Source organism: Priestia flexa NBRC 15715 (assembly GCF_001591565.1).
Classification (GTDB): Bacteria; Bacillota; Bacilli; order Bacillales; family Bacillaceae_H; genus Priestia; species Priestia flexa.
The window spans coordinates 1-57671 of sequence record NZ_BCVD01000004.1; the positions used below are offsets into that span (position 1 = coordinate 1).

Below are 57671 nucleotides of genomic sequence, written 5' to 3' on the forward strand. Positions count from 1 at the left end.
TGTCTCAGTCTCTTTTTTATTCACTTTACAGCTTCTTTTAATTCTTTACCTGCTTTAAATGCTGGTACTTTAGAAGCTGGGATTTGCATTTCTTCACCAGTTTGTGGGTTGCGCCCTGTACGAGCTGCGCGCTCACGAACTTCAAATGTACCGAAGCCGATAAGCTGAATTTTTTCACCTTGACCTAATGTTGTAGAAATTGTGTCTAATAGTGCATCTACTGCTTTTGATGCGTCTGCTTTTGTTAATTCCGATTTTGAAGCTACTGCATTTACTAAATCTGTTTTATTCATCTTTCAATCACCTCATTAATTTCTATTATTATCTTTTGATACCACTGATGCTAATTTTTTAAACATGCTCTATCTACATGATAGACAAAAACACTTGCTTTTAAACTAGTTCACTTAATTTTCGGAAATATCTTTTGAACGCTGATTAAACACCGGCAAACGTTTCGCCAAAAACGCTTCAATCCCCTCTTGATGATCATCACTTTGGCTCATGCTAAACTGACTTCTTTTCTCTAACTGTAATACAGTCTTCAGCTCTTCAATTGACGTTTCAACGAAAATTCGTTTCGTCTCTTTTAAAGCAAGCGCTGGCTTTTTGAGCCAGTATGAAACATAATCTTCTACATGCTTCGCCAAATCTCCTTCTTTTATTTCATCAATTATCCCAATTTTATACGCTTTTTCTGCTGATAGCGTTTCCCCCCGCCAAATAAGCTGTTTTGCACGGTGATTACCGAGGCGTTTTGCTAATAAGAAGTGGCCTCCTCCATCTGGAATAAGTCCGATTCCAATAAAATTCATAGCAATCTTAGCATCTTTTTGCGCAATGATATAATCACTCGCGAGCGCAATGCTAAGCCCTAAGCCAGCCGCTGCTCCGTGAATAGCGCTAATGGTAAGCTGAGGAAGCGTGTATAACCTTAGCGTCACTTCATTGATTAAATCCATTACCTTACGAAATGAGTTTGCTCTGTTTGGATCCAGCATCATTTTGATATCACCACCTGCAGAAAATACGTTTCCTTTTCCTTGCAAGACGACAATATCTGCTTGGCTCTCTTCTACTTCTTTTAAGCATTGAACAAGCTGTTGCAGCACTTCTATATTGAGAGCATTTAATGATTCCGGTCGATTTAAAGATAAAATAGCCACGCGTTCTTCCATTTCTAATTCAACAACTTTTAAATTTACAGTCATCTTCCTTCACCCTTTCAATTCATAGCGTTCTAGTACTTGTTCACGAAGTGCTCGTTTTAGAAATTTACCGACGGTTGTTTTCGGAATTTCATCCATAAAAATCACATCGTCTGGAAGCCACCATTTCGCAAATTGAGGCGAAAGGAAAGTTAAAATATCTTCCTTGGTTACTTGTGCTGTATATCCTTCTTTTAAAACGACGCACGCCACTGGGCGCTCTTGCCATTTTTCATGAGGTACAGCAATAACCGATGCTTCAAAGACACCTTCATGCCCCATCAATGCATTCTCAATGTCGACCGATGAAATCCATTCTCCACCGCTTTTAATCAAGTCTTTTGTACGATCAACAATTTTAATAAAACCTTCTTCATCAACTGTAACCACGTCTCCTGTATATAACCAACCATCTTTAAACGCTTCGCTCGTACGGTCATCTTCATAGTATTCTGAAGCAATCCAAGGTCCCCTGAGCAAGAGCTCACCCATTTCATTACCATCCCAATCTACTTCTCCATTCTGACCGATTACTTTCATTTCAACGCCAGGAACAAGGAATCCTTGCTTAGCTTTTAACGCTAATCGCTCGGGAGCAGACTTCTCTTCTTGATAACTTTTTAATCTGGATATCGTGACAAGGGGACTGGTTTCCGTCATGCCGTACGCATGCATAAATGGAATATTAAACTTTTCTTCAAAACGCTGAATAACGCTCGGCGGTGCCGCAGACCCTCCGCATAAAAACGCACGCACATGACTGGTATCATACTCACCTTTTTCAAGCTCTTGCAGCAAACCTAGCCATATTGTTGGTACTCCAGCTGCAATCGTCACTTTTTCATTTTGAATCATCTCCGCTAAGATAGTCGGAGTGAAAAAAGCTCCCGGCATTACAAGGGTTGTGCCAAGCCAAACAGCAGCAAACGGTAAGCCCCATGCATTAACGTGGAACATTGGAACTACCGGCATAGCAATATCAGCTTCAGACAGCTCTGCACCATCTCTTAATCCGAGTGCCATGCAATGCAAATAAATGCCTCGATGTGAGTAAACAACGCCTTTTGGCTTACCTGTGGTAGCGGAAGTGTAGCAGATTCCTGCTGGCTCTTCTTCTTGAATATCTGAAAGAAAAGCAAACGTTTCATCTCCACGCTTTAGCAGCTCTTCGTAATGATAAATTGGCTTTACACTACTTTCAGGGAGCGAGGGTTCGTCAGACATAATAATATAAGCTTCTACGTGAGGTAATTCTTGGTGGATTTTTTCAAAGAGCGGTAAAAAGCACTCATCAATTAAAAGTACTTTATCTTTTGCATGATTAATAACATAAATAATTTGCTGAGGATCTAAGCGAATATTAATCGTGTGCAACACGGCACCGATTCCTGGAATTGCAAAATAAGCTTCTAAATGGCGATGATGATTCCAAGCAAACGTTCCAACACGGTCACCTCGTTCTACTCCCAGCTCTACTAGCATGGAAGACAATTTTCGCGTTCTCTTTCCCGTTTCTTCATAGGTAAAACGTTCCATACCTTTTGTGGACCTTGAAATAACCTCCTTCTTCTTAAAAAACGTCTCTGCTCGCTCCATCATTGAAGGAATCGTTAATTGTACATTCATCATTGAACAGCACCTCACTTATTTTTAGAAAACGTTTGCAACAAATTATATATTCAATCGTCTTCGACATATTTCCTTCTCTTTATGCAAATTAAAAAACTGCCATGTATTTTCGGAATAAATACACGGCAGTTTCTATTAAACATTGAATAAATCAGTTAGAATTTTAATTTTTTCTTCTGTATAATGCTTAAACCCATCATTATATGACTTCGGATCTTTCGGATTAGCAAAACGCGTAATCACACCTGTCTTTGGATGAACAAATTTACTAGAAGCCCCGCAACCTAATCCAATAATCGTCTGTTTCTCTTCCATAATCATGATATTATAGATACTCTCTTGGCCTGGAAAAGCATAGCCCACATTTTCAAGATTACCTAAAATATTTTTTTGGCGATATAGATAGTAAGGCTTATAGCCGTTTTCTTTTGTCCACTCTGTTGCCATATCCATCATTTGGCTGATTTCATAACGATCAGCCACTTTATATTTACGCTTATTTTGCGTCATTTCAGATGCACGCTTAAAGGAAAGCGTATGAACCGTCAGCGATTCAGGCAACAGCTTCTGTGATTCTTTTAACGTATGTGAGAACTCCGTTACGCCTTCATTTGGTAACCCAATAATCAAATCCATATTAATATTGTTCATGTTCATTTCACGAGATAAATGGAATTTTTCAATCGTCTCTTCAACCGTATGATGACGCCCAATTGCTTTTAACGTCTCTTGCGTATACGACTGTGGATTGACGCTAATGCGGTCGATATTCCATTTTTGCAGCACTTTTAACTTATCAGCTGTAATGGTATCAGGGCGCCCTGCTTCCACCGTAATTTCACGAATGTTTTTCACATCAGGAAAAGATTCATACATTTCTTCATACAGCATGTCCATTTCCTCAGCAGTAATGCTTGTTGGCGTCCCTCCACCGTAATAAACAGTTGTAATTTTGATATTGTTTTCTTTTAACCATTTTCCAATTTCACGCATTTCGTAGTGAAGGCCACCCAGAAATGAATTAACCGAACCTTGACGCCCGTTAATCGCATAAGCAGGAAACGTGCAGTATGCGCACTTTGTCGGACAAAAAGGAATGCCAATATAAATGCTTACTTCACCAGATAACTCATGAAGATCAGGAACAGCGGCTAGTTGGCGATCGACGATATCCTGCATCAGCTGAATTTTATCGTCCGTAATTAAATACTGCTCTTTCAACTCCTGGTGAGCTTCTTCTTTTGTTTTTCCAGCTTGAAGCTTCATATGAAGAAGCTTTGTTGGACGAATTCCCGTTAGAACTCCCCACTTTTGTACGATATTCGTATATTCTTGGAGCACAGATAAAAAGACGCGGAGGACAACATTTTTCACTTGCTTGAACTGTTCTTTTTCAGATAAACCTACTAAGTTTGGCTTTGTTAGTTCTTCTTTATATACTTTATCATGGTCTCGAGCCTTTAAAGCAATATGTGCTGAAATCTGCTCATTGACAGTTAGTGTAAACGTAATTTGTAGGTCTTCTTCTTGATTTGAAGTAAAAGAAACATCGCTCTCTTCAAAGAATAAGTCAGAAATGAGCTGAAGCGGTCGAAGAAATCGTTCGTCTTCTAACCCTTGAACATATATTTTCACGATAATCACCTTTCAATTTTAAACATAGATAAGCTTCTATCAGTTTACAGAACATCAATGACTCGGTCAATTGCTGCTAAATTAAAAAACGAATTATGCCTTTTCTAACATGTTTAGGTTATCATAACTAGTTCGTTCCATTGCGCTAGTTCTCTAAAATTGGTTTCACAATCAACAAAAAATCCGAACTATAAAAGAGTCGTTACCTCCCAATAGTTCGGATTGATGATTGACTGAAATACTTATGTCCCAGCCTCTGTGCCTTAGTTTAGTCTCGTTCCATCAAGCTGGTTTAAGTAACCTAATCGCTGCTGTTTTCTAAACAGCTCTTTAATCATATATGCCACTCCGTTTTCATTGTTTGACCTTGTGACCCAATCGGCCAGCATTTTGAGATTTGTTGGCGAATGCCCCATAGCTACACCCATACCGGCTTGCTCAATCATTTCGATATCATCATAGCAATTGCCAATTGAAACGACATCTTCCATCGGAATGCCTAGTTGACTTGCTACATAGCGAATACCCGATGCCTTATTCGCTCCTTTTGGCGTAATGTAGCATCGATTTTCGTTGGGGTAAGAAAACCATTCAATGTCCTTCACCGCAGATGCAATGGTTTGTTCTGCATATTCCTTTTCTCTTTTATCTGCAAAATACACTTCAATTTTTGGAGTCGATACTGGCTCATCCCTTAGCGCATCTCCCAATGAGTCTACAAACTGAACAGGATAAAAAAGTGGTTCTCCTGTTTTCAACATCGTTTTAGCCACGATATTATTTGGAAGCTTGACACGATTACCAATTGAAAAGCGTTCATGTAAAATTCGAATATGACAGTTAAAGTTCTCTAACAGTTGAATAAGGTTAAACGTTTTTTCTTCGCTTAATCTTCGGTCTAATACCGGCTTATCAACGGAAGAAGCGATAAACCCTCCACTGTGCGTAATGAGCATTGTTGGATGAATTTTCAAGGACCTTGCAATCTTTCGCGCAGATGGAAAATGGCGATTTGTTACGAGCGTAACGTAGACGCCTTTATTTTTGACGAACTGAATTGCTTCTTTCGTTTCTTTTGTAATACGGCCTTGACTATTTAAAATGGTACCATCAATATTTAACGCCAGTAATCGATATGTCATTGTTAAATCCCTTCCTTCTCAGATGTCTCTCAGCTTATTACCACGTTAGAACGTTGGTATTTATTAAAAAAAAACTTGATAATTAGTTATATGAGCATATGACTATAATTAGAAGGGATTAAAATGTGATTTTATCGTACGTTATAAGAGATCGTTGATGCTTTTCTGAGCAATAGCCATGTTGGAATAACTGTTAAAACGGCCAGTACCGATATTGTACCTAGGTTAGGAGTGACCTGAAACGAGTCATTTATTGTGACAAACAGTTCAACAATCCAGTCTCTTGTAGTTGAAAATAAAAACAGCCCAAATAGAAAAGCAATGACACTTACTCCTCCAATCAAACCCGTTCGGTAAAAGACGCTTCCTAACAAAAGCCCCGCTGATAGCAAAAAGAAACAAAGAATGCAGTCAAATAGAAGTTGGTTATACCAAGTAGAATTCATAGTAGTAGCTTCAATGGTACTAAAAATCCTGACCTGTGTAGATGTAATGTCAATGACTAGACGAAATAGTGCATTTACAAAAGCTTGAATAATGGATATCCCCGCCGCTAACAGTATGTTGAATAAAAAAACGCTTGTTAAAAAACTTTTTCGCGTCATGCCCATTTTAATACAAAAAGGTAGCGACTCTTTCACCATTACAAACCCTGCAATCCCGCAGAAAATAAGGATTGGTAAGCTTGGTGATACGACCATAACAGAAGTATCAGCAGCCGTCGTAATTGTTAAAATAGCCAAGATGCTCCCAATAAAAATGCTCCAAAAGATTAAAATTGACGAGCGATGATCAAGAAATAAATAATACAGCATTGCTTTTGTATCTTTAAACATAAAGCTTTCCACTCCTGTTCTCTTCTGTGAGATAAACCATCAACTGCTGAACGTTAATACTCTCAATCGTTAATCTATGCTCACGTACTTCAGCAAGGTTATATGGTCCTCCAAACAACACTGCTGATTTTCTACCTGCGATAACAGATTGATGGATGACGTTTTGGTTTTTAATAAAAGCGTCAACTACATCTTCTTTCCCGCTAATATGAAGAGCCTTATTCATCATATTTTCTGCTGTTTCATGCAGCAACTTCTGTCCTTTTTGAATAACGACTACTTCTTCAAATAAATTGCTTACTTCATCAATTAGATGGGTAGATAGAATAATCGTTCGTGGCTTTTCTTGATATGCTTCCAAAATCAAGTCGTAAAACAAATAGCGTGCGGACGCATCTAAGCCGATGTATGGTTCATCGAAAATGGTAAGCGGTGCTTGACTAGCCAAGCCAATTGTAATACCTAAAGCAGACTCCATTCCTTTTGATAAACCTTTGGTACTCATTTTGCCATTAAGATTAAAGCGTGCTAATAAGTCATTAGCAACCTCTTGTGACCAGTTTGGATACACAAGAGATGACACCTTCAAGACATCTTTAATTTTAAGCTTTTTCTTGAAGTTGTTATTTTCACTAATAAAGCAAATATTCTTCAAAACCTCACGATTTTCAAAAGGTGATAGCCCCTCAACTTTTACCTCACCATCAGTTGGCGTTATGTGTCCTGCTAGCATTTGCATAAGCGTGGTTTTTCCTGCTCCATTTCGTCCAAGCAGACCATAGATCTTATTAGCTTCTAGACTTAAACTTAAGTCATTTAATGCTTTTTTCTCCCCAAACGTTTTTGTAACGTGTTCAACCGTAATATTCACCCTTATTCCTCCCTCTTTAATAAAGACTGTAGTTCTTCAAGTTGAATTCCTAACTTTTCAGCTTCCTGCTTTAGCGGGACAATATATTGATTAAAAAATGCTTTTTTTCGCTTTTCTAAAATAATACTCTTAGCTCCATCTGCTACAAACATCCCTACGCCCCTTTTTTTAAACAAAATCTCTTGGTCAACAAGCTGATTAACCCCTTTAGCAGCAGTGGCTGGATTAATTTGATAGTACTTGGCAAACTCATTCGTAGAAGGAACGCGATCACCTTCCTGAATGGATCCGTCCAAAATACTTGTTTCAACCTGCTCTGCAATCTGCTGGAAAATCGGCAGATCCTCTCTTAATTTAAAATCCATACGACCACCTTCTAAGTTAATTGGTTAGTTACTAATGTAACTAACTATATAACATATGTATTTATTTGTAAATAAGTTCCTGTTATTTTTTTGAAATTTTTGCATGTACATGATCAAGCCCCTATCTTCTAGCAAAAAGGTACAAAGATGAGTGCTTCTTTTCCTATAACAGAAGCTGGTGATTGAAACGAAGGATGCGTGACTCCTATGGGACTAGCGAGGCTGCTTGAGACCCCGCAGGAGCGTAGTGACGAGGAGGCTCAACGCTCGCCCCGTGGAAAGCAAGCAATCCGGAGTGAAAATCAACCTTTTTGCATGTGTTCCTTCTATACAAAAAAGCGACTAGAACTAAAATTAGTTCTAATCGCTTTGATTTTTTAAGCTATTATTCAGCGTATAACTCTTCTAATGGCTTCATGATAACTTTGTTTAGCTCACCGATTACCATGCTCATACGTTGCTCAGCTTCCATTAACTTCGCGATATTTTCATCTTGTTGAACAATCGCTACTGTTTGCTGTGCTCGTTGAACTTCTTCTTCCGTAATCTCTTGACCCGTCATTTGTTTTTGCTGTAACTCCATTTGTAATGTACGAAAGCGCTCAAATAATTGTTTTGAACCTTCGTCATTGTTTACAGCCCCATACAGGCTCTTTAGATTTGTATAATCGTCGCTTTGACGAATGGCTCTTTCTAATTCATTTGCTACATCGTACAAGTTTACAGACATATAAACGTCCTCCTAAATTTTTTTACTATAATCATCTTCCCAACTACTATAACAAATTATGGCGAGAAATTCAGCTTAAGACCTTTATTTCTCAAAATCAATCAAATAAAGTAAAAGCTCAATTAGTAAGATCGTTTTTTCTCTCTTGAAGTAAATACTTAAGCAATAAACAGAGCAATAACTCCTTGAACCACTCCAATTATCCCTCCAAGTAACGCTCCTAGATACGTAATCATCTTAAACTCACGTTTTGAAATCCCTAAAATCAATTCCTCAATGCGCTCCACTGAAAACGACTCTACCTGTTCACGAACAATATCTTCTAATTTAAGCTGGCTCATTAACGAATCAATGCGCTCTACTAAAAAATCCCCTGCTTTTTCAACGACTACCGGAACAACCTTCTGCACATACGAATGAGCAGGTGCCACAAGCTCAGAAACAGGCTTCGCAAATAAGGTATCTACCGATATAGTTCGATCAACAATACTCTGAATGCCTTCTAACATTGTTTCTCTGCCAATAAACTCTTCCGCTTCATCCACCGTCTTCTCTTGCAGCTTCTTCCACTCTTTTTCAATCAAGCTTTCAAAAAGCTCACTCGTTCCTTCATGCTTGAAAAACTTAATAATTTCTGGCTGGACCTTATCGATGACTTTTGTATTTCCAAGAAACATTTGAATCATGTTTCCAAGCATCCCTTTTTTCATTAAAAAGTCATCAATCATGCGTTCTAAGCGACGTTTTCCCTCTTCGCTTTCAAAATACTCCACCGCTTTTTCACAAATTTGCTTTGCGATAACAGGAATGACTTGATCTACCTTTTGCTTTGTTCCCTCACTTAATAAAGAAGAAAGTGACTCACCTGATTTGCTCGTCATAAACTCAATATACTTCTTTTCTACAAGCTTACGAACAGCGTTCTTTGTTTTATCTTGAGCTTCTTTAATACCAATAGCGTAAAGCACCTCGGCTAACGTTTGCTTCGTTGTAAATACCTTTTCAAGCCCGTCATTTGCCATTCGTAATAAGATTTGATGAAAGGCTGGATCTTTTAACTTTCTCTTTAAACTTTCTGGTGTTAATAAATGATCAACCACCGTTTTCCCAAGCTGAACAGCAAGTTCATCTCGCCTTTTTGGAATAAGCCCAGGAGTAAATGGAATTCTTTTCCTAAATAAATATTTGGCTTCGTATGGGTGAAACAACATTTTAATAGCCAAGTGGTTCGTAACACCACCGATGACCGCCCCAATGACGGCCATAATAATGATTGTAATAAACTGTTCCATTATTTTCTTCGACCTTTCTGTAACAAATTCTCTCACATATTCTCTTTGCAAATCATACCATATATCAGCATTCGCCTATAAAATTAAAAAATGAGGACGTATTTATGAACCCTCCATGCGTAATGATTAAAGCATCTCAGTCAAAACTGGGTAAGAATCAGATCTACATGAGTCAGGGACTTTGCCAACAACTTAGCTGCGATACTCATATTACCATCACATTCGGTCGTATGCACCAAGAAGTAAGCATTATACCATTTACAAGCTCTGATTACTCTATTATGTGTTGCAAAACCCTTTTACAAGAATGGGGGCTATTTGAAGACGAAACCGTTCTACGATTTTCTTCTCCATCTAAGGAGGAACTATTAATTGGTCCCGTTATTTGTGTCGTCACGGAAATTAAGTCATCGCTAGATCTCTTTGGAAGTATAACAACCTTCTGTAAAGAGTTTGCATCTCTTAGCGATTTGGAAAACTGCTTCTTTTATGTCAGTACACTAGATGATTTACTTAACGGAACGAAAAAAGGCTATACGCTTCAATATAATTCTTGGGTACTACAAAATGTACCTCTACCAAATGTCATTCATAACCGAATCCATAATCGAAAAACGGAGCATACGGCTAAATTTCAAGAGCTTACTACAAAAGCGATTGAAAATGAAATTCCCTTTTTTAACGCTCACTACTTAAACAAGTGGAAGGTGTTCGAACGCTTGTCTCAAACAGTGCACTTAAACACCTATTTACCCGATACGTATCAGCTCCGGTGTAAGCAAGATCTATTGGATGCACTATCATCTTACCAAACCATTTTTCTAAAACCCATACACGGTAGCCAAGGTAAACATATTTTTAAAATCGCGCACGTCAATGAGCAATATCACCTTGATTATACTACGATTGGACACGAGTATAAAAAAGAATACGATTCTGCACACGACATATTTGAAACTTTATTTCACACGTTAAAAAAACAAGGGTTTATTATCCAAGAAGGAATCGACCTTCAAACATATAAGGGGTGCCCCTTTGACTTTCGTATCCTTTGTCACAAACACTCCCACTCCAAATGGAAAGTAACATCGGTTATAACGCGAGTTTCTCAAAGAGGTTGTTTTGTTTCAAATGTTGCACGTGGAGGAGAAATCTATTCACCCAAACATATACTCACTTCGTTATACGATGAGCATACTGCTAAACATATCATCGCTTTATTAAAAGAGATTGCGCTTGAAATTTGTATTAATTTACCATATCAAGACGAAATTTATGCGGAGTTTGGCATTGACTTAGCTATTGATGCCAACGGGCAGCCTTGGATTATTGAAGTGAATACAAAACCTTCTAAACAAAGTGACGAAGCTTCTCAAACGATTCGTCCATCCACTAAAGCCCTTATGAATTATTGCCTTACCATTACACGTTTTCATTAAGATGAGGAGGTCTTTCTTATGATTTCATTAGGTTTTATTACCATTCATCCCGAACAGGAAGTAGAATATGCAACCAATCTTGCAAAATACGCAGCTGCGTACAATATTGAATTTTATCGATTTACTCCCTTTCAACTTCAGCCGGTATCGCAGAAAATAACAGGATATAAATATAATTCAGAAATAAATGAGTGGCAGTACGATACATTCTCTCTTCCTATGTTTATTTATGATCGATGCTTTTATCGCGGTGATTCCCTCTCTAAAAAAGCTATACCCATTGTCAACTGGCTGAAACAAAATCCAACGATTACGTTCCTTGGATATGGTCTACCAAATAAATGGGATGTTTACACAGAGCTCATAAAAGATGATGACCTGTCTCCTTATCTTCCTTCGACAACTAAAATCACGGCTGAAGAGCAGATAACGCAGCTGTTACGCTTACATGACGCTCTTATTCTAAAACCGATTGCAGGTGCACAAGGAAAAGGAATTGTTAAGCTTGTTCAACGCTTTCGAATCATTGAAGCATCTTTTCATTCCAAAAAAGGTCTTCAAACAAAGCAGTTCACACAGCTAGCGGATTTTCATGCTTGGCTATTTAACATCATGCAAAATGCAACTTATCTCGCTCAGCCTTTCATTCCACTATTATCACTTCAGTACTCTCCTCTTGATGTTCGCGTTTTATTGCAAAAAGATGCAAGCGGAGATTGGAATGAGATTGGAAGAGGCGTTCGAAAAGGAAAAGAAGACTCATTTATTACAAATATTAGCCACGGGGCTTCTATTTCACCATTTGAAGAGTTAATGAAGCGACTTCCACCTCATAAAGCTACATTTATCACAGATGAAATTAGCAGCTTATGTGAACGAATACCGCTTGTGCTAGAAGCTCAGCTCCCTTCTCTTTTTGAACTTGGCTTAGATATTTGTATCTCTAGAGACTATAGCATTTGGCTTCTTGATTTAAATTCAAAGCCTGGAAGAAAAACAATCATTGAAACAACTCCAGAATCTACTGAAAAGATGTATGAAAATGTGATGGCCTACTGCTCATATTTGGCTACTTTACCTTCATCTCAACATAAGGAGTAGAACAATGACGAACTTACTTTTTCAATTAAAAGTGTTACCAGAACAAGAGGATGTACTCTATGTACCATCCTCTCTTTATCATCATCAACTAAACACTATTTATTTCGGTACGTTTTCTTCTATTTGTCAGGTTTACGAAGACCCTGAAGCGGTGAATGAAATCAAAATCTCACAAAACCTGTTGGACTTATTACACCTTCCTATCCATAATGATGTTCACATCTATACCGATGAACATAGCATCTATATCGGTCCTTTAATCGGCATACTATCAGCAGGATTTACCGGTTCGTTATTACGCCCAATCGGCAAACGATCTTTATTGTTTGCAAAGCTCTTGTCAACTGCTTCCATTACGGGAGGAATTCCATTTTTATTTGGCATTCATCATATTCAATGGGATTCTGGCACAATCTTAGGTTATTTTTATACATCAAACGGCTGGGAACAACGTGAAGTTCCTCTTCCAAACGTAATTTACAATCGATTACCGAATCGAAAAACAGAAAGCCTTGATGCCTTTCAAACGATTAAAGAAAAATTAGCCGATGAATATCAAATTCCACTCTTTAATCCTAACTTCTTTAACAAATGGACGGTCCACACCCTGCTACAGAAAGATGCGGCGGTAAGAAATTTCTTACCTTATACAATTGATGCACCTAGCCTCGAGCAGCTGTCTGAGATGTTAGAACAGTACGAATCAGTCTATTTAAAGCCAAAAAACGGTAGTCTCGGACGTGGTATTTATACACTTTCTTATTGTTCTACTCAGCACGTTTATCAAATTTGTTTTAAAGAAGAGAAACTCATAAAAAAAACACATGCTTCGTTAGCTGTCTTAGTCGATGAAATATTTAAAACAAACGAGCGCGACCACTACATTGCACAGCAAGCAATCCCACTATTTAAAAAGGATAACCGAATTGTTGATTTTCGCGTCCATACGAATAAAAATTTACACAATGAATGGGAACTATCTGCCATTGCAGCAAAAATTAGCGGTGGCGAAACGGTCACGACGCACATGACAAACGGTGGGGAAATTGAATCCTTACAGCGGGTTTTTACGAATCCAGAAACACGAAAGAAAACAGAAAAGCTATTAGAAAGTACGGCTCTTCTCATCAGCTTAGCATTAGATCACCAGGTAGAAGGCCTTATTGGTGAAATCGGATTCGACTTCGGCGTTGATACGAGAGGAAACGTGTGGATGTTTGAAGCTAACTCAAAACCAGGTCGTTCTATCTTCTTACACCCATCTCTACGAAAAGAAGATCAATATACAAGAAAGCTGTCGTTAGAATATGCCATTTTCTTGTCAAAGCAAGCCATTTTATCCCTTGAGGCTTCATATCCATGATTACTGTTTCTTACAGTAAAACAGACGACACTTGGTATCATCAAGAAGCACATTCCTCCTACGTATGGGGTTCACAAAACATCGAGCTTCCTGTTAAGCTTGAACCTACTGAGGCTTCCGTTTGCTTGCGAACTAGAGGAAATAAAGCAGGTCCCATAATTGGGATTGTTACGAGCAGCGCTGTTTTAAACAGCTTGAACCAGAAGCAACACCTCTACTTCAAGGAAATCCATCGAGCGCTGCAGACAACCGGAGGAATCCTTGTTTTATTTTCTCCTGAACAGTTCTATGAGCGCTACGTATATGGTGTTTATTTTGAGGAGATAAGCGGTGAATGGCGACAAGCCACGCTTCCTCTTCCTGATTTTATCTACAATCGCTTTCCCAATCGCTATACCGAACGTGAAAAACTTAAAGAATTAATGTCTCAAAGCGAGCATCTTCATATTCCTTTTTTTAACACCAGCTTTTTTTCAAAATGGGAAACGTATGAGCTATTATCAAAAAACACCGTTACACAAAAGCACCTCCCTGATACTCGGCTACTTTTATCGATTGAAGATGTACGTATTATGCTTAAAAAACATCAAAAAGTTTACTTAAAACCAATTCATGGTAGCAAAGGGAGAGGAATTTTCACCTTAACAACTCTTCAAGATGGAAGCATTCACTATGAAAGCTCTCGTCAAAAAAAGATTTATTCTTCCCTTGAACATGTGCCTCTCCCTACTCGTTCTTACATTGTCCAAGAAACAATTGAAACCGATACCCTTCAAGACATGCGCTATGACCTTCGCATACTAGCTAATCGCTTTAAGAAGCGATATATCATCAGTGGAATCGGAGTTAGACAAAGCGAGCGTCAGAGTGTAACAACTCACACATTAAATGGAGGAATTCTTAGATCTATTGAGGAGCTACCTTTTGATATAGACACTTCTTTTTTAACATCTCTAATAGATGCATGCGGTCAGCAGCTTCATCAGCATTTTCAATTTGTTGGAGAATTTTCGCTTGATATCGGAAGAACAAAAACCGGTGATTATTATATCTTTGAAATCAACGCAAAGCCGATGATTTTTGATGAACCTCACATTCGATCCATTGGAATTAAGCATCTGATAAGGTTATTCTATAAATTAACGAATTTTTAAAATAGTTGCTTTCCATTTCCTCTTCTCATGATAAGCTTATTAAAAAGCAGTGAAAATGAGAAAGGGGATTTTTTATGATTACACACTTTCGAATCAAGCCTTTGTATCAGCAAAAAGAAATGCCAGGATGGTTTATCTCCTTTTATATAAGCGGTACTTACTACGAAGCGAACTATCTAAAAACAGGAGAAATTCAGTTTAAACATCAACTCTCTCCCGCTATCAATCAAGAGGAAGTTACTTCCCTTATTCATGAACTAATGTTATTTCATGTCTATCAAGACTAGTTAAAAGTACAGAGCAGAAAGGAGTTTCATGATGGAGCAACTAAAAAGCATCTTTGGCAATAAACTACTATATTCAGATGTTCCCTACCACTTTCACCAATATAAATGGTTTCGAAGCGATGGATATCATTTTATTGGAATTGAACAAGACGCACTTTCTGAGAAGGAACTTGCTCTACTCTCAGCGTTTCTTATTCCTTACGAAGCAATGACCACCACGCTGTCAGCAGAACAATCATATTGGTATCAGCTACTATTCGAAGACAAGCCTGCGGTGATAGATGAGCTGGATAAATTCAAGCTTATTCGCTTTACTTACTTTTCAATTAAACGTTTGTTTGAACAGCACACAGAGTTTGAAGATGCCCTTTCATCCATGTATGCAACGCCCATTACCATCTTATGGGACAACTTACAAAGCGGAGTAATTATTGAAAAAGTAGCGGACTCATCAGAATTAACAAGAGATTTACAGGACAGCGTAACAATTTTATCACATGACTTTGAAAGTGATATGCAGTTTTTTGAAGGACAGCTGCACTCTTTTCCTTTCTCACCCTCTCGTGCTTTTCACATGGAGAAAAGCTGGTTTGAACAAGTTCAAAAAGTGTTTGAAAAAGAAAAGGTGATCAAGCTTTCAACGACGCTCCCCTATTGGTTGATTAAAGAGATGTCTCCCGCTGCCAAGGAACAAATGAATACCATTTTATCGTTAATAAAAGATGATGAAACTTTGCTTAACACTGTTAAATGTTATTTAGAGTGCAACCTGAATGTATCACTTGCTGCAAAGAAGCTATACATGCACCGGAACAGCTTGCAGTATCGCATTGATAAGTTTATTGACCGAACGGATTTAGATATTAAAAACTTTCAAGGGGCCGTTTCAGCTTACCTTGCTATCTTAGCAGCTGAGTCTCTAAATCAATAAAATGAAAAGGTTTTCGTAAACATGCACGAAAACCTTTTCATTTTTTTGTGCACATCTTCCATTTACCAGTTTTTCTATTCATCGTACACTATTCATACAGAAAGCGGTTTCATAATAACAAGGGCACATATTCAAGGGGGAGAATGAGAAATGGCTGAATTAAAATTAGAGCATATTTATAAAATTTATGATAAAAACGTAACGGCTGTAAAAGATTTTAATCTTCATATTGAAGACAAAGAGTTTATCGTATTTGTTGGGCCATCTGGCTGCGGTAAATCAACAACTCTACGTATGGTAGCAGGTTTAGAAGAAATTTCACAAGGTGATTTCTATATTGATGATAAGCGCGTGAACGACGTTGCTCCAAAAGACCGCGATATTGCGATGGTATTCCAAAACTACGCATTATATCCTCATATGACTGTATATGACAACATGGCGTTTGGATTAAAGCTTCGTAAACTTCCAAAAGATGAAATTGACCGTCGTGTAAAAGATGCTGCGCGCATTCTTGGGTTAGAACAATACCTAGATCGTAAGCCAAAAGCTTTATCAGGAGGTCAGCGTCAGCGTGTAGCATTAGGACGTGCAATCGTTCGTGATGCAAAAGTATTTTTAATGGATGAGCCGCTATCAAACTTAGATGCAAAACTTCGCGTGCAAATGCGCTCTGAAATTGCTAAGTTGCACCAACGCTTAGGTACAACAACAATTTACGTTACGCATGATCAAACGGAAGCAATGACAATGGCTAGTCGCTTAGTTGTTATGAAAGACGGTATTATCCAACAGGTCGGAACGCCTAAAGAGGTATATGAAAAGCCAGAAAACGTATTCGTAGGCGGATTTATTGGTTCACCTGCAATGAACTTCCTAAAAGGAAACTTATCAGATGGTAAAATTACGGTAGGCGATTCTGTTCTGGCAGTTCCAGAAGGAAAAATGAAAGTATTACGTGACCAAGGTTATGTAAATAAAGAAGTTATCCTAGGTATTCGTCCTGAAGATTTCCATGACGAGCCTGTCTTCATTGAAGCTTCAGCTGGCACAAAAGTAACCGTTAATGTTGATGTGTCGGAGCTAATGGGAGCTGAAACAATGGTTTATGCTAAAATTGGCGAACAAGACTTCGTCGCTCGCGTAGACGCTCGTTCTGAAGTAAAAGCCCAGCAAAAGCTTACTTTAGCATTAGACTTAAATAAAGCTCACTTCTTTGACGCGGAAACAGAAAGCCGCATTCGTGCAGAAAAAGAATAAGAATAAAAAAGAGAAGAGGAAAAACTCTTCTCTTTTTTATTCTTTAATGAACTTAATCTCTTCGTGCTGACATCTCTGACAATAGAAAAAATGTGTGCACATATGCTGCACGTAATCATTTGAAATGCCATTTTCAAGCTTTAATTCATCAATTTCCATATACGCGCTGTAATCATCGAAATAGTCGCTAACCTTTCCCATATCGCTTAACTCATAGCCACATACCTTACAATATTCAGATAAAGTGGACAGCCCATTGCAAAGCTCACATATATGCATCATTTCCTTACCCCTTCTTCACTTCGATAAGATATACATAATATGTGCAACTCCATTATTTCTACTCTACTGATTTTCCTTTAATTTACCAATAATTACTAATATTTTCTGATGTATAAACTTTTGAATGCTTTATCATACTACTAGTAACAACAAAGCAAACATCTACTACTGGGCTACGCCTAGGTAGGCAGATAAGTTTCTTGCTAAACTTATCCACGCTGGTTCAATTCCAGCTAGCTCAACCATACTACTATTATTTTATCTAACGAGGAGATGAATAAACATGGCAAACTACCAAAAAGCATCAAACAGCAATTCATCAAACAAGTTAGTAGCACCTGGAGCTCAAGCTGCTATCGATCAAATGAAATTCGAAATCGCAAGTGAATTTGGCGTAAACTTAGGGCCAGACACAACAGCTCGTGCAAACGGATCTGTTGGTGGCGAAATCACTAAGCGCTTAGTACAATTAGCTGAGCAACAATTAGGTGGCGGCAAGTACTAATATTTACACAATTTTATAACATGGCTAGAGCACCTCAACAGCTGTTGAGGTGCTCTTTATTTTCACGACAGTAAGATACCGTCTTTAGTCTGCTACTTCCATTTCGCTTTCGTTGTTTAACATTGACTGAATTTGAACGTTGACTTTACGAATCCGACGATTTTCAACCTCTTTAATTGTAAACGTTACGCCTTCATAACTAAAGAAATCTCCTGCAACAGGAACTCGTTCAAATTGTTCGAAAATCCAGCCGCCAAGCGTATGGTAAGAACTTTCTGGTGCCGGTACCTCAACATACTTTAAGAAATCATCAAGCGGAATTTCTGTATTAAATTCAAATTCTGTTTCACTAATTTGATCAACATAGCGAACAGCTTCATCATGTTCATCCCAAATTTCGCCTACTATTTCTTCTAAAATATCTTCAAGCGTCACTAGACCGGAAGTGCCACCAAATTCATCTACAACGATTGCCATATGTACTTTGTTCTTCTGCAATTCAGGTAGTAAAACAGAAATCTTCATTGATTCGACTACAAACATTGGCTCACGTACTAATTCACGAAGATTTACTTCTTTTTCTTGAACTAAGTATGTTAAAAAATCGCGCTCTGATAAAATCCCAATAATATTGTCAATATTGTCCTCATAAACTGGAATTCGCGAATATCGTTCTTCTAAAAAGATTTCTTTTATTTCATCAATCGGCTGATTGACCTCTATCGCTACCATATCGATTCTTGGTTTAAGAATTTGTCCAACAACAATTTCATTAAACTCTAACGAACGATGAACAAGCTCTTTTTCTTGATTATCAATAACGCCTTCTTCTTCACTTAAATCAACCATTACTTTAATTTCTTCTTCAGTAACCGAAGGGCTATATTCTTTACCTGTAAATAGCTTTGACACACCAGACTTCAGCAAAACAAAGAGATAAGAGATTGGTGTTAGTACTTTGATTAAAAAGTATAAAATACCGGATATCATCAATGTGAAGCTTTCCGCATGCTCTTTTGCTAATGATTTAGGTAATACTTCACCAAAGATTAAAATTAAAATGGTCATAACTACTGTACTGATGACAAGCGCTGAATTACCGCCGAATAAATCAATTGCTACTTTCGCCGAAATAGACGATGCAGCAATATTTACAATGTTGTTTCCAATTAAAATGGTGGATAACGCTTGGTCAAAGTTTTCAGTAATCAACAGCGCTTTTTTGCTTCCTCGTCTTTTTTCATCAGCATAGTTTTTCAGACGTATTTTATTTACGCTCGAAAAAGCTGTCTCAGCAGATGAAAAGAAAGCTGATAATAAGATAAGAACTGCCAACAAAATAATTTGACTCAGGGGTAGGTCTACCAAAGGTCATTCACTCTCCTAAAAAAATAATAAAATTTTATACTACATAATTGCGTTTACCTTTTAGTGCAAAATAGTACAAATATATCATATCAGAAACCTTCTTATTTGAAAATGAATGTCAACTGCTATTACAAACCATTTTTCATTTGGTTATTTCTAGAAACTATTTTATTATATTCTATGAAAAAAGATTCATGCCCTTCGTATATTTACATAAAGGAGAGATGAGATATGAACATTGCTTTATTAGGCACAACAGGCCGCGTTGGCCAACAGCTTCTTGAACTATTATTGGAAAACAATCACAAAGTAAAAGCTTTGGTTCGGAACATACAGCGCCTATCTATTTCACATGCTAACCTCACAGTCATTGAAGGAGACGCTCGTGAAGAAAAAGTGCTGGATTGCTTATTTCACGGGCAAGACGTTGTCATTAGTACACTTGGTACAGACGGAGCTAACGTTATTTCAGAAAGCATGCCTGTTATTGTGAAAGCAATGAATAATCAAGGTATTGAACGAATTATTACTGTCGGCACAGCAGGGATTTTACAAACACGAACGGAACCTTCACTATACAGATTTCAGTCTAGTGAATCAAAGCGTAAGCTTACAAGAGCTGCTGAAGATCACCTAAAAGGGTTTCTGACCTTGAAAGAGAGTAACCTTCTTTGGACGATTGTATGCCCTACTTACTTACCTGATGGACATATTACAGAGCGCTACCGCGTTGAAAAAAACGTCCTTCCCTTAGATGAAAAAAAAATATCCACAGGTGACACCGCTCATTTTATTTATAAAGAACTGTTAGATCCTCAATTTATCCGTTGCCGAGTGGGTCTGAGTGAATAGTAAACAGCATCTCAAAAGTAGAGATGCTGCTTTTTGCTGTCATGTTGTTTTACGTAAGCTTGCGATAAGCCCAATGGTTTGTAGGTCCATGCCCGCTTCCAATTTGTAACGTGTCCTTAATCGCAGCATGAACAAAATCTGAAGCAAGCTGAACGGATTCTAGAAGAGTTGTCCCTTTAGCTAACTCGGCTGCTATACAAGCAGCAAACGTACAACCTGTTCCATGCGTATGCTTCGTATCTACACGCTTATGAACAATTTCATGAAAGAACTGACCGTCGTACACTAAGTCAACCATCTCCTCTTGTGATTTGTCATGTCCCCCTTTTATCACCACATTTTTCACTCCAAGGCTATGAAGACTTTTGGCTGCTTCTTTGCGCTGTTCCATTGTTGTAATTTCATATCCCGTCATAATTTCTGCTTCAGGAATATTAGGCGTCACGACTTCAGATAATGGTAACAGTACATCATTTAGCGCAGCAATAGCTTCTTGCTGAAGTAGTGATTGTCCCCCTTTTGCAATCATAACCGGATCCACTACTACATTTTTCAGTTCATACTTACGTAGCTTATCCGCAACAATACGAATAATATCAGAGCTAAAAATCATGCCAGTCTTAATAGCATCCGGACGCAAATCAGTAACAACTGAATCAATTTGCGTGGCAATTGCTTCTTCAGTTAACGGATACACACCTTGAACACCTAAAGTGTTTTGAGCCGTTACTGCTGTGATAGCGGACATTCCAAATACCTTACGCTCTTGAAATGTTTTTAAGTCTGCTTGAATTCCGGCTCCTCCTCCGCTATCAGAGCCAGCGATTGTCAATGCTTTTGCTACACTCATAAAAATCTTCCTTTCGTCATTTACCCGATATAACGGTGATAAAGATTCTTTGCTTCTACTGTATCTTTTGTGCCGTGTACAAAGATTCTTCCATCTTGAAACACAACAAGGCGATAATCATCAATTGCTACGGACAAAAGATACGGATTTCGGTCCACTCGGTACCCTTTACCTTTTAAATGCTGTTCTAACTCCACTATGTTAGGTGCTTTTGTTGCCTTTGCAGGGCGAATTTGTACAGTATCACGTCCGCATAGTACCGCTGTTTTTAACTGGTTTTCAAATTGAAGCGCAGGAAAAACTGGGTGTTGACCACACGATGAACATTCATCCGATTTTAGAGCATGAACATTTATGGTACGGTATTCATTTCTCCAAACGTCAAATGATACTAGCTGTGACCGTAGCGCCTCATGATCTTCTACAAGAATCTTTAGTGCCTCCGTGACTTGATGTGAAACAACCATTTGGACAGCAGGGCTAATAATCCCTACCGTATCGCACGTAACTCCACCTAAAGGTACTGATTCCAGCAAACATGCTAAGCATGGGGTTTCTCTAGGAACAATCGTATAGCTAATTCCATAGCTCCCCACACATGCTCCATAAATCCAGGGAATTCGGTGTTTTTGTGATAAGTCATTTATCACAAGCCGTGTATCAAAGTTATCCGTAGCATCGATTATTAAATCCACGTTTACCAACAGCTGTTCAATAAATTGAGGAGTCCCGTCCGCTACGTGCGCTTCAATATCAACATCTCCGTTAATTTCGACGAGCCTTTCCGAAGCAGCTACTGCTTTTGGAATACGATTAGCTGCATCCCTCTCGCTATAAAGCTGCTGACGCTGCAAATTACTCCACTCCACATAATCTCGGTCAATTATTGTTAACTTTCCAACTCCGGCTCGAACAAGCGCTTCCGCATTTCCTGTCCCTAACGCACCTGCTCCAATTAATAAGACATGCTTTTGTGATAACTTTTTCTGTCCTTCTTTACCTATTGGAGAAAAGAGCTCTTGACGTGAATAGCGCGCTGTCACCCGATGCTCATCCCTTCTGTTGGGCTACTGGCTACCGCATATTCTTTAAATGGAATGCGACCAGCTAAGTAAGCATCACGCCCCGCTTCGATTGCAAGCTTCATCGCGCGAGCCATTTTTACAGGATCTTTTGCACCTGATACAGCCGTGTTTAGTAGAACACCATCTGCACCTAACTCCATTGCTTTGGCAGCATCAGAAGCTGTACCGATACCCGCATCTACAATCACAGGCACATTAGATTGCTCAATAATAAACTGCAGGTTCAGCGGGTTAATAATTCCTTGTCCTGATCCAATTGGAGAAGCTCCAGGCATAATAGCATGAACGCCTAATTCCTCGAGTCTTCTAGCAAGTACAACATCATCAGACGTATACGTTAACACTGTAAATCCTTCTTTTAGCAATTCTTCACTTGCTTTTAATGTTTCAATTGGGTCTGGCAATAGCGTTTTATCACAGCCAATTACTTCAACCTTGACCATATCACACAGCCCAGATGCTTTTGCCAACTTTGCAATCCGAACAGCTTCTTCAGCATTTTTGGCTCCAGCTGTATTTGGTAAGAGCGTAAATCTTTTAACATCAAGAGCTTCAAGTAAGTTAGGCTGAGACTGATCAAAAATATCCATTCTTCTCACTGCAAATGTTAAAATTTCTGTTTCTGATTCTTCCACTGCTTGACGCTGCGTTGTGTAATCTGGAAACTTCCCTGTACCTAAAAGCAAACGAGATGCAAATTCATATTTTCCTATTTTCAACATAACTTTCATCCTCCTCCTACAAATGAAACAATCTCTAATAAATCGCCTTCTGATAGCAACGCTTTTTCATGATCTTGCTTTTGTAAAATTTTTTTATTTAACTCGACAATAACCACTTTCTCGTGTAAATCTCTTGATTCCAATAGTTGAGAAACCGTCTGAATTGAGGAATCTATATCAACGCTTTTCCCATTAATTATTAAGTTCAATACGTTCCCTCCATTTCTCTTTGTAAGCGAAAAGCCGTAAAAAAGGAATGTTTTGGATGTTCACCCATCATTTGTTCCGCCATAATTTTCCCTGTAATCGCACTTAGTAAAATACCGTTTCGGTAGTGCCCACAAGCTAAGTAAACATTATCTAGCTCAGGGTGCTGTCCTAAATACGGCCACCCATCTACTGTTTGCGGACGAAGTCCTGCCCATGCTTTTTCAAACGATGCATTTGCAAGTGATGGAACGAGAGAAATCGCTTTGCTAATTAGAAATTCAATAGCTTCTGCAGATACGTGCTTCGTGTAATCATGGGCGCGCTTTGTAGCTCCAATCACTACTCTTCCTCCTGCTTTTGGAACAATATAAAATCCTTCATCTAAAAAAATAGTCTTTTGAATGCTTGGCTGATTCGTCGTGAGAGATATACACTCACCTTTAATAGGAAACAGATGCTTTGGATGAATAGCGGCCACCAGCTCTTTTGTCCAAGCACCTGCACTTACCATCACTTGGTCGCTGTAAAAGTTGCCCGCTGATGTCCGAACGCCAACTACCTTTTTGTTATCGTATATAAAGTGATGGACATGACAGTTCTCATAAATTGCCGCTTGATGGTATAAAGCTCCGTGTGCCAAAGCATGAGTTAGCTTAGCTGGCATCAGCTGTCCATCTTTTGGGATGCTAATCGCCCCGTATGTATCAGGGGTTAAGAGCGGTTCAGCTTCACTTGCTGCGTCAGGAGATAACCACCTAACGTCTGAATCCCACCGTCTGTGGCGCTCCGCTTTGTCTTGTAGCACGTTTGCTTCAGCTTCAGTTGTTGCTACTTTTAACAAGCCTTTTTGAATGAGCTCAACATCAATATTTGTTTTTTCTTTTAATTCAGCTACCAGATTCGGAAAAAGTGCTCTACTTCGAATGGCTAGTTCCAAAAGAGGCCCTTCTTCATCAATTTCAGCTTGTGCTCCTAATATTCCAGCAGCTGCTCCCGATGCTTCACAACCAATCTGATTTTTTTCCAAAATGGCTACCTTATACCCCATTTTAGAAAGCTGATACGCAGTTGAAGCTCCAATAACTCCACCACCAATAACGAGCGCATCATAATGTGCCTCCATATGTATCACTCCACTTTCGTAGTTGTTCACCGTATTCCTTTGCCGCTTGTAACGGGTTTTCATCTTTAAATACACCAGCCATGACAGCGACGCCATGTGCCCCTGTACTCAATACCTCTCTTACATTGCAAGGCATAACTCCCCCGATTGCAATTACCGGTATCTGCACTGAATCAACGACTTGTTTCAGCTGTTCAAGTCCCCGAGGTGTTTGACCCAGTTTTGATTGCGATGGATAGATATGACCATAAATGACATAGTCGACGCCTGATTGTTCAGCTTCCTTTGCTTCTTTAACGCTGTGTACAGATTTACCAACAATCAATTGCTGAAAATGTGCTTTTACTCCTTGAGCACTTAGACTGTGATAAGCCAAATGCACACCTTTGACTTGAGCAGCAAAAGCTACATCTACTCGATCGTTAACAATTAGCTTTGAAGCCGGAACTTCTTTTTTCAGGTCTCCAATAAGCACTTCTAACTCTCGTGCCGTTCGCTCTTTTTCTCGAATATGGATAGCTCCTACATATGGTTCAATGTCTCTGATAATTTTCAAAAGCTGTTCAAGAGGCTGTTTCCCTGTTGACACAGCGTGTAACTTGGGTACCATAGCATCCTCACCTTTATTTCGACATAAACGTAAAAAAACCACTCTACAACGTAGAGTGGTTTGGCATGCATTAATTATGTAAACATGGCTCATCCACTTCCCTACGCTGGTACAAACCAGATCAGGTTCAAAGGGTCCGAATTTTTCGTCTCAGCCATAAAGGCTCCCCTAGTGATTTTTTCTAATATTTTCACTTTTCATTTAGAAGTATAACATATTTGTGAGTGATTACAACCTACTGGACCGTTTTTCTCATGTATTGAGCTAATAATCTTCGAGCTCTTTTTCTTTTTCCCTATGCTCTTCCCACAGAAATGAGCTCAGTAAGATGGCAAATGTTAAAATATAAAATCCGTAGAATAACAAAGCAGCTATACTGTTGACCATTAAAAAGATAAAACTAATGACTTGTCCCGCAATTGTTACAATCAATAAAATATATTTCCATACTTCACGTTTTCTCATTAAACTTATCTCCACTTTTCAAATCCTAATTTCAATGCTCTTCTCTCTATTATAACAAGTTTCGAGTATGAGTAAGGAATATCTGATCAAAATAAAACAATTGTCCCAAAAACGATAAGAGAAGAGCGTCACGTTTGTTAAAGTATCATCGGCTATCTACTTATTCCCTTTCCTTTTTACCCTTAAACTAATCATCTTAAATGTGCTAAGCCCCCTCTTCCTTTTTTAGTCTTCACCCTTTTTCTGATGGTCTACAAAGTACATAAACCCATTGAGAAAAGCCATACTATCTATTAGAAGTTTTTTTATTGACTTTTAACTTCTTCTTGTTTAATATCAATTACGCTATCAAGAAATATAATTCCTATCAAATTACTGGGGGTTTAACAAAAAATGAAAAAATCAGTTGCATTTTTATTCCTTTTATTAGCGTTCACAGTTGTCCTAGCAGCTTGTGGCTCAAATGACAAAGAAACAAATAACGCAAGTAAAAGTGATCAAGATTTATACGAAAAAGTAAAAGAGGATGGCGTTCTGACAATTGGAACAGAAGGTACGTATCCTCCATTTACGTTCCATGACGACGCTAATAAGCTAACAGGCTTTGACGTTGAAATTGCACAAGAAGTTGCAAAACGTCTTGGCGTGAAAGCTGAATTTAAAGAAACACAGTGGGATGGAATGTTTGCTGGTCTAGACGCAAAGCGCTTTGACATGATTGCTAACCAAGTTGGAATTCGCCCAGACCGTGAAGAAAAATACGACTTCTCTGACCCATACATTGAGTCTGCAGCGGTGCTGGTTGTTCGTGAAGACAATAATGATGTTAAATCATTTGAAGACATGAAAGGTAAAAAATCAGCACAATCACTCACAAGTAACTATGCTGATTTAGCAAAAAAATATGAAGCTGAGCTAGTGGGTGTTGAAGGATTCACGCAATCAGCAGAACTAATCGTTTCAAAACGTGTAGACGGTACAATTAATGATAAATTATCATTCTTAGACTATAAAAAGCAGCGTCCAAATGCACCTGTAAAAATTGTGGATGAAGCAGAAGATGCATCAGCAAGTGGATTAATGTTTCGCAAAGATAGCGGTAAGTTAGTGGAAGAAGTAAATAAAGCTTTAGCAGATATGCAAGAAGACGGCACATACGCTAAAATTTCTGAGAAATGGTTTGGTGAAGATGTTTCTCCTAAATAGTATCTTTACTGACCCTGAGCGTGCAGAGCGCTTACTCTCTATCGCTCAATCCTCCCTCTATCCAATGATAGAGGGAGCTATTCAATATACCATTCCACTAACGCTTATTTCATTTGTATTAGGCCTTATTTTAGCTATTCTTACAGCGCTTGGTCGCTTATCTTCTATAAAAATATTTACTATAATTGCGCGCGTATACGTGTCACTTATTCGTGGGACACCTTTACTTGTGCAATTATTTATTATTTTCTATGGATTGCCAACGCTAGACATTACAATTGATCCATTTATTGCTGCAATCATTGGCTTTTCATTAAACGTGGGCGCATACGCATCTGAGATTATTCGTGCTGCCATCTTATCCATTCCTAAAGGTCAATGGGAAGCCGGCTATTCAATCGGCATGACATACGCTCAAGCTTTAAAACGTATTATTTTACCTCAAGCCGCGCGCGTATCGATTCCGCCGCTATCAAATTCATTCATTAGCCTTATTAAAGATACGTCGTTAGCATCTCTTATTTTAGTAACCGAAATGTTTCGTCGAGCACAAGAGATTGCGGCCACAAACTATGAATTTTTACTACTTTATACGGAAGCAGCTCTCTTATATTGGATTATGTGTACCATTCTTTCCATTGTTCAAGGACGCATTGAAGCAAAGCTTGACCGTTATGTCTCAAGATAGATAACCGTATTAAAAAAGGAGTTTATTAGCGTGATTAACATTACGAACCTTCATAAATCATTTGATGATTTACACGTATTGCGAGGAATTGATTTAAACATAGAGCAAGGTAAAGTAGTGGTTCTAATTGGTCCTTCAGGTTCCGGAAAAACAACGTTTCTTCGCTGTTTAAACTTACTGGAACTTCCTACTAATGGTAAAATCATCATCGATAACCAAGAAGTCAGCTTTGAGAAAAATTTACCGAAGCAAAAGATAACGTCTTTTCGCAGCTTAACGGGAATGGTTTTTCAAAGCTACAATTTGTTTCCTCACAAAACAGCGCTTGAAAATGTCATGGAAGGACCTGTTATTGTAAAAGGTGTTCCAAAACAAAAGGCAAAAGAGCGCGCTGTTTCCCTACTACAAAAAGTTGGTCTAGGAGACAAAGTGAACTTTTATCCATTTCAATTATCAGGAGGACAACAGCAGCGTGTGGGTATCGCGCGTGCAATGGCTATGGATCCTAAAGTCATGCTATTTGATGAGCCTACATCTGCTTTAGACCCTGAGCTTGTAGGTGATGTGCTAAAAGCTATGAAAGATTTAGCAAAAGAAGGTATGACCATGGTCGTGGTTACACATGAAATGCGCTTTGCTCGCGAAGTGGCAGATGAAGTAATCTTTATGGACCAAGGCGTTATTATGGAGCGTGGAACACCAGAAGAGATCTTCCAAAAACCTAAAGAAGAGCGAACTCGTCGCTTTTTAAATATGATTCAGTAAAAGGCTGCTTAACCGCAGTCTTTTTCATTATCTGCATTACATTATACTTTTGACTTTTTGTCTTTTATAATAAACATAAGATTTATGATATGAAAGGAGACAAGAGGACATGCAAAATTTTAAAGCTCTTGTATTAACAAAAGAAGAAGAACAGGTTCATTCTCATATCAAAACGCTCACACTTGATGATTTACCACAAGGTGATGTCCTCATTAAAGTTCACTATTCAGGTATCAATTATAAGGATAGCCTAGCTAGCATTCCCAATGGAAATATCGTCAAAGCGTATCCATTTGTACCAGGAATTGATTTAGCAGGTACGGTTGTTACTTCGGATAACCCTCGCTTTAAAAGCGGTGATGAAGTGATTGCAACCAGCTATGAAATTGGAGTGTCTCATTACGGTGGCTATAGTGAATACGCTCGTATTCCTGCCGACTGGATTGTCCCTCTTCCCGATGGATTAACCTTAAAAGAAGCTATGATAATTGGAACAGCTGGTTTTACGGCTGCTTTATCTGTAAAGAAGCTAATTGATTCGGGCTTGAAACCACAAGATGGTCCTGTCCTAGTCACTGGCGCTACAGGTGGTGTGGGAAGCTTTGCGGTTTCTATTTTATCAACGCTGGGCTATGAGGTTGCTGCGAGCTCTGGAAAATCTTCTAGTGCCACCTATTTAACCAATCTTGGGGCTACCACTCTTTTAACTAGAGAAGATGTTTACAACGGAAAGATCAAAGCACTCGCCAAAGGAAAGTGGGCTGCTGCAGTCGATAGCGTAGGCGGTGAAACGCTCGCAAGCGTGCTATCACAACTTCAATACGGTGGGTCTGTTGCAGCTAGTGGCTTAACGGCTGGAACAGCTGTCCCAACTACAGTTTTCCCATTCATTTTACGTGGTGTGAACTTACTCGGTATTGATTCTGTCTATTGCCCAATGTCCCTTCGAAACGAGACATGGAGGCTGCTAGCAACAACTTTTAAGCCCTATCAGCTTGAAGACTTCATTCAAGAAGAAATCTCTCTTAATGATGTACCGAACCATCTTCCAACACTGCTTGAAGGAAAGGCTCAAGGTCGTATCCTCATTAAACTGTAAATACGCTAAAAGGAGAAGCGAATGCTTCTCCTTTCATTATAAGTGCTTTCGATGCACCGTTTTCCCGTCGTACGTAAATGCAATTGGCTTTTCTTCCATTACGGTTTCTAGATGCACTGGTCTCCCCCACAATTGATACAAGTATGGCACAACTTTTTCTAGATATTTAACATCCAGTTCAATTCCTTCATACCAATGTTTTAAGTATAACTCTCCATTTTTTAAGTAATCACCATTCGTGACTGTAATATATGGAAAACCACCATTTACGCGCATGTTAACAAGCTGATCTCGCACTTCTGTCCAGTCTTTATCCACAATTTTATAATCTTTCCCCTGTTTTTGAAATAAGTACATATCCTCTCTCATGACAAGGTCTTTTGTTAGGTAGTTTCGAATGAATGAAATATCAGATTCAACTTCCCTGACTTCAAACATTTTCTCTCGCCCTGAGCCTTTTTGAATGCCACGTCGTTGCATTTCAGCAGTAGGATTATCATAACGTTCTTCAATATCCTCAAAGATCTTCAAGCCTAAATAATAAGGGTTGATGCTTGTTCTGGACGGTTGGACAACACCTGCATTTAGCTTTGCAAACTCAATGGCCTCATCGCTTGTTAAATCCATCTCACGAATGATTCGCTGATGCCAATAGGATGCCCAGCCTTCGTTCATAATTTTTGTTTCAAGCTGTGGCCAAAAATACAGCATCTCTTCTCTCATCATCGTTAAAATATCGCGCTGCCATTCTTCTAAATATGGGCTGTATTGTTCGATAAACAAAAGAATATCCTTCTCAGGTTGAGGTGGAAATTTCTTAAACATTTCTACTTGACGGCTCTTCTTTTTCCCACGTGAATCCAGGTTCCATAAATCATCGTATGGTGATGACACCTCTTCCTGTTCTTCTTCTACATCATCCATGCTCCATGACAGCTTTGCTCTCATTAAGGATGGGTCAATATGCTCTTGAACCGATAGAATGGCATCTAAGAACTTCTCCACTTCTCGCTTTCCATATTGTACTTCATATTCTTTAATACGATCTGCAGTTGCAGCCATGCTTTCAACCATATCTCGCTTCGAGTTTGCAAAACGGCTGTTGTTTTTAAAGAAATCACAATGAGCTAAAACGTGGGCTACAATAAGCTTGTTTTGAATCAGTGCATTTGAGTTAAGTAAGAATGCATAGCAAGGATCTGAGTTAATAACCAGTTCATAAATTTTGCTTAAACCAAGGTCATAGTGGAGCTTCATTTTATAAAACTGCTTTCCAAAGCTCCAGTGAGAAAATCTTGTAGGCATGCCATATGCACCGAATGTATAAATAATATCAGCTGGACAAATTTCATATCTCATTGGATAAAAATCTAAACCAAAACCTGTTGCAATTTCAGTAATTTCGTCAATCGCTCGATGTAGTTGTTTATAGTCCGCTTCCTTCACTACAACTCCCCCTTTATATCCCTTAATTCAATCTATGTCCTAATGACACAAATCATGTGTTTTGAATCAGGTTCTTTATAAGAAATTAGGAAGGTAGTGTTTTACTTTTAGAAAAAATAATCGATTCTAATTTCATTTTGGCCCCCTAACCTTTATTTATACATTGGTCTTTTGACCAACATTTACAGGGGAACAAATTTCGTAAATGTCATACACTAATTTCAACTCCTCAAAAGGAGGACTGTTAATGGACACAATTGATTATGACCGTGCTTTATATTACACGAATCGATCACAATGGGATAACTTGTTAATTTTAATGGTTCGCACTCAAGATGATTTTCTTTCAAAGAAAATCGAACATTTTTTACACGCCTACAACTTTGAACGAAACTATCGAGTAATTCAAGAAGAACTGTATTCGTTATTGCGTTATATTGACCATGCTTCAGAGCTTTCAGAGCACAACCTGAATGATTTTGTGGCAGTGGATCCCTTAACGTAACATTACCTATAGATAAAAGAAGAGGCTTTCCTCTTCTTTCTTTTTTTGTGAACCTGTATAAAAAATAAGTTGACATAAATAATCATTTACACGTACAATTTGAGTATCATTGACTATCTTACATATGAAGGAGAAGATTACTTTGAGTGGAAAACTTCGTTTTCGTACACTTGATTTAACATTAGCAGGGATGTTCGCAGCTCTCATGGCTATTGGTGCAAATATTACATCTTGGGCACCATTCTTACAGGTAGCTGGCGTTCCACTGTCTATGCAGCCATTTTTCGTAATACTAGCAGGGATTTTATTAGGAAGTCGCTTAGGGGCTATTTCCATGATTGTATACTTCCTTGTGGGGCTTGCAGGAGCACCTGTATTTGCTCAGTTTAAATCAGGAGCTAGTGTTTTATTTGGCAGTACGGGCGGCTTTTTATTATCATATATCGTTGCTGCCTATGTGGTGGGGAAAATTATTGAATGGAAAGGGAAACCTCACCTTTCAGTATTTATAAGCGCTTCGCTTGCAGGTATTGCCATTATCTATATCATTGGAACAACGTATATGTACATGGCCGTTAACTATTGGTTAGAAGCTCCAGCAATGAGCTACGCAACAGCTTGGAAAGTTATGCTTTGGTTTGGTGTAAAAGACATTATCTTTACGATTATAGCGGCGTTAATTGCGCCTCGAATTTATAAAGCTTTAACAGCTTCTCCTTATTACAAAGGAATTCATTCAAATAAAGCTGTATAGAAAAGGCTGAGCAAATAAGCTCAGCCTTTTTTTAAGCGTTCACGCGATTAATAACTTCTTCTACTTGATTCATAACGGCTTTTTGAACCTCAGCTAACTGGTTAGCGCTCGCTTGCTCATCCTTGGTTACGACACCAAAATAAAACTTAACTTTTGGTTCTGTACCAGATGGACGTAAGCAGAACCATGAACCATCTTCTAGTACATATTTAAGTACGTTTGATTTTGGAAGCTCAATATCTTCTACTTTTCCACTTTCAACAAACTGACGAGTTCCTAGCGTATAGTCTTCAAGAACAGATACTTTAAGACCTGCAATCTCTTTTGGTGGCTCATTTCTAAACGTCGCAAGAATATGTTGAATTTGTTCAGATCCTTCTTTTCCTTTTAACGTTAATGACTTTAATCCTTCTTGATAGAAACCGTATGTTTCAAAAATTTGATGAAGTGCTTCGTAAAGCGTCATACCTTGCTTTTTGTAATACGCGCATACTTCAACTGCTAACACAGCAGCTTGCACCGCATCTTTATCACGTGCAAAGCTACCAATTAAATAACCATAGCTTTCTTCATAACCAAATTGGAATTCGTATTCCCCTGTTTGCTCGTATTGCTTGATTTTTTCTCCAATAAACTTGAACCCTGTTAACGTGTCGACAACATGTAAGCCAAACGAACGAGCAATCTCAGCTCCTATTTCTGATGTTACGATTGTTTTTAATACAACACCGTTTTCAGGAAGCACACCTTGTTCTTTTTTCTGAGAAAGCAAGTAGTGAAGTAAAATTGCTCCCGTTTGGTTTCCTGTCAGCAATGCATATTCACCGCTTGAATCCTTCACAGCAATTCCTAATCGATCGGCATCTGGATCTGTAGCAATCAATAAATCTGCATCGATTTCTTTTCCTTTGTTCACAGCATATTCAAACGCTGCTTTCTCTTCAGGATTCGGTGATTTTACTGTTGAGAAATTAGGATCTGGTAACTCTTGTTCTGCAATAACAGTTACGTTCGTATAACCGATTGTTTCTAACGCTTTTCGAACCGGTTTATTAGCCGTACCGTGAAGTGGTGTAAAGACCACTTTTAATTCTGGACCTATCTCTTGTGCTAAGCTAGGATTTAATAAGATGGTTTTGAGCTTCTCATTATACGCTTCATCTATGGAAGCACCAACCATTTCAATCAAACCAGCTGACTTCAACTCTCGCTCTTCTTTTACTGACAGCTCAAGTTCGTTTTCAACAGCATTTACGTATCCTACAAGCTCATCTGCTTCTTTTGGAGGCAGCTGACCACCATCTGGACCATATACTTTATAACCGTTGTACTCAGGGGGATTATGACTCGCTGTAATAACAATCCCACCAAAAGCACCTAATTGACGAACTGCAAAAGATAGCTCCGGCGTTGGGCGAAGCTCATCAAATACGTATGTTTTAATCCCTTCAGTTGCAAGCGTTTTAGCAGCTTCCATCGCAAATTCTGGCGATTTATGTCTTGAATCGTAAGCGATAACAACTCCTTGCGTTTTCGCTTCTTCACCTGCAGCAGCAATGTAGTCTGCAAATCCTTTTGATGCTTTACGAATTGTATACAGGTTCATACGGTTAGTACCTGGACCAATTTCGCCACGCATTCCACCTGTACCAAACTCTAAGTTTTTATAGAAACAATCTTCCAGCTGTTTCTCATCCGCTTTAATGTTTGCTAACGCTTCCTTTAACTCTTCATCTAAATGTACATTTTCAATCCAAGATGTGTATACTTGCTTCCAGTTCATGAAAAAAGCCTCCTCATCAATACCTTTATGTATGAAAAGAGAAAAACGACAAATGTCGCCTTTCCCTTTAAAATGACATGTCATACCTTGTCAATATTGTAACGCAATATGATAAAAATTCGATGAAAGAATCGAATTTCCTGCTATTACTTCTTACGCAATTGACAATTTTTGAAATACAGTACTATTGTATCATGAAATATCAGCGATTTGGCTACCTTTTTCATCAACTGGCACAACTGCATCATGTAAATGTTTGTTAAGCTCTTGGCTATACTCAGACGTTTGCTGAGGCGTCCAGCTTAGCTCTTGTGCCATGTATTTAATAACGGCTTCTTTCCACTCACGAACCCAAGCAATATCAAAGAATAACGCGCCTGTACGACGGATGAATAAATCGATTGGCTTTGTCACCATCTCTTCTTCTATTCCATACTGTACTTGTAAAAATACGCTTGTCGGTAAGTTACTTGCCTTCATTTTATCCTTGTAGTCTGTCATGTAGCGATATAATACATCAATGTTAGAACCATAACGCTTAACAAGCTTTGTAGCTGCTTCAGGTGACAACCCCAGCTCTACGCCAACTTTCACTTTTTCCTCGACAAATTTCGGGAAGTTTTTAGAACCACCCACATCTCCTCCAGAAATTGGTAAATATTTTGTTTGACTTGGCTTAAACGTAGCTCCTTCTGCTTTTAACTGCTCTGCAACTGTGTTTACCACAAGCTCTGCCATTTTGCGATACCCAGTTAACTTACCTCCAGCAATCGTAATTAGACCTGAATGTGATGTCCACACTTCATCTTTACGTGAAATCTCAGATGGATCTTTTCCTTCTTCATGAATTAATGGTCGCACACCAGCCCAGCTTGATTCAACGTCATCAACAGTAATGTTTACTGTTGGGAACATATAATTGATTGCTTCAATTACGTATTCACGATCTTTCACAGTCATTTGTGGATGTCTTGCATCTTCTTTATAAACTGTATCCGTTGTTCCAACGTACGTTTTACCATCACGCGGGATAGCAAACACCATACGCCCATCTGGTGTATCAAAGTAAATAGCTTGTTGCAGTGGAAAACGCTTTTGATCAATTACTAAGTGAATGCCTTTTGTTAACTGTAACTGCTTTCCTTTTTTTGAATTGTCTTTTTCACGTAGAGAATCAACCCAAGGACCAGCTGCGTTAACAATTTTTTTCGCATGAATTTTGTACGATTTTTTCGTGATTTGATCAACAACAACTGCGCCAATAACCGTTCCGTTGTCGTAAATAAATTCCTCTACTTTTGTGTAGTTCACTAAATCTGCACCGCGACTTGCTGCTTCTTTCGCTACTTCAATTGTTAGTCGTGCGTCATCTGTCTTGTATTCAACATAATAGCCGCCACCTTTTAAGTCCTGTGACTTTACAAGAGGCTCACGCTTTAATGTTTCTTCAGCACTGAACATTTTACGGCGCTCAGAGCGTTTAACACCTGCTAGATAATCATATACGCGTAGTCCTACAGATGTTGAGTACTTTCCGAACGTACCTCCTGTATGAAACGGTAGTAGCATCCACTCTGGTGTTGTTACGTGCGGACCATTCTCATACACAATTGCACGCTCTTTCCCAACTTCCGCAACCATTTTAACTTCAAACTGTTTTAAATAACGCAGACCACCGTGCACGAGCTTTGTCGAACGACTTGATGTTCCAGATGCAAAGTCTTGCATCTCAACTAATGCTGTTTTCATTCCGCGATTTGCTGCATCTAAAGCAATTCCTGATCCTGTAATACCTCCACCAATAACAAGTAAATCATATTTTTGAGTTGTCATTTCTTCTAATTTATTTACACGCGTTTTGCTTGAAAACATTTGTCATTCCCCTTTTCTTTTTTCATTTTTTTACAGTTATCTAAAAAAAGAGACCACAAATCGCATATGTATAACATATGGATTCGTGGTCTCTCCGATTCTCCAACCAAATTATTAACTTGTCTTTAGTATAGCATAACCATGATTCATTTTAAAGGTTTTTCCTCTATCTCAGTAGGAATTTTTCAATTTTAAAACGCAAAATAACAATATTTACATTTACTTTTATTTAAACGCCATTGCTGCGTTAACTGCTTTTTTCCAACCTGCATATAAGTCCTCACGACGGCTTTCTTCCATATCAGGTTCAAACGACTTTTCCATATTCCACTGCTGCGCAATCTCTTCGCGATCTTTCCAGTAGCCTACAGCCAGACCTGCAAGATAAGCTGCTCCTAACGCCGTTGTTTCATTAATTTCAGGACGCTCAACCGGAACGTTTAACAAGTCGCTTTGGAACTGCATTAAGAAGTTGTTTTTAACTGCTCCACCGTCTACACGAAGGGTTTTTAATGTAATGCCTGAATCAGCTTCCATTGCGCTTAGCACGTCTTTTGTTTGATATGCTAATGCTTCTAGCGTAGCTCGAATAAAATGCTCTTTTTTTGTACCTCGCGTTAAGCCAAACATGGCACCGCGAACATCACTATCCCAATACGGTGTGCCCAGACCTACAAAAGCAGGAACCATGTATACACCATCTGTTGAATCTACGCGATTAGCATATTTTTCTGTTTCTTTTGCATCCTTAAACATGCGCAGCCCATCGCGAAGCCACTGAATGGCAGAACCAGCTACAAAGATACTTCCTTCTAGTGCATACTCAACTTTTCCATCTACGCCCCAAGCTAGCGTTGTTAAAAGCCCATGATCAGACTTAACGGCTTTTTCACCCGTGTTCATTAACATGAAACACCCAGTTCCATACGTGTTCTTCGCCATTCCTTTTTCATAGCATGCTTGTCCAAATAAAGCTGCTTGCTGGTCCCCTGCTGCTCCTGCAATTGGAATGTGGTGACCAAAGAAATGGTAATCAACCGTATGCCCATACACTTCTGATGATGGCTTGACCTCAGGTAACATTGATTTTGGCACTGATAAGATATCCAATAGCTCATCATCCCATTGTAAATCGTAAATATTAAACATTAGTGTACGAGACGCATTCGAGTAATCGGTTACATGAGCTTTTCCTCCAGATAACTTCCAAATCAGCCATGTATCAATTGTACCGAACAAAAGCTCACCGTTTTCAGCTTTCTCGCGTGCACCTTCAACATTATCTAAAATCCATTTTACTTTTGTACCTGAGAAGTACGCATCAATTAACAAACCTGTTTTTGAACGAAACGTATCGTTGTATCCTTTTTCTTTCAGCTCTTCACAAATGCCTGCTGTTTGACGAGATTGCCATACAATTGCATTATAAACCGGCTTACCTGTTGCTTTTTCCCACACAACTGCTGTTTCACGCTGATTTGTAATTCCAATTGCTTCAATTTGTTTAGGCGTTACCCCTGATTCTGATAAGCAAGAAGCGATAACTGATAAAATAGAGCCCCAAATCTCGTTAGCATTATGCTCTACCCAACCTGGATTAGGAAAGTATTGAGTAAACTCTTTTTGAGCAACGTGAACAATTTCTCCTTTTTTATTAAATAACATTGCACGAGAGCTTGTTGTTCCCTGGTCCAATGATAAAATGTATTTTTCCATATTTTATTTCCCCTTTTCGTATCATTTCTTTTATTTTACTCTGGCTCTGATTAAAACGCATTCATTTATTTAATAGCGCTTTTCTTTACCATTCCTGGTGCATTTTTTTCTTTTGATAAACCATATATTCCTGCAAATACTATTACTACAATTGTTAATACAATCCATAATGCACTGCCTGTTTGGTTTTTAAATGCTGCAAGGTAAAATACTGCTCCTAACGATCCACCTATTACAGGTCCTAACACAGGTACCCAAGCGTAACCCCAGTTTGATGATCCTTTTCCCGCAATCGGTAAAATTGCATGTGCAATACGGGGACCTAAGTCACGTGCAGGGTTAATAGCATAACCAGTTGTACCACCGAGTGATAAACCAATACTTATAATAAGAAAACCTACAATTAATGGGTTTAATCCTTCTGTAAACTCGTTTGCTCCAATTGTTAATAAGCCAACCACTAGAATAAATGTGCCAATTGTTTCACTTAATAAGTTTGAAAATGGATTTGGGATAGCTGGCCCTGTTGCAAAAATACCTAATTTTGTTCCTTGGTCAGCTGTTTCTCTCCAATGCGGTAGATAGTGTAAATATGTTAATGTTGCTCCTAAAATTGCACCAATCATTTGTGCTAGTATATAAAGTGGTACTTCCTTCCACGAAAAATCTCCGACAATGGCTAATCCGATTGTTACAGCTGGATTTAAGTGAGCACCACTAATGTTACCAACTGCGTATACAGCCATTGCAACAGCTAGTCCCCAACCAAACGTAATAACAATCCAACCTGAATTTGCTGCATATGATTTTTTTAAATTAACGCCGGCACAAACTCCAGCACCTAATATAATTAAAATCATCGTGCCAATTACTTCACCTAAAAATGGACTCATATAAAAACCCTCCTTTGGTCTAATAAGAAACCGTTTACAACGATAAGAGAATAAAAAAATCCACCATACTTCCCTCTAAATTCATGTATATAAATTTAAAGAGCTATATCGTGGATCTCCTATTCTCCGTCACATGTATTAACTTGTTTACAAGTTTACTAGCCATTGAAAGCGTTGTCAATACATTTCCGACAAAAAATTCAAACTTCATAACTCTTTATTTAAATGTATTCCACAATTGTTTATTCGAAGTAGTGACTGCAGCTGCACCTGCAGCGATTGCATTCTTTACTTCTTCTTCCGTTCGAATAAGACCACCTGCGAGAACTGGTATCCCGGTTTCTTCCGCTACCTCTTTAAGAAGTGATGGAATAATCCCTGGTAGCAGCTCAATAAAATCTGGCTCGACCTTTTTAATGAGCTCATAGCTTTTCTTAAGGGCTGTACTATCTAGCAAAAAGACGCGCTGAATGGCATAAATACCTCGCTGTTTCGCTTTTAAGATCACGTTGGTACGAGTGGATATAATGCCAGCTGGCTTCAATTCTTGACATAGAAAGTCGACTGCATATTCATCTTGCTTTAGGCCATGTATTAAATCGAGATGAATAATCATTTTTTTTTGATGACGATGAACTTCTTTCATAATGCCTCGCAGTAATCCCACTTGGTTATCTAACAAAACGCCATACTCATATTCACTTGCTAAAAAACGTTCCAACTGCTTCATATCACGTACAGCAGGCAAAACGGATTGTCCATGAAAACTCATGTTTTCCCCTCACTCTGTTTATTTATTTCTTTATATTATGACAAAAGATGAGCAAAAAAAACACCATGCATTTGCATGGTGTAAAATAATTTACTTTTTATATTTAATATTATAGACGTCATGTCTACGATCTTTTAACTGACGAACTGTTCCTGACTGGCGCTGTCTGCGTAAAATCTCAAGATCAACGTCCCCAATCACAACCATCTCAATATTTGGATTACATTCCCCTACAATACCATCTCTTGCAAACTCAAAATCGGAAGGGGCAAAGATAGCTGATTGCGCGTATTGAATATCCATATTTTCCGTTTCTGGTAAATTCCCTACTGTTCCTGCAATTACGGTGTAGATTTGGTTTTCCACAGCGCGTGCCTGAGAACAATAGCGAACACGTAAGTAACCTTGACGGTCTTCCGTACAGAAAGGTGTAAAGATAATGTTAGCTCCTTTATCCGTTGCGATACGTGCCAGTTCAGGGAACTCAATATCGTAGCAAATTTGGATCGCGATTTTCCCGCAATCTGTATCAAATACTTCGACATCATTTCCTGGACTAATGCCCCACCATTTGCGTTCATTTGGCGTAATATGAACTTTATACTGTTTCTCAATTGTTCCATCTCTGCGGAATAAATACGCAATATTAAAGATATCACCGTCATCTTCTTCAACAAAGTGTGAACCGCCAATAATGTTTACGTTGTATTTTACAGCTAACCCTGTAAAAAGCTCAATATATTCTTCCGTGTACTCTGTAAGGCGCTGAATTGCTTTACTTGGAATTTGCTCATCTAAAAATGACATAAGCTGCGTTGTGAATATTTCTGGGAATACGCAAAAATCTGCTTTTGCATCATACGCAACGTCTGTATAGTACTCCACTTGAGTAGCAAATTCTTCAAACGAATTGATTTGCTTCATCATATACTGCACAACGCAAATACGCACTGGGAATGATGTTTTAAAATGACGCTTTGAACGTCGTACATAGTCTACGTTATTCCATTCCATGAGCGTTGCGTATTTATTAGAAGCTAAATCATCTGGCAGGTAGCCAGGATTGATGCGCATCAAAGTAAAACCGTTCATTAATTGAAACGATAAAACAGGGTCATAGATTTTATGATGAATTACCTGTTCTACATATTCACGAGGGGACATTTCTCCTGAATGCTTATGGTAGTTAGGAATGCGCCCCCCAATAATAATACTCTTTAAGTTCAGTTCACGTGCTAAATCTTGGCGCGCTTCATATAGTCGTCGTCCAATTTTCATGCCTCGATAATTTGGATGAACCATCACTTCAATCCCATATAGGTTATAGCCTTCTGGATTATGATTTGTAATATACCCTTCGTCTGTAATATCATCCCATGTATGCTGGTCATCATACTCATCAAAGTTGACGATCAAGCTTGAACATGAACCAATAATTTCACCGTCAAACTCTGCGCAAATTTGACCTTCTGGAAAAATTTCTAGGTGGCTTTCTAACTGTTCACGCTTCCACGGCTCCATCCCCGGGAATGATAGTTTTTGAAGTGCTAAAATTGCATCTATATCAGAGTGTTTAATGTTTCGGATAATCATTTTTTTCTCAAACTTTGACAAATCTATTGTTGACATATTTAACAACCCTCTTTCGCACATAACTGAGAATTTAGTTTCCCTTTTTTTCATTATATTAAACAAAATTAAAAATTCTAACTATTCAACATCCTAAAAAGGAACATCCAGCGGATGCTCCTATTTTAATGATAATATTCAGTTTGAGATGAGGTCTGTGAATAGGATACAAGTAAATTTTCTCGTTCAAATAGTTCAATAGATAAAGGAAAGATAAACCCGAATTTACTGAGTATTCTAACATTTTTACTGAATCGATCACGATCACTCTTTTCAATTGGACGATGTTGAATCGATTCAACTAAAGCAATAACCGTTTGTAAACTACTAATGACTTGCAATGCTTCATCAAGTAATCCATTATATAATGGGTTAGACTCATCATGATGACCAAGTAAATAATGATTATGAATATGCTGTAGCCGTTCATCTGATACATATTGAGGTAATAAATCGTATAGAAGTTGTTCCGTTAATTCTTCTATGTAATGTTCCATCTCAGCTGGAGCTGCACATGCAATTTTCAACGTTGCCCCTCCTTTTATAAAACAAGTTTATATACGTAGGATAACATAAATAAAAACAAAGAAGGTAAGGTAGTTATTTCCTCCTAAAAAAAGGAACTTCCGCACTTGTTGAAATCTACCATAATTCATGAAAGAAAAGGATGAGATAAGCGTGAATGTACAGAGTGAATGGGTAACAATTCCCATTACTAAGCAAGACAATCAGTTAACAATTGAAGAATATTTAAAAGAAAAGTGGCATCTTCCTAAAAAAACGCTGCATTTATTTCGAATGAATAAAAGCATCAAAATAAACGGGGAAACGCTATCGTGGAATTACGTGCTACAAGAAGGAGATAAAGCCGACCTTCATCTTTACAGTCCAGAAGAGCATACGATTAAGCCGTATCCTCTGCAGCTTGAGATTTTGTATGAAGACCCTCATGTGTTAATTATAAATAAACCGCAGGGCCTGGATACGCACCCTTCATCTCCTGAGGATACTAAGACGCTGTTAAATGCCGCTGCTTATTATTTTTCTAAGCAAGGTTTATATACAAAACCCCGACACGTTCATAGGCTTGACCGCGATACGTCAGGAGCTATTCTATTTACAAAACACAGTATTGCTAGTTCTGTATTCGACCAACTGCTTGCGCAGAGAAAAATTAAGCGATCATACGTTGCTCTTGCACATGGACTATTTGCTAGAAAACAAGGAACAATTTCAGAACCAATTGGGAAAGACCGTCATCACTCTACAAGGCGAAGAGTCTCAAAATCCGGGCAAGCTGCAGTTACTCATTTTCAAGTGTTGACACAAAATAAGTCAAAAAACGAAACGCTCGTCTCACTTATGCTTGAAAGTGGACGCACGCATCAAATTCGCGTGCATTTAAGTTTTATTGGCCATCCTTTAATCGGTGACACCTTGTATGGTGGACGCAAACAAAGTGGTCAACAGCAAGCTTTACATGCCTTTAAACTAGCCTTTTGGCACCCGTTTACAGATGAACATATTTGCATAACAGCAAAAACGAATCAAGCTCCGTTAATTCCCTACAACCAGTATTTTTAAAGATAAAACAGCTTTGTTCTACACGCTTAGTGTTGAACAAAGCTGTTTTTATTTGCCCTGAACAAAATTTCCTCTTAACATTTCGTTACTCTTTCTGTATAATACATTCTTAGAAAACATTTGTACTTCACAGGAGGACATCATGAAAAAAATTGGGCTTTTACCACGGATTATTCTAGCCATTTTTGCCGGTGTTGTAATCGGAAGCTTTATGCCGGGATGGTTTGTTCGTATATTCGCTACGTTTAATGAAATATTTGGAAACTTTTTAGAATTTGCAATTCCTCTCATTATTCTTGCATTCATTGCTCCAGGAATCGGAGAGATTGGAAAGGGAGCAGGAAAGTATCTCGGATTAACAACTGCTCTAGCCTATGGATCCACAGCAATAGCTGGATTATTGGCTTATCTTGTTGCCCATAATTTATATCCGGTTATGTTGAATAACTCCATTCAATCCTCTGCGTTTGAAAACCCTGAGAAAGCATTATTAAAACCTTTCTTAGAGCTTGAAATTCCGGCTCCAATGGAAGTGATGACAGCACTTGTTTTAGCTTTTACTCTGGGGCTAGGCATGGCCGCTATTAAAAATGATTCATTAAAAAAAGTAATGATTGATTTCCGTTCGGTTGTGGAACTACTCATCGGTAAAGTCATTATTCCTTTATTGCCCATTCACATTCTGGGGATTTTCGCTAACATGACACAAGGTGGGCAAGTGCAAACAATTGTGAGCGTTTTTGCAAAGGTATTTTTGATGATTTTAATTCTGCATTTTGCTATTTTACTTATTCAATACAGTGTATCTGGCACGTTGATTAAGAAAAACCCGCTTGCTTTATTAAAAAATATGATGCCAGCTTATTTTACAGCACTTGGTACGCAGTCATCCGCTTCAACAATTCCCGTTACAATGGAACGTGTGAAAAAGAACGGAGTAAGCGATAAAGTAGCTGATTTTTCAATTCCATTACTAGCAACGATTCACTTGTCAGGAAGCACTATTACCATTGTTTCATGTGCAATGGCGGTACTGTACATCAATGGTACAGAAGTGGCGTTTGGGACAGTCTTACCTTTCATTTTAATGTTAGGTGTTACAATGATTGCTGCACCGGGTGTACCAGGTGGTGGCGTTATGGCTTCTTTAGGTTTACTGCAAACAATGCTAGGTTTTGATGCGACGATGGCTTCTCTCATGATTGCACTATACATGGCTCAAGACAGCTTCGGAACAGCGTGTAACGTAACTGGAGACGGAGCGATTTCACAATTAGTTGATCGCTTTACTTCTAAGAAACCCAAAGCTGAATCCATTCAAAAAGCTAGCTGAATTTGACACTAAAAAGCACAGCCTGTGAGGCTGTGCTTTTTAGCTGTTTATTCTGCTTTTGCGCTCTCTTCAATTTTAAATTGATGAATCATTTTCATTAGCCCTTCACTTAGCTCTTGAAGATGTTCAGCCGATTCAGACACAGTGGAAATAGCTCGAATTTGCTCTTCAGTTGATGCAGTAATTTCTTCTGTTCCTGCAGCTGACTGTTGCGCTATGGCAGCAATACTTTGAATCGATGCTACCACACCATCTTTATGGGTATCAATTTCTTGCATATTATTCATTACATCTTGAATGGATGTAACGACCTGTTCAATATTTTGAGCGATATCATGGAACGATTGCTCTGTATCCGTTACAGCTCCTTCTTGCGCTACTGAAAGCTCTTTTGTGTGATCAAATTCTTGACGAGCCACGGCAACTTCTTTTTGAATACTAGCAATTGTTTGACGAACCTTCTCTGTTGCAGTAGATGACTGTTCAGCCAATTTACGTACTTCTTCCGCCACTACAGCAAACCCTTTTCCATGTTCCCCTGCTCTAGCAGCTTCAATGCTCGCATTTAACGCAAGTAAATTTGTTTGATCTGAAATATCATTAATCGTATGAATAACATATTCAATTTCTTGCATTTTATCCGTCAGTTCATTGATAACAACTTGAACTGATTCAATCGTTTTAGCAGATTGATTCGTTTGTTCACGCAGTGACTGTACTTGATGTAAGCCATGCGTATTTGCTTGAATGGCTTCATTAGTTAGCGTATTAATCTTCGTATTTTTGTCAATTACCTGCTCAATTTGAGCTGATAAACTCATCGTTTTATGGTTGGTTGAATCAGCATCAGAAGCCTGCTGCGTCGCTCCGCTTGCAATTTCATGAATCGCTCTTCCTATCTCTTCACTAGATGCCGTCGCTTCTTCTGATACTGCACTTAAATTTTCCACAGAAACCTTGACTGTTTCCACAGATTCTTGAACGGCTGCAATCAATTGGCGATTGCGCCCTACCATCACGTTGAACAAATTGGTCAGTTGACCAATTTCATCTTTAGATTTGGTTTCAATATGAACCGTTAAATCTCCCTCTGCTACTTTCGCAACTTCTTCTTTTAATCGAACGATTGGCTTTGTCATGCTTTTTGAAATAAAGAAGATTAGTAGGATTGATAATAAGACCCCAACAGCTGCGATAATCATAATGATGTTCAGAATTTGCTTGGCACTGCTGAGCATCTCATCATAAATAAAGGCGTTTCCTATTTTCCATCCCGTGTCTTCGATTGTATCAAAAGCTAAAACACGCTCTTCTCCTTTAAACTCATAGCGAATGAAGTCTTTATCCTTTGCATAAACAGCATCCATAAACTCTTCTTGTCTCAAGTTGTTTCCTGTTTCTGTAGGATGAGCCAATGCGACACCTTGTCGGTCAAATAAAAAGCCGTATCCACCATAATTCACTTCAGCTTCTGTAATCATGCTGTTTAATGCGTTCAGCTCTAAGTCCATTGCTATAACACCCAAGCGTTGATTTGTTTTGGGATCATCAATGGTTTTAGCAATAGTCACGACAGTTTTGCCAGTAGATGCATCTTCATAAGGCTCTGTATAAATAACTTCTCCAGGACTTTCAACGGCTTGTTTATACCAAGGTCTAGCAGTTGGGTCATAGTCTGCATCATATTCTAGCGTCGGAACCGTGTACATTCCTTTATTTTCTGTTCCAATATACTGAAGCGCCATATTTGGATATTTTTCACTGACTTGCTGAAATTCCTTTTGAACCGTTTGCCAGCTAAAGTAGCTGTCTTTTTGTGGCTCTTTTTCTTCTTTTAGAAAATTAACCAGTACGTCGTTTTCACTATACTCAGCTACTTTACGACTATACATTTTCAAATAATTACCGATATTTGTTTTGAGCTCTCCCACGAGCGTTTGTGATTGTACCTGCACATCGTGTTCAATTTGCTTTTTCGTAAATTGATAAACAATTCCTGAAACCAGCAATAATAAGATGATGATAATCGATGTGAAGAATAAAATCATTTTGGTGCTTAATTTTTTCATGCTCTCACCCTTCTACATTACATTCATTAATTCACTGTCCTCTTTTATAACGGATACTTGTCTGAAAATGTGAAGAGTTTTAAAATACTTTTTTCTAACAATCAATTTTTCTCAAAAGAAAAAAGAGTGCTTTCCCTAAAGAAAAACACTCTTTTCACGTTAACTTTCTTGATACATCCGGCTCAATATGTACCAGCGTATCTTTAATTTGATACTCGTCGCTCATCATATGTTCTATCTTATCAGCAATTTGATGACTATTAATGACATCTAGATAAGGATCGACCTTCACCGTTACATCTAAAACAACGTGATTCCCTAGCATTCTTGCTTTAACATCGTGAACTTCATTAACTCCGTGAACTTCAGAAATAACTTCTTTATAATGCAACAACTGCTCTTGATCAAACCCGTCTGTAAGGGAATGTGTCACTTCTTTAAAGATTTCTACAGCCGTCTTACAAATGATGAGTCCAACAATGATAGCTGCTACCAAGTCAATCCACGGTAATCCAAACTGAGAGCCGACAATTCCAATAACAGCGCCAATGCTGACTAATGCATCTGATAAATTATCTTTTGCTACGGCTCGAAGCGACTGACTGTTTAGCTTATTAGCAAGCATAATGTTATAACGATAGACAAAGAACATAATAACTGCGGCTGCCAGCCCTACCCATGCAGCTAACAGATTAGGAGCTTCCACTTCTTTTAGAAAGATAGATTGTCCTGCATCAGCAAGAACTTGTAAACCAATAACCATCATAATAAATGACGCGATTAAAGAAGCGATATGCTCTGCACGCGAATGTCCATATGGATGATCATGATCTCGAGGCTTTTGAGAGATTTTCAATCCAACTAATACAGCGATTGAAGCAACAATATCCGTTACGTTATTTAAACCATCCGCTTTTAAAGCGAATGAACTAGTAATGAATGCAATGACTAACTTACAAATTGATAATGTAATATATGAGACAATGCTAACCCATGCACCTTTTTGAGCTTGTTCATAATAATTTTCCACACTGTTCGCAACCTTTCTCAACAAAATGAGCAAAACTAGTGTACCAAACGAGTTTCGTGTGGGTCTATAGAAACATTGTTGACTCTTAACACGTAAATAGATCCTATTAAACTATTTAGTTTTGTGGAAAAGAAGTTGTATTTGTACAACTTGAAAAGAGGCTAGGCCATAACTAAATGATTCTTTCTCAAATACGAATCATGACGTCTCTACAATAGTTAGATTGTAAGAACAAATTCGTTCCATCATGCTACAGACAATCCTTCTATTCTAATAGTTTTTTAACTTATTTTCGAAACCAACAAAAATATCCGAACTACCAAAAGGATTTACCTCTCAACAGTTTGGATATCTCATCAACTGAAATAATTATGTCCCAGCCTTTCTCATTTACTTATATCCTGCTACTCATTTCCAAATCATCCGTCATAATAACCTCTACACCTTCATTGATAAGCTGAAGAAACAAATGCTTGTCGTTAACCGTATATACGCGAAGCTCTAGTCCAGACGCTTGTGCTCTTTTTCCTTCTGCTGAAAATGCATACTGAGGCTCACAGTGAAGGCCACTTGCCTGAATAGTCAAAGCTTTTTCAACCGCTTTGTTATCGATTCCTTCAAATAGAAATCCTAGTGAAATATGTGGATGTATAGACCTAACTTTCACCAAGCTTTTGTAGTTAAAAGATGAGATAATGACTTGGTTCACAAGCTCATACTCTTCTATAAGCTCTAGCACCTTTTCTTCCAGAGCTTCATACGCTATCACATCATTTTTTAACTCAATATTAAGGGTTAACTGACTCTTTGTACTAACTATCCATTCAAACACATCTCGAAGCGTAGGAATAGCCTCCTGGTGAAACGCCTTATGAAACCAAGTTCCGGCATCAAATAAAATAATTTGCTTTAAGAAAAAGTCTTGAACATAGCCGATACCATTAGTAGTTCGATTTATTTCTTCATCATGAATAACAACGACTTCTCCATCTTTTGTGAGCTGTACGTCTAATTCAATACCACTTACGTTTCTCTGCCTAGCTTCTTCAAATGCTCGCATCGTATTCTCTGGAAATTGGCTGCTAAACCCTCTATGAGCATACACCTTTGTTTTTTTGATCATACCGATTCCCCTTATTATGTAGAATAAAAGCCCGCTTGATTTTTCATAAACGGGCCTTATACCATTTCTTATTTTTGATTCGCTGCTTCAAGAGAACGATTGGTCTCTTCTGCTGCTCGATCTAAAGCTTCTTGTGGTTTAACACCCTGATATAAACTTTCCATCCCCGATACAATTTTCTGACGAGATTCTGGGAAAACAGAAATCAGCGCACCTTGTGTTGCTGGAGACGGCTTTGTCTGGCTCAATTGGTCAACCGTTACTTTTAATTGAGGATATTTCTCCCATTCCTTTTTTACAATATCTTGCTCGTATGCTTTTGGATTAATAGCAAAATACCCTGTTTCTACATGCCATTTCGCCTGAGCTTCAGGTGTTGCAAGATATTTCATAAAATCCCATGTTGCCTTTTGCGTTTCTTCACTGATTCCATTCGACATCCATAAAGAAGCTCCCCCAATAATAACACCTTGGCGATCTTCTTCTTTTGGAACTGGTAAATAGGCTACCCCCACTTCGAACGGCGCATTATCAATCAACGTTTTGACACCTGCTGATGAATCTAAGAACATCGCAACTTTCTTCGATTGGAACGCGGCTCGAATGTCATCCCAATTCTGACCTACATTATAAAAAGTACCGTCGTTATACATATCTGAAATCAGATTAAAAGCGTTTAACCCTTCTTTTCCATTAAATACTGCTTTCTCAGCGTTACCGTTGCGTCCGTTTTCATTATCAACATACAAACCGCCTTGTGCAGCTACTAGCTCTTCAAAAAACCAACCATAATTTAAAATAGAGAACCCGTACTGCGTTGTTTGATTTCCTTTTTTCTTTGTTAATTTTTCTGCTGCTTTTTGTAGCTCATCATAAGTCATTGGTGCTTTTTCAGGATCTAACCCAGCTTCTTTAAATGCATCTTTGTTATAAACAAGAACAGGCGTTGACGAATTAAAAGGCATTGAATACTGTTCACCATCTACTTGATAGTAGCTTGAAATATTTTGTTCCCACTGAGAGGTATCATAGTTTTCTTCATCAATAAACTTCTGAACAGGCTGAATTTTCCCGCTATCAATCATATATTTTGTTCCTACTTCAAATGTTTGCATAACAGCAGGCGCATCTTTTGTGCCTGCTACCGTGTTGAATTTTGTTAATGCCTCTTCATACGTTCCTTGAAACATTGGTTTTACTTCTACTTCATCCTGTGATTTATTGTAATCGTCTACCATCGTATTTAAAACTTTTTCTAAGTCACCACTCATCGCATGCCAAAAGACAACTTCTGTTTTACCATCCTCTGTTTTCTTTGTTTCTTGTACTTCAGAACCACTACTCGAGTTTGAACACGCTGCAACAAGCATTAACATACAAGCACTAAGTATTGCTAACCATTTTTTCATCACTGTCACTCCCTTATTTAATTGCACCTTGTGTAAGACCTTTTTGAAGTCGTTTTTGACCTAAGAATAGAAGCAATAATGTCGGTAAAATCACCACAACAACCGCTGCCATCACCACCCCCCAATCAGTTGAAATCTCTTGTGTTTGCATTTGCTTTAAACCAATTTGTACTGTTCGTGCCTCTTCAGTGTTGGTAACAAGAAGTGGCCACAAGTACATGTTCCAAGTCGTTAAAAAGCTATAGACTCCTAATGTAACTAAGCTCGTCTTTGAAACTGGTAGTACGACCTTCCAAAAAAATCGAAATCGACTAATTCCAGCAACTTGAGAAGCTTCATACAGTTCATGAGGGATTGTCTTAAACTGTTGTCGTAATAAAAACGTTCCAAACGCTAAAGCAAAAAACGGAATCGTTAAGCTAAGATGGCTATTTAACCAACCAAGCTTTTGAACAGTTAAAAAATTTGGAACCATCGTCGCTTCCCACGGTATCATCATCGTGGAGATAAAGAGAAAAAATAATGCTTCTCTCCCTTTAAATGAGATAAACACAAAAGCAAAAGCAGCAAGACTGGAAACAATAATCTGACCAAACATAACTGAAATGGATACGATAAAACTGTTAACTAAATAGTTTAAAAGCGGAACTCGCTCAAAGGCCGCTCTGTAATTATCGAACGTAAAGGAAGTTGGTAAAATCTTTCCTTCTAGTACTTGTGCCCCGGTCATAAAGCTGATGGAAAAAGCGTATAGAATGGGAAATACGATAATGAAAGTCGATATAATTAGCAACGTATACGTGATAAACTTTCTGATTTTGCTCATTGATAGTGAACCTTCCTTTCGCCTAGTTTAAATTGAAGGACGGTTAAAAGCAGAATGCAAAAGAATAAGATAACAGCCTGTGCACTTGCAGATCCAACATTATAATTGATAAAGGCATCTTTATAGATAGAGTACACGATTACGTTTGTTGAATCTGTCGGACCTCCTTTGGTTAAAATGTCGATTTGCCCAAAGGTTTGAAACGCGTTAATAAACGAAACGGTAATGATAAAAAAGAGTGTTGGAGATAGCATTGGAATTGTGATTTTCCTTAGTTGATACCAATAACTTACCCCTGCAATTTGTGCGTTTTCATATAGCTTTTCATCGATATTTTGCAACCCACCAAGCAAAATTAAAAATGTAAAACCAACGTTCATCCAAATGGTTGAAATCGAAACTGCAATAAGCGAAAACTTTGGATCAAGCAGCCATTGAACTCCTTGAACCCCTACCGTATTGAGGACTTTATTTATAATGCCAATGGCCGGATTGTACATAAACATCCAAATAACAGATGATGCCGCTACGCTCATACCCATTGTCGATGAAAACATCGTGCGAAAAAAGCCAATTCCTTTTAACTTTTCATTGGCGATTAAAGCTAAAAATAAAGCGATAATAATCCCAATGGGGACCGTGTATAAAACAAATAAAAAGGTAGCTTTCATACTTTGTAAGAAATTAGGGTTCGATAGTAAATTCACAAAGTTATCCACCCCTATAAACCTTATGGGAACACCTTGACTATCTGTTATAAATAGGCTTAAATACAGCGTGCGAAGCATAGGATAGAAAAGAAACACGCCAAATAAAAGGATAGACGGCAATAAGTAAATTAAGCCTTCTAACAACGATGAACGTTCTCGAGAAGCAGGCTTTTGTTGTATCACCTCAGCATTTGATAGCTTTGGTATAGCACTCATGCTAACTCCTCCTCAACCGTATGTGACGTAATATGCTTTGTATCTTGATGCACGCATTCACCGGTTTCAGAGTGAAATAAAAAGATATCTTTCGGATCAATATAAATCGGAATCTCATCACCGACAGCAATGTTCCATTGACCATTCCATCTTGCAACCCATTGTTCAGTTGAACCAACTGTAAAAGTAATTAGTGTTTCCGTTCCTAAGATTTCTACGTTTACAACCTTTACTAACAGACTTGGCTCTTCCCCTTTTGCCAGCTTCACTTTTTCTGGTCTTACCCCAACGATTAAATCTTTGTATTCCGTCATCAATTCAATAGACATGGGGTATGAAAGTGACTGGCCCTGTTCAAAGACCAGCTGATGTGAATGCACCTGTACCGTTGCTAGATTCATAGGAGGCCCTCCAATAAATGAAGCAACGAACGTATTGTTAGGTGAATTATAAATATCTAAAGGCTTTCCTACCTGTTGGATATGTCCACCGTTTAAAATCATCATGCGGTCTGCCATTGTCATAGCTTCTGTTTGATCATGTGTTACATAAATCATTGTGATACCTAGCTTGCGCTGAAGCTGCCGAATTTCGGACCTCATTTTGGCACGAAGCTTTGCATCTAGATTTGATAATGGTTCATCCATTAAACATATGGGTGCCTGCGTAACAATTGCTCGTGCTAGCGCAACACGCTGACGCTGTCCACCAGAAAGCTGTTTTGGTTTACGGTTCAAAAGTTGGTCAAGCCCCAAAAGCTCAGCAGCTTCTTGACAGCGCTTTCTTTGCTCTATTTTAGATATCTTCTTTGTATGCAATCCAAAGGTGATGTTTTGTTCTACGGTTAAATGCGGATATAACGCATAATTTTGAAATACCATTGATAAGTTGCGCTGACTTGGTAACAAGCCATTTGCTTTTTCTTCTCCAATAAACAAATTTCCTTCTGTAATTTCTTCAAGTCCAGCAATCATGCGGAGCATCGTGCTTTTTCCACATCCAGATGGTCCAACCAAGACGAAAAATTCTCCTGCTTCAATGGTGACGTTGATATCGCTAATGACATTTGTTTTTTGATCATATGATTTTTTAAAATTTTGCAGTTGTACTCTCTTCATATCATCACTCCCTTTTTTACTTTACGGACCTAGACAATTATTCATGACTATTTTGTGTCTTCCATAACCAATTTCTACCTGTCGATACTGCTATTGCTCCACTTTGTAATGCTTGATCGATATGTCGTTGATTTTGAATGAGCCCTCCTGTAATGAGTGGACACGAGGTTTTTATTTTTAACTTTTCAATCATTTCGGGTATTAAAGCTGGCATAATTTCAAGAGCATCTGGCTGGATTTCTTCAACCACTTTCAGCCCGTTTGCTACCGCGTCGGTATCCACTAAAAACAAACGCTGAATAGCAATCAAACCTTCTTTTTTCGCAAGCTGGATTAGAGAACTCTTTGTTGTCACAATTCCGGTAGGCTTTACGAACTTTGCAATAAATTTGAGACCCTCTTTGTCATAACTAATTCCCTTTATCTTCTCCAAATGTAAAAACACAAAGCGGTCATGTTCCTTTAATAGCTCTACATACCTTTTAATGACGCTAATGTTACCTGTAAGAAGAAAAGCCGCTTTCACTTCTGATTCTAAAAAGAGCTCTAGACTTTTCGGCGTTTTAACGGATGCAATCATTCGATCTCTATTTAAATAAAATTCGAATTCATTTATTCTATCCATGCGTACAATCACCTCAGATAAAGTAAATAAAAAAGCCATAAAAAAACGGATAGATCTTTCATTCTATTGTTTTTTCATGGCTTCTCTTATTCATAACCGGTTATCTATTCACTTGTCTTTCACAGTTATTATGTTAGCTTGTCTATATAAAGCCACTGTGAAGAAAGTGTATAGTTTTGTAAAGGTGGAATAGATGTTTTGTAAACAAAAAAAGAGCGATTACAAAGATGTAATCGCCACTTTTTATAGTGCACACTCTTCAATCTCAAACCCTAAGTCTTCAATCAGCTGCCAATCTGACGTTGGCTCTTGTCCTTCTGTTGTTAAATAATCTCCAACAAAAATCGAGTTAGCCGCAAATAGCCCTAATGGTTGTAACGAGCGAAGGTTAATTTCTCGGCCACCGGAAATACGAATTTCCTTTGTCGGATTTACAAATCTCATCATCGCTAAAATTTTTAAACACTGCATCGGAGTAAGGGATTTTTGATTCTCTAACGGTGTGCCTGGCACTGAAACTAGGAAATTACACGGAATAGAGTCTGCATCTAACCTATTTATCTCAAAAGCTATATCTACTCGCTGCTCCTCCGTCTCACCCATTCCAAAAATAGCACCTGAGCAAGGAGATAATCCGGCTTGTTTTGACTTTTGCACGGTATCAACTCGATCGTCATAACTATGTGTAGAACAAATTTCATCATAATGATCAGCGTGTGTGTTCAAGTTATGGTTGTAGCGATGTACGCCTGCATCTACTAGCCTAGAGGCTTGATCATCATTTAAAAACCCTAAACAGGCGCAAATCTTCAAATCCGTTTCTTCACGAATCTGTTTTACAGCACCAATAACGTGCTCTACTTCTCTATCCGTCGGACGACGTCCTGATGCAACAATACAGTATGTACCCGCTTTACGGCGCTTTGCTTCAAATGCACCTTCAACGATTTTTTCTTGTGTTAACCAAGCATATTTATCAATTGGTGCCTCTGAAATAATAGACTGTGAACAGTAACCACAGTCTTCCGGACACAGTCCCGACTTTGTATTAATAATCATATTTAACTTTACTTTCCGTCCATAGTAATGGTGCCTAATTTGATAAGCGGCATTCATAATGTTTAAAATTTGTTCATCTGGAACAGTTAGTATTTGGTGAGCTTCTTCTTTTGTTAGGGCGTATCCTTCTTCAATAACCTGATTAGCTAGTTTTCCCCAATCCTTTATATAGGCTGCTTTCATGGCAATCCCCTCCCTCTAAATATGTTAATCTATATAAAATAAAAGTTAACATTTTCCATAGATAAATGTCAACAAAATATATAAATAAGTTAACATTTAGAAGGTTGCTATGATTCTTCCAAAATGTAATCCAATAAGATAATAGCTGAGAGTGTTCATAGCTTAAGTGCTTTAAGTTAATACTAACATGCGGAACTGCAAATAATGTGTTAATTAAATAGAGTGAGGCATTTTCTGCACTTTCATTTTCGTGCCATTGAATAATAGGTGATTGAATTGATTGATTTGGATACAAATACCGCAAATTTTTTATGTGTAAAACTACTTTCTCTCAATGGTAAATAACTAACGAAATAAAAGTACTTTTTTGCTTTAAACAAAACAAGCATGATTTATGCGCATCATGCTTTTAATCAATTCCATATCGCTTACATTTATCATAAAAGCTTGTTTTACCAATTTCTAAGAGCTTAGCTGCTTGCTGTTTGTTTCCATTCGTACTTTTTAAAGCTTTTACGATTGCTTCTTTTTCGGCTTGTGCCACCACGTCCTTTAATGATGGGACCTCATCCTTTTCTGTCATCACTAAGCCTTTGCTTTCTTTTTTTATACCTTGATTGCCTCCTTCAAGGTCTTGAAGGTATAAAGGTAAATGAGATAAGAGAATAGTTTGACCATCTAAAATATTAACAGCTCTCTCCAATACATTTTCTAATTCACGTATATTGCCAGGCCACGAATGCTTTTGTAACTGCTGTAACACCTCGTTTGATAATTTGAGATCAGGGCGATGAAAGTGCCGCTCTAGTTTTTTTAACAGCACATAAGCAATTTCAGGTAAATCTTCTTTTCGCTCGCGAAGAGGTGGGATATCAACTTTAATAACATTCAAGCGATAATATAAATCTTTTCGAAACTCACCCTTTTCCACCATTTCTTCTAAATTTCGATGGGTAGCGGCAATAATTCGCACATCAATATCGATGGTTTTTTGCCCCCCAACTCGTTCTAGCTCTTTCTCTTGTACCACACGCAGCAGCTTGCTTTGCATTTGAAGAGGCATATCACCTACTTCATCTAAAAAGATTGTACCTCTATGAGCTAGCTCAAATTTTCCTTTTTTCCCTCCTCTACGAGCACCTGTAAACGCACCTTCTTCATACCCAAACAGTTCAGATTCTAAAAGTTGCTGAGGAATAGATGCACAGTTGACTCGAACAAGCGGAAAGAAGCACCGCGAACTCGCTTGGTGAATTGCGTGAGCAAATAATTCTTTCCCAGTCCCAGATTCTCCTAATAACAAAACAGCAGATTTACTGTTGGCCACTCTTTCAGCTAACTGTTTAGCCAAGAGAAACCTTTCATTGTCTCCAATAAGATCTTGAAAACTATATTTACTTTCCGATTCGTGCTCAAGTTTTTTCTTATAATAATTTAATTCTTCTAATAGAGGCTGTATTTTTTCAGAATAAGCTAGCCAATCTTTAGCATTCCGAAACATTACCGTTCCCACAGCTCCAACTAATTCATTGTCTACATATAAAGGATATCTATTTGCAATCATCTCATTCCCTTTAATAAAATGAATGCTAGCTACTTCTGCTTGGCCTGTTTGAGTCACAATATGCATTCTTGAGTTTTCAATCACTTCTTGAACAGAGCGTCCAATTGCTTGTTCAACAGTCGTATGTAAAAACTCACAGTAAGCTTTATTTATATAAAGGATTTCACCCTGAACATTTACTACAACGATCCATTCTGTTGCTACATTTAAAATCTCTTCAAACCATTTATCAGGAATTCGATTTTTATTAGCCACCATCGCTCCTCCTATGTACACGCTTCTACTATCTATTATACCAAATTCTCCTTGTACAATTGTTTTCATTCCGGAAAAACGGATTTTTTCCGGATTTGCGGAAGTAAACATCTCTCATATTCCGGTTTTTCGGAAATGAAAATTATACTTCTCTATATTTCTATTCAAATATCCAGACTTTGTTTATTATTGTCTGATTTTTAGAAGTTGGCACAAATCTTGCAAATATATTTCATCAAGTAAACGCTTACATTTTTTTTAAAAATAAAAGGAGGATTATATCGATTTAATAAAATAAAGAACGCTATAGGGGGGATTTGAAATGGAACTAGTTATTATCCTTTTATCACTTAGTCTTTTAATGTTTGTCGCATATCGCGGATTTTCAGTTATTTTATTTGCACCGATCTGTGCACTTTTTGCTGTTGTGCTAACTGAGCCAAGCTATGTATTACCTTTCTTTTCAAATATTTTTATGGAAAAGATGGTAGGATTTATCAAGCTTTATTTTCCCGTTTTCTTACTAGGGGCTATTTTTGGTAAAGTCGTTGAAATGTCAGGGTTGGCTGAAACGATTGCTAAAACAATTGTACAAGTTGTTGGTGCAAAGCGTGCAATTTTAGCTATTGTCATCATGGGAGCGATTCTAACTTATAGTGGAGTTAGCTTATTTGTTGTTGTTTTTGCTATCTATCCATTTGCAGCGAATCTATTTCGAGAAGCCAATATTCCTAAAAGGCTTATTCCAGGAACGATTGCATTAGGTGCCTTTACGTTTACAATGGATGCTTTACCAGGTACTCCACAGATTCAAAACGTTATTCCAACTACTTTCTTCAAAACTGATATTTATGCTGCACCGATGCTCGGTATTATTGGAGCCATTTTCGTCTTACTTGTAGGGATGAAGTATTTAGAAGCTCGTCGTAAAAAAGCAGAAGCTGCTGGTGAAGGGTACTACGGCTTTGACAACGAAACCGCAGCTGCAGCTGAGAAGCTAGAAAATGATGTAACAATGGGAGAAGAAGAAACAAGTACGAAAAGTGAAAAACCAGCCTTGCCTCGTCAAATCTTAGCGTTTGTACCACTCATTTTAGTAGGTGTTATGAATAAAGTATTTACAATGGCTTTGCCTGTTTGGTATCCAAATGGCTTTGATTTTACTGCCATTGGTCTTGACTCCTTTGGAAAAGTTGAGCTTTCATCTGTACTTGCTATTTGGTCAGTTCAAATGGCTCTAGTAGTAGGGATTATTGCGACACTACTGTATGATTGGAAAAAGATAAAAGTAAACTTTCAAGCAGGTCTTAACACCAGTATCAGCGGGGCATTGTTAGCTTCTATGAACACGGGTGCTGAATATGGTTTTGGAGGCGTTATTGCTGCTCTTCCAGGCTTTGGTGTTATTAGTAAAGGAATTTCCGAGACATTTACAAATCCACTTGTTAACGGTGCTGTGACTACAACAACATTGGCTGGTATAACTGGTTCTGCATCAGGCGGTATGGGAATTGCATTAAGCGCTATGTCAGAAAAGTATTTAGCGGCAATTAATCAGTTTAATATACCACCTGAAGTAATGCACCGCGTTATTTCGATGGCATCAGGCGGTATGGATACACTTCCACATAACGGTGCTGTTATTACGCTTCTTGCAGTAACAGGTTTGACTCACCGTCAAGCATATCGAGATATTTTTGCAATTACGATCATTAAAACGCTAGCGGTTTTTGTCATCATTGCACTTTACACTTTCTTCGGTATTGTTTAAGGTAAAAAGCATCCTTCTTAGTAGCAAGGATGCTTTTTTATCGACATATTTCCCTAGAAATAATGTTATTTCGCAGGAAATGTCTTATTATGACTCTTGTAAATTCTTTTCTTGTTCTAATCGTTCTAAGATGCGGCGTTTACGATAAAGCATCGTCCCTATTTCTCCAATGTCTCCAATCGCCTGCTTATTTACATAAGCACCGAAGATCATACCTGCTATAGGAATCATTTGAAAAAGTTTTTTCCATCCCCAGTTATCTCGATAAGTCGTAAATACCTCTCTCCAACCTTGAAGCTGCGATAAGCTTTGTTCTCGCTTCCCTTCTGATAGCTCTTCTAAAATTGCTCGCT

Annotated in this window: 56 protein-coding genes, 1 tRNA gene and 1 riboswitch (1 of these 58 running past the window's edge); of the genes, 19 read left to right on the plus strand and 38 right to left on the minus strand. The window is 38.2% G+C overall.

Going from position 1 to position 57671, the window contains the following annotated elements; all coding sequences use genetic code 11:
• Positions 1 to 20: 20 nt before the first annotated feature.
• From hbs to BFL01S_RS01420, 10 genes are all read right to left on the minus strand, one after another.
• A complete protein-coding gene (hbs, locus tag BFL01S_RS01375; RefSeq protein WP_025907794.1) occupies positions 21 to 293 on the minus strand; it encodes a non-specific DNA-binding protein Hbs in 273 nt (90 codons plus the stop codon).
• Between the two features lie 114 nt (positions 294 to 407).
• Positions 408 to 1211: an enoyl-CoA hydratase gene (locus tag BFL01S_RS01380; RefSeq protein ID WP_061784686.1), complete on the minus strand. Its 804-nt coding sequence runs from the start codon at positions 1209 to 1211 to the stop codon at positions 408 to 410.
• A 6-nt stretch (positions 1212 to 1217) separates the two neighbouring features.
• Positions 1218 to 2837 (minus strand): long-chain fatty acid--CoA ligase, encoded by a 1620-nt coding sequence (locus BFL01S_RS01385; protein WP_061784687.1) that lies wholly within the window; start codon positions 2835 to 2837, stop codon positions 1218 to 1220.
• Positions 2838 to 2972: 135 nt separating this feature from the next.
• Entirely contained in the window at positions 2973 to 4472 is a 1500-nt protein-coding gene (locus tag BFL01S_RS01390) for a coproporphyrinogen III oxidase (protein ID WP_061784688.1), read from the minus strand.
• A gap of 263 nt (positions 4473 to 4735) precedes the next feature.
• Entirely contained in the window at positions 4736 to 5614 is an 879-nt protein-coding gene (locus tag BFL01S_RS01395; protein ID WP_025907798.1) for a Cof-type HAD-IIB family hydrolase, read from the minus strand.
• 131 nt (positions 5615 to 5745) lie between these two features.
• Positions 5746 to 6450: a hypothetical protein gene (locus BFL01S_RS01400; RefSeq protein WP_061784689.1), complete on the minus strand. Its 705-nt coding sequence runs from the start codon at positions 6448 to 6450 to the stop codon at positions 5746 to 5748.
• Positions 6443 to 7321 carry an ABC transporter ATP-binding protein gene (locus tag BFL01S_RS01405; RefSeq protein WP_061784690.1) on the minus strand — a complete coding sequence of 293 codons (879 nt, stop codon included), beginning with the start codon at positions 7319 to 7321 and terminating at the stop codon, positions 6443 to 6445. The genes BFL01S_RS01400 and BFL01S_RS01405 overlap by 8 nt, the downstream gene beginning before the upstream one ends.
• A gap of 2 nt (positions 7322 to 7323) precedes the next feature.
• Positions 7324 to 7686, minus strand: coding sequence for a GntR family transcriptional regulator (locus BFL01S_RS01410; protein ID WP_025907801.1), 363 nt, complete (start codon positions 7684 to 7686; stop codon positions 7324 to 7326).
• Between the two features lie 385 nt (positions 7687 to 8071).
• Positions 8072 to 8416: a YlbF/YmcA family competence regulator gene (locus BFL01S_RS01415; RefSeq protein ID WP_025907802.1), complete on the minus strand. Its 345-nt coding sequence runs from the start codon at positions 8414 to 8416 to the stop codon at positions 8072 to 8074.
• 158 nt (positions 8417 to 8574) lie between these two features.
• Positions 8575 to 9708 (minus strand): DUF445 domain-containing protein, encoded by a 1134-nt coding sequence (locus BFL01S_RS01420; protein ID WP_061784691.1) that lies wholly within the window; start codon positions 9706 to 9708, stop codon positions 8575 to 8577.
• Between the two features lie 122 nt (positions 9709 to 9830).
• Here BFL01S_RS01420 and BFL01S_RS01425 point away from each other — a divergent pair, with 122 nt between their 5' ends.
• The 7 genes from BFL01S_RS01425 to BFL01S_RS01455 all read left to right on the plus strand — a co-directional run bounded on the left by BFL01S_RS01425 (position 9831) and on the right by BFL01S_RS01455 (position 17243).
• Positions 9831 to 11147: a YheC/YheD family endospore coat-associated protein gene (locus tag BFL01S_RS01425; RefSeq protein WP_144593813.1), complete on the plus strand. Its 1317-nt coding sequence runs from the start codon at positions 9831 to 9833 to the stop codon at positions 11145 to 11147.
• A gap of 18 nt (positions 11148 to 11165) precedes the next feature.
• The gene (locus BFL01S_RS01430; RefSeq protein ID WP_025907805.1) at positions 11166 to 12248 is read left to right on the plus strand and encodes a YheC/YheD family endospore coat-associated protein; all 1083 of its coding nucleotides are present in this window, start codon (positions 11166 to 11168) and stop codon (positions 12246 to 12248) included.
• Between the two features lie 4 nt (positions 12249 to 12252).
• On the plus strand, positions 12253 to 13611 hold the full coding sequence (locus BFL01S_RS01435) for a YheC/YheD family endospore coat-associated protein (RefSeq protein WP_025907806.1): 1359 nt from the start codon (positions 12253 to 12255) through the stop codon (positions 13609 to 13611).
• Entirely contained in the window at positions 13608 to 14765 is a 1158-nt protein-coding gene (locus BFL01S_RS01440; protein WP_061784693.1) for a YheC/YheD family endospore coat-associated protein, read from the plus strand. The genes BFL01S_RS01435 and BFL01S_RS01440 overlap by 4 nt, the downstream gene beginning before the upstream one ends.
• 74 nt (positions 14766 to 14839) lie before the next feature.
• Positions 14840 to 15052: a DUF5342 family protein gene (locus BFL01S_RS01445; protein ID WP_025907807.1), complete on the plus strand. Its 213-nt coding sequence runs from the start codon at positions 14840 to 14842 to the stop codon at positions 15050 to 15052.
• Positions 15053 to 15083: 31 nt separating this feature from the next.
• Entirely contained in the window at positions 15084 to 15983 is a 900-nt protein-coding gene (locus BFL01S_RS01450) for a PucR family transcriptional regulator (protein WP_061784694.1), read from the plus strand.
• Between the two features lie 150 nt (positions 15984 to 16133).
• The gene (locus BFL01S_RS01455) at positions 16134 to 17243 is read left to right on the plus strand and encodes an ABC transporter ATP-binding protein (protein ID WP_025907809.1); all 1110 of its coding nucleotides are present in this window, start codon (positions 16134 to 16136) and stop codon (positions 17241 to 17243) included.
• Positions 17244 to 17279: 36 nt separating this feature from the next.
• Here BFL01S_RS01455 and BFL01S_RS01460 read toward each other — a convergent pair whose 3' ends face one another.
• Complete coding sequence (locus BFL01S_RS01460; protein WP_025907810.1) at positions 17280 to 17522, minus strand: hypothetical protein; 243 nt, start codon at positions 17520 to 17522, stop codon at positions 17280 to 17282.
• A gap of 172 nt (positions 17523 to 17694) precedes the next feature.
• On the opposite strand from BFL01S_RS01460, the gene BFL01S_RS20265 reads away from it, so the two are divergent.
• Both BFL01S_RS20265 and BFL01S_RS01465 read left to right on the plus strand, forming a co-directional pair.
• A tRNA-OTHER gene (locus tag BFL01S_RS20265) sits at positions 17695 to 17770 on the plus strand.
• A 38-nt stretch (positions 17771 to 17808) separates the two neighbouring features.
• Positions 17809 to 18030, plus strand: a complete 222-nt coding sequence (locus tag BFL01S_RS01465; protein ID WP_025907811.1) for an alpha/beta-type small acid-soluble spore protein — start codon at positions 17809 to 17811, stop codon at positions 18028 to 18030.
• Positions 18031 to 18114: 84 nt separating this feature from the next.
• Here BFL01S_RS01465 and BFL01S_RS01470 read toward each other — a convergent pair whose 3' ends face one another.
• Positions 18115 to 19398, minus strand: coding sequence for a hemolysin family protein (locus tag BFL01S_RS01470; protein ID WP_025907812.1), 1284 nt, complete (start codon positions 19396 to 19398; stop codon positions 18115 to 18117).
• Between the two features lie 231 nt (positions 19399 to 19629).
• On the opposite strand from BFL01S_RS01470, the gene BFL01S_RS01475 reads away from it, so the two are divergent.
• Positions 19630 to 20250: an NAD(P)-dependent oxidoreductase gene (locus tag BFL01S_RS01475; RefSeq protein ID WP_025907813.1), complete on the plus strand. Its 621-nt coding sequence runs from the start codon at positions 19630 to 19632 to the stop codon at positions 20248 to 20250.
• Between the two features lie 49 nt (positions 20251 to 20299).
• Here the strand turns inward: BFL01S_RS01475 and thiD are convergent, their stop codons facing one another.
• From thiD to BFL01S_RS01510, 7 genes are all read right to left on the minus strand, one after another.
• Complete coding sequence (gene thiD, locus BFL01S_RS01480) at positions 20300 to 21100, minus strand: bifunctional hydroxymethylpyrimidine kinase/phosphomethylpyrimidine kinase (RefSeq protein ID WP_061784695.1); 801 nt, start codon at positions 21098 to 21100, stop codon at positions 20300 to 20302.
• A gap of 20 nt (positions 21101 to 21120) precedes the next feature.
• On the minus strand, positions 21121 to 22143 hold the full coding sequence (locus BFL01S_RS01485; RefSeq protein WP_061784696.1) for a thiazole biosynthesis adenylyltransferase ThiF: 1023 nt from the start codon (positions 22141 to 22143) through the stop codon (positions 21121 to 21123).
• Positions 22140 to 22907, minus strand: coding sequence for a thiazole synthase (locus tag BFL01S_RS01490; protein WP_025907816.1), 768 nt, complete (start codon positions 22905 to 22907; stop codon positions 22140 to 22142). The genes BFL01S_RS01485 and BFL01S_RS01490 overlap by 4 nt, the downstream gene beginning before the upstream one ends.
• 5 nt (positions 22908 to 22912) lie before the next feature.
• The gene (thiS, locus tag BFL01S_RS01495; protein ID WP_025907817.1) at positions 22913 to 23116 is read right to left on the minus strand and encodes a sulfur carrier protein ThiS; all 204 of its coding nucleotides are present in this window, start codon (positions 23114 to 23116) and stop codon (positions 22913 to 22915) included.
• On the minus strand, positions 23113 to 24240 hold the full coding sequence (gene thiO, locus BFL01S_RS01500) for a glycine oxidase ThiO (RefSeq protein ID WP_025907818.1): 1128 nt from the start codon (positions 24238 to 24240) through the stop codon (positions 23113 to 23115). The genes thiS and thiO overlap by 4 nt, the downstream gene beginning before the upstream one ends.
• Positions 24224 to 24850 (minus strand): thiazole tautomerase TenI, encoded by a 627-nt coding sequence (gene tenI / locus BFL01S_RS01505; RefSeq protein ID WP_025907819.1) that lies wholly within the window; start codon positions 24848 to 24850, stop codon positions 24224 to 24226. Before tenI ends, thiO begins: the two co-directional genes overlap by 17 nt.
• An 81-nt stretch (positions 24851 to 24931) precedes the next feature.
• Positions 24932 to 25030, minus strand: a riboswitch (TPP riboswitch).
• A gap of 84 nt (positions 25031 to 25114) precedes the next feature.
• A complete protein-coding gene (locus tag BFL01S_RS01510; protein ID WP_035319942.1) occupies positions 25115 to 25315 on the minus strand; it encodes a hypothetical protein in 201 nt (66 codons plus the stop codon).
• A 393-nt stretch (positions 25316 to 25708) separates the two neighbouring features.
• Here BFL01S_RS01510 and BFL01S_RS01515 point away from each other — a divergent pair, with 393 nt between their 5' ends.
• From BFL01S_RS01515 to BFL01S_RS01530, 4 genes are all read left to right on the plus strand, one after another.
• Positions 25709 to 26521 (plus strand): amino acid ABC transporter substrate-binding protein, encoded by an 813-nt coding sequence (locus BFL01S_RS01515; RefSeq protein ID WP_061784697.1) that lies wholly within the window; start codon positions 25709 to 25711, stop codon positions 26519 to 26521.
• Positions 26505 to 27209 carry an amino acid ABC transporter permease gene (locus tag BFL01S_RS01520; protein WP_061784698.1) on the plus strand — a complete coding sequence of 235 codons (705 nt, stop codon included), beginning with the start codon at positions 26505 to 26507 and terminating at the stop codon, positions 27207 to 27209. The genes BFL01S_RS01515 and BFL01S_RS01520 overlap by 17 nt, the downstream gene beginning before the upstream one ends.
• A gap of 30 nt (positions 27210 to 27239) precedes the next feature.
• Positions 27240 to 27974: an amino acid ABC transporter ATP-binding protein gene (locus BFL01S_RS01525; RefSeq protein WP_025907822.1), complete on the plus strand. Its 735-nt coding sequence runs from the start codon at positions 27240 to 27242 to the stop codon at positions 27972 to 27974.
• A gap of 109 nt (positions 27975 to 28083) precedes the next feature.
• A complete protein-coding gene (locus BFL01S_RS01530; protein WP_061784699.1) occupies positions 28084 to 29073 on the plus strand; it encodes an acrylyl-CoA reductase family protein in 990 nt (329 codons plus the stop codon).
• 36 nt (positions 29074 to 29109) lie between these two features.
• On the opposite strand, the gene BFL01S_RS01535 is transcribed toward BFL01S_RS01530, so the two are convergent.
• The gene (locus tag BFL01S_RS01535) at positions 29110 to 30519 is read right to left on the minus strand and encodes a SpoVR family protein (protein ID WP_025907824.1); all 1410 of its coding nucleotides are present in this window, start codon (positions 30517 to 30519) and stop codon (positions 29110 to 29112) included.
• Positions 30520 to 30766: 247 nt separating this feature from the next.
• On the opposite strand from BFL01S_RS01535, the gene BFL01S_RS01540 reads away from it, so the two are divergent.
• Together BFL01S_RS01540 and BFL01S_RS01545 are read left to right on the plus strand one after the other, a co-directional pair.
• Complete coding sequence (locus BFL01S_RS01540; protein WP_061784700.1) at positions 30767 to 31024, plus strand: YhdB family protein; 258 nt, start codon at positions 30767 to 30769, stop codon at positions 31022 to 31024.
• A 142-nt stretch (positions 31025 to 31166) separates the two neighbouring features.
• Complete coding sequence (locus BFL01S_RS01545; RefSeq protein ID WP_025907826.1) at positions 31167 to 31778, plus strand: biotin transporter BioY; 612 nt, start codon at positions 31167 to 31169, stop codon at positions 31776 to 31778.
• 31 nt (positions 31779 to 31809) lie between these two features.
• On the opposite strand, the gene BFL01S_RS01550 is transcribed toward BFL01S_RS01545, so the two are convergent.
• The 7 genes from BFL01S_RS01550 to BFL01S_RS01580 form a co-directional block, all read right to left on the minus strand.
• On the minus strand, positions 31810 to 33561 hold the full coding sequence (locus tag BFL01S_RS01550; protein WP_061784701.1) for a phospho-sugar mutase: 1752 nt from the start codon (positions 33559 to 33561) through the stop codon (positions 31810 to 31812).
• A 192-nt stretch (positions 33562 to 33753) separates the two neighbouring features.
• The gene (locus BFL01S_RS01555; RefSeq protein WP_061784702.1) at positions 33754 to 35433 is read right to left on the minus strand and encodes a glycerol-3-phosphate dehydrogenase/oxidase; all 1680 of its coding nucleotides are present in this window, start codon (positions 35431 to 35433) and stop codon (positions 33754 to 33756) included.
• 225 nt (positions 35434 to 35658) lie between these two features.
• Complete coding sequence (glpK, locus tag BFL01S_RS01560; protein WP_025907829.1) at positions 35659 to 37149, minus strand: glycerol kinase GlpK; 1491 nt, start codon at positions 37147 to 37149, stop codon at positions 35659 to 35661.
• A 65-nt stretch (positions 37150 to 37214) separates the two neighbouring features.
• Positions 37215 to 38042, minus strand: a complete 828-nt coding sequence (locus tag BFL01S_RS01565) for an MIP/aquaporin family protein (protein WP_025907830.1) — start codon at positions 38040 to 38042, stop codon at positions 37215 to 37217.
• A 217-nt stretch (positions 38043 to 38259) separates the two neighbouring features.
• Entirely contained in the window at positions 38260 to 38814 is a 555-nt protein-coding gene (locus BFL01S_RS01570) for a glycerol-3-phosphate responsive antiterminator (protein WP_025907831.1), read from the minus strand.
• Between the two features lie 90 nt (positions 38815 to 38904).
• A complete protein-coding gene (locus tag BFL01S_RS01575) occupies positions 38905 to 40443 on the minus strand; it encodes a bifunctional GNAT family N-acetyltransferase/carbon-nitrogen hydrolase family protein (protein WP_025907832.1) in 1539 nt (512 codons plus the stop codon).
• Between the two features lie 125 nt (positions 40444 to 40568).
• Entirely contained in the window at positions 40569 to 40970 is a 402-nt protein-coding gene (locus tag BFL01S_RS01580; protein WP_025908490.1) for a DUF5365 family protein, read from the minus strand.
• A 151-nt stretch (positions 40971 to 41121) separates the two neighbouring features.
• On the opposite strand from BFL01S_RS01580, the gene BFL01S_RS01585 reads away from it, so the two are divergent.
• Both BFL01S_RS01585 and BFL01S_RS01590 read left to right on the plus strand, forming a co-directional pair.
• Positions 41122 to 42027: an RluA family pseudouridine synthase gene (locus BFL01S_RS01585; protein ID WP_035320212.1), complete on the plus strand. Its 906-nt coding sequence runs from the start codon at positions 41122 to 41124 to the stop codon at positions 42025 to 42027.
• 142 nt (positions 42028 to 42169) lie between these two features.
• Complete coding sequence (locus BFL01S_RS01590) at positions 42170 to 43360, plus strand: dicarboxylate/amino acid:cation symporter (protein WP_061784703.1); 1191 nt, start codon at positions 42170 to 42172, stop codon at positions 43358 to 43360.
• A gap of 47 nt (positions 43361 to 43407) precedes the next feature.
• On the opposite strand, the gene BFL01S_RS01595 is transcribed toward BFL01S_RS01590, so the two are convergent.
• The 10 genes from BFL01S_RS01595 to BFL01S_RS01640 all read right to left on the minus strand — a co-directional run bounded on the left by BFL01S_RS01595 (position 43408) and on the right by BFL01S_RS01640 (position 55616).
• Complete coding sequence (locus BFL01S_RS01595) at positions 43408 to 45429, minus strand: methyl-accepting chemotaxis protein (protein ID WP_061784704.1); 2022 nt, start codon at positions 45427 to 45429, stop codon at positions 43408 to 43410.
• 154 nt (positions 45430 to 45583) lie between these two features.
• Positions 45584 to 46459, minus strand: a complete 876-nt coding sequence (locus BFL01S_RS01600) for a cation diffusion facilitator family transporter (protein WP_025908484.1) — start codon at positions 46457 to 46459, stop codon at positions 45584 to 45586.
• A 394-nt stretch (positions 46460 to 46853) separates the two neighbouring features.
• Positions 46854 to 47582 carry a glycerophosphodiester phosphodiesterase gene (locus tag BFL01S_RS01605; RefSeq protein ID WP_061784705.1) on the minus strand — a complete coding sequence of 243 codons (729 nt, stop codon included), beginning with the start codon at positions 47580 to 47582 and terminating at the stop codon, positions 46854 to 46856.
• A gap of 68 nt (positions 47583 to 47650) precedes the next feature.
• Positions 47651 to 48991, minus strand: coding sequence for an ABC transporter substrate-binding protein (locus tag BFL01S_RS01610; protein WP_061784706.1), 1341 nt, complete (start codon positions 48989 to 48991; stop codon positions 47651 to 47653).
• Between the two features lie 13 nt (positions 48992 to 49004).
• On the minus strand, positions 49005 to 49817 hold the full coding sequence (locus BFL01S_RS01615) for a carbohydrate ABC transporter permease (protein WP_061784707.1): 813 nt from the start codon (positions 49815 to 49817) through the stop codon (positions 49005 to 49007).
• Positions 49814 to 50743: a carbohydrate ABC transporter permease gene (locus tag BFL01S_RS01620; RefSeq protein ID WP_025908480.1), complete on the minus strand. Its 930-nt coding sequence runs from the start codon at positions 50741 to 50743 to the stop codon at positions 49814 to 49816. The genes BFL01S_RS01615 and BFL01S_RS01620 overlap by 4 nt, the downstream gene beginning before the upstream one ends.
• Positions 50740 to 51861: an ABC transporter ATP-binding protein gene (locus tag BFL01S_RS01625; RefSeq protein ID WP_025908479.1), complete on the minus strand. Its 1122-nt coding sequence runs from the start codon at positions 51859 to 51861 to the stop codon at positions 50740 to 50742. Before BFL01S_RS01625 ends, BFL01S_RS01620 begins: the two co-directional genes overlap by 4 nt.
• A gap of 37 nt (positions 51862 to 51898) precedes the next feature.
• The gene (locus BFL01S_RS01630) at positions 51899 to 52486 is read right to left on the minus strand and encodes a glycerol-3-phosphate responsive antiterminator (protein ID WP_061784708.1); all 588 of its coding nucleotides are present in this window, start codon (positions 52484 to 52486) and stop codon (positions 51899 to 51901) included.
• A gap of 243 nt (positions 52487 to 52729) precedes the next feature.
• Positions 52730 to 53728, minus strand: a complete 999-nt coding sequence (gene bioB, locus BFL01S_RS01635) for a biotin synthase BioB (RefSeq protein WP_025908477.1) — start codon at positions 53726 to 53728, stop codon at positions 52730 to 52732.
• A gap of 409 nt (positions 53729 to 54137) precedes the next feature.
• Positions 54138 to 55616 (minus strand): sigma-54 interaction domain-containing protein, encoded by a 1479-nt coding sequence (locus BFL01S_RS01640; protein WP_235859191.1) that lies wholly within the window; start codon positions 55614 to 55616, stop codon positions 54138 to 54140.
• A 484-nt stretch (positions 55617 to 56100) separates the two neighbouring features.
• On the opposite strand from BFL01S_RS01640, the gene BFL01S_RS01645 reads away from it, so the two are divergent.
• Positions 56101 to 57318, plus strand: a complete 1218-nt coding sequence (locus BFL01S_RS01645) for a GntP family permease (protein ID WP_412762058.1) — start codon at positions 56101 to 56103, stop codon at positions 57316 to 57318.
• An 87-nt stretch (positions 57319 to 57405) separates the two neighbouring features.
• Here BFL01S_RS01645 and BFL01S_RS01650 read toward each other — a convergent pair whose 3' ends face one another.
• Positions 57406 to 57671 carry the 3' end of an EcsC family protein gene (locus tag BFL01S_RS01650; RefSeq protein ID WP_025908473.1) on the minus strand. It continues 535 nt past the right edge of the window, so 266 of the gene's 801 nt are visible here — the last part of the coding sequence; the start codon falls outside the window, past its right edge — the gene reads right to left on this strand; it ends in the stop codon at positions 57406 to 57408.

What these genes read in the sequence shown, in the direction of transcription:
- hbs (WP_025907794.1), bottom strand. Translation starts at nt 293, where the DNA reads ATGAATAAAACAGATTTAGTAAATGCAGTAGCTTCAAAATCGGAATTA.
- BFL01S_RS01380 (WP_061784686.1), bottom strand. Translation starts at nt 1,211, where the DNA reads ATGACTGTAAATTTAAAAGTTGTTGAATTAGAAATGGAAGAACGCGTG.
- BFL01S_RS01385 (WP_061784687.1), bottom strand. Translation starts at nt 2,837, where the DNA reads ATGATGAATGTACAATTAACGATTCCTTCAATGATGGAGCGAGCAGAG.
- BFL01S_RS01395 (WP_025907798.1), bottom strand. Translation starts at nt 5,614, where the DNA reads ATGACATATCGATTACTGGCGTTAAATATTGATGGTACCATTTTAAAT.
- BFL01S_RS01400 (WP_061784689.1), bottom strand. Translation starts at nt 6,450, where the DNA reads ATGTTTAAAGATACAAAAGCAATGCTGTATTATTTATTTCTTGATCAT.
- BFL01S_RS01410 (WP_025907801.1), bottom strand. Translation starts at nt 7,686, where the DNA reads ATGGATTTTAAATTAAGAGAGGATCTGCCGATTTTCCAGCAGATTGCA.
- BFL01S_RS01415 (WP_025907802.1), bottom strand. Translation starts at nt 8,416, where the DNA reads ATGTCTGTAAACTTGTACGATGTAGCAAATGAATTAGAAAGAGCCATT.
- BFL01S_RS01420 (WP_061784691.1), bottom strand. Translation starts at nt 9,708, where the DNA reads ATGGAACAGTTTATTACAATCATTATTATGGCCGTCATTGGGGCGGTC.
- BFL01S_RS01425 (WP_144593813.1), top strand. Translation starts at nt 9,831, where the DNA reads ATGATTAAAGCATCTCAGTCAAAACTGGGTAAGAATCAGATCTACATG.
- BFL01S_RS01430 (WP_025907805.1), top strand. Translation starts at nt 11,166, where the DNA reads ATGATTTCATTAGGTTTTATTACCATTCATCCCGAACAGGAAGTAGAA.
- BFL01S_RS01435 (WP_025907806.1), top strand. Translation starts at nt 12,253, where the DNA reads ATGACGAACTTACTTTTTCAATTAAAAGTGTTACCAGAACAAGAGGAT.
- BFL01S_RS01440 (WP_061784693.1), top strand. Translation starts at nt 13,608, where the DNA reads ATGATTACTGTTTCTTACAGTAAAACAGACGACACTTGGTATCATCAA.
- BFL01S_RS01445 (WP_025907807.1), top strand. Translation starts at nt 14,840, where the DNA reads ATGATTACACACTTTCGAATCAAGCCTTTGTATCAGCAAAAAGAAATG.
- BFL01S_RS01450 (WP_061784694.1), top strand. Translation starts at nt 15,084, where the DNA reads ATGGAGCAACTAAAAAGCATCTTTGGCAATAAACTACTATATTCAGAT.
- BFL01S_RS01455 (WP_025907809.1), top strand. Translation starts at nt 16,134, where the DNA reads ATGGCTGAATTAAAATTAGAGCATATTTATAAAATTTATGATAAAAAC.
- BFL01S_RS01460 (WP_025907810.1), bottom strand. Translation starts at nt 17,522, where the DNA reads ATGCATATATGTGAGCTTTGCAATGGGCTGTCCACTTTATCTGAATAT.
- BFL01S_RS01465 (WP_025907811.1), top strand. Translation starts at nt 17,809, where the DNA reads ATGGCAAACTACCAAAAAGCATCAAACAGCAATTCATCAAACAAGTTA.
- BFL01S_RS01475 (WP_025907813.1), top strand. Translation starts at nt 19,630, where the DNA reads ATGAACATTGCTTTATTAGGCACAACAGGCCGCGTTGGCCAACAGCTT.
- thiD (WP_061784695.1), bottom strand. Translation starts at nt 21,100, where the DNA reads ATGAGTGTAGCAAAAGCATTGACAATCGCTGGCTCTGATAGCGGAGGA.
- BFL01S_RS01490 (WP_025907816.1), bottom strand. Translation starts at nt 22,907, where the DNA reads ATGTTGAAAATAGGAAAATATGAATTTGCATCTCGTTTGCTTTTAGGT.
- thiO (WP_025907818.1), bottom strand. Translation starts at nt 24,240, where the DNA reads ATGGAGGCACATTATGATGCGCTCGTTATTGGTGGTGGAGTTATTGGA.
- tenI (WP_025907819.1), bottom strand. Translation starts at nt 24,850, where the DNA reads ATGGTACCCAAGTTACACGCTGTGTCAACAGGGAAACAGCCTCTTGAA.
- BFL01S_RS01510 (WP_035319942.1), bottom strand. Translation starts at nt 25,315, where the DNA reads ATGAGAAAACGTGAAGTATGGAAATATATTTTATTGATTGTAACAATT.
- BFL01S_RS01515 (WP_061784697.1), top strand. Translation starts at nt 25,709, where the DNA reads ATGAAAAAATCAGTTGCATTTTTATTCCTTTTATTAGCGTTCACAGTT.
- BFL01S_RS01520 (WP_061784698.1), top strand. Translation starts at nt 26,505, where the DNA reads ATGTTTCTCCTAAATAGTATCTTTACTGACCCTGAGCGTGCAGAGCGC.
- BFL01S_RS01530 (WP_061784699.1), top strand. Translation starts at nt 28,084, where the DNA reads ATGCAAAATTTTAAAGCTCTTGTATTAACAAAAGAAGAAGAACAGGTT.
- BFL01S_RS01540 (WP_061784700.1), top strand. Translation starts at nt 30,767, where the DNA reads ATGGACACAATTGATTATGACCGTGCTTTATATTACACGAATCGATCA.
- BFL01S_RS01550 (WP_061784701.1), bottom strand. Translation starts at nt 33,561, where the DNA reads ATGAACTGGAAGCAAGTATACACATCTTGGATTGAAAATGTACATTTA.
- BFL01S_RS01555 (WP_061784702.1), bottom strand. Translation starts at nt 35,433, where the DNA reads ATGTTTTCAAGCAAAACGCGTGTAAATAAATTAGAAGAAATGACAACT.
- glpK (WP_025907829.1), bottom strand. Translation starts at nt 37,149, where the DNA reads ATGGAAAAATACATTTTATCATTGGACCAGGGAACAACAAGCTCTCGT.
- BFL01S_RS01565 (WP_025907830.1), bottom strand. Translation starts at nt 38,042, where the DNA reads ATGAGTCCATTTTTAGGTGAAGTAATTGGCACGATGATTTTAATTATA.
- BFL01S_RS01570 (WP_025907831.1), bottom strand. Translation starts at nt 38,814, where the DNA reads ATGAGTTTTCATGGACAATCCGTTTTGCCTGCTGTACGTGATATGAAG.
- BFL01S_RS01575 (WP_025907832.1), bottom strand. Translation starts at nt 40,443, where the DNA reads ATGTCAACAATAGATTTGTCAAAGTTTGAGAAAAAAATGATTATCCGA.
- BFL01S_RS01590 (WP_061784703.1), top strand. Translation starts at nt 42,170, where the DNA reads ATGAAAAAAATTGGGCTTTTACCACGGATTATTCTAGCCATTTTTGCC.
- BFL01S_RS01595 (WP_061784704.1), bottom strand. Translation starts at nt 45,429, where the DNA reads ATGAAAAAATTAAGCACCAAAATGATTTTATTCTTCACATCGATTATC.
- BFL01S_RS01605 (WP_061784705.1), bottom strand. Translation starts at nt 47,582, where the DNA reads ATGATCAAAAAAACAAAGGTGTATGCTCATAGAGGGTTTAGCAGCCAA.
- BFL01S_RS01610 (WP_061784706.1), bottom strand. Translation starts at nt 48,991, where the DNA reads ATGAAAAAATGGTTAGCAATACTTAGTGCTTGTATGTTAATGCTTGTT.
- BFL01S_RS01615 (WP_061784707.1), bottom strand. Translation starts at nt 49,817, where the DNA reads ATGAGCAAAATCAGAAAGTTTATCACGTATACGTTGCTAATTATATCG.
- BFL01S_RS01620 (WP_025908480.1), bottom strand. Translation starts at nt 50,743, where the DNA reads ATGAGTGCTATACCAAAGCTATCAAATGCTGAGGTGATACAACAAAAG.
- BFL01S_RS01625 (WP_025908479.1), bottom strand. Translation starts at nt 51,861, where the DNA reads ATGAAGAGAGTACAACTGCAAAATTTTAAAAAATCATATGATCAAAAA.
- BFL01S_RS01630 (WP_061784708.1), bottom strand. Translation starts at nt 52,486, where the DNA reads ATGGATAGAATAAATGAATTCGAATTTTATTTAAATAGAGATCGAATG.
- bioB (WP_025908477.1), bottom strand. Translation starts at nt 53,728, where the DNA reads ATGAAAGCAGCCTATATAAAGGATTGGGGAAAACTAGCTAATCAGGTT.
- BFL01S_RS01640 (WP_235859191.1), bottom strand. Translation starts at nt 55,616, where the DNA reads ATGAAAACAATTGTACAAGGAGAATTTGGTATAATAGATAGTAGAAGC.
- BFL01S_RS01645 (WP_412762058.1), top strand. Translation starts at nt 56,101, where the DNA reads ATGTCAGGGTTGGCTGAAACGATTGCTAAAACAATTGTACAAGTTGTT.